Origin of the sequence: Synechococcus sp. 'PEA 65AY6A-5F PE A', from assembly GCF_047462575.1 — a bacterium.
Lineage (GTDB): Bacteria > Cyanobacteriota > Cyanobacteriia > Thermostichales > Thermostichaceae > Thermostichus.
On sequence record NZ_JAOALE010000001.1, the window covers coordinates 1 to 55,384 of the forward strand.

Consider the following 55,384-nt stretch of genomic DNA (forward strand, 5'->3'; position numbering starts at 1 on the left):
GAGCGGGGCTTCCAGGACTACGTCCCGCTAGCGCGAACGGCGGATTAGCTAAAACCACTATACTGATAGGCTCTTGAAGGTTTCAGGAAGAGCCATGAAAGCCGTGCGCCTGGCGGTGATCGACTATGATGCCGGCAACCTGCATTCAGCTTGCAAAGGGCTGGAGCGGGCCGGGGCCGAGGTGCAGCTAGTCACAGAGCCGGCTGGGCTAGCGGCTTTTGATGGCCTTGTCCTGCCCGGCGATGGGGCCTTTGACCCAGCCATGCAGCAGTTGCGGGCGCGCGGCTTTGGGGAGGCAATCCGACAAGCCATCGAGCGGCAGCAGCCTTTCTTGGGCATTTGTATTGGTTTGCAAGTTTTGTTCGAAGACAGCGAAGAGGGGACAGAGCCGGGGCTGGGCATCGTGCCGGGGCGGGTGCAGCGCTTTCGACCGGAGCCGGGCCTGCGCATCCCCCACATGGGCTGGAACCAGTTGCACCTTACCCAGCCCGACTCTCCCCTTTGGGCAGGGATCCCCGAGCAAAGCTGGGTTTACTTTGTCCACTCCTACCACGCGGTGCCCAAGGATCCAAGCTGGGTGGTCGCCACCACCCAGCACGGCAGCCAAACCTGTGTGGCCGCCATTGCCCGCGGCACCTTGTTTGCCACCCAATTTCACCCCGAAAAGTCCGGCCCTGTAGGCTTGAAGATATTGCAAAACTTTGTCGAGTTTGTTGCCCGTCGCTTGCCTGCTGCCGGCGCCTAGCGTTTCATGAACTACTGGCTGATGAAATCGGAGCCCAGCGTCTACAGCATCTGGGATCTGCAGCGGGACGGCCAAACCCTTTGGGACGGCGTGCGCAACTACCAAGCCCGCAACTACTTGAAGGCCATGCAGGTTGGGGATCGCGCCTTTTTCTACCACTCCAACGCCGACCCCCCCGGCATAGCCGGCCTGATGGAGATCGTGGAGACTCAGGTGGTGGATCCCAGCCAGTTTGATCCCACCAGCCCCTACTACGATCCCAAGTCAACTCCTGCAGCGCCCCGCTGGCAGACAGTGCGGGTGCAATTTGTTGCCGCCTTTGGGCGCTTGATCCCTTTGGCCCAGTTAAGGGCCACTTTTACCCCTGCGGAGTTAGAAGTGGTGCGGCGAGGCACGCGACTGTCGGTGATGCCTGTTCCCCAGGCTGTGGCAGAACGGCTGCTGGCCTTGGCAGCCGTTCCCCTCTAGGGTTTCCCCTGGCTGCGATCCCGGCCAAGCCTGCTTGCCCTAGGCCATTTTTGCTTTCAAAAGCCAAAGGCTGAGAGGCCCCAGCGCTGCAAGCTCTCGAAAGCGGCGTAGGCCGTTAAATCCGGCTGCAGGGGCGTAATCGACACATACCCCTCGGCAACCGCCCGCACATCGGAACAGGGATCCACCTCCTCTTCCACCACCTCTCCTGCCAGCCAGTAGTAGGCCTTGCCGCGGGGATCTACCCGTTTCTCGTAGAGATCCGTGTACTTGCGCCAGGCCAGGCGGGCCAAGACCATGCCGCGTATTTCAGCCAACCCTAGCGGGGGGACATTGACGTTCAACAGCATCGGCTTCTCTAAAGGCTTCAGGCTCAGCTTCTCTAGCAGCATCAGCACCACCTGGGCCGCCGGCTGAAAATCCTGGTGGGTAAAGCTGGCCAGGCTCACGGCTAGGCTGGGGATCCCTTCCAGCAGCCCTTCCATGGCTGCCGAGACGGTGCCGGAATAGAGCACATCAGTGCCCAGATTGGCTCCCTGGTTGATGCCGGCAATGACCCAGTCAGGGGGCTGCTGCAGCAGACCGTCCAGGCCCAACTTGACGCAGTCCGAGGGTGTGCCCGAACAGGCCCAAGCTTGCACCTCTGGCGGAAACCCCTCCCGCACCGGATCCACTCGCAGCGGCTTGTGCAACGTCAAGGCGTGGCCGGTAGCCGAGCGCTCCCGATCCGGACAGACCACCGTGATCTGATGTCCACCCACCTGAGCCAGCGCAGCGGCCAGACATCGCACCCCCGCCGCCTGGATGCCATCGTCGTTGCTGATAAGGATATTCATCGCAGCCACCCCACACCTGTACTCAGACATCCACCAGTCTGACCCCATTCTGCGCCATCCCCTAGCTGGCTGAGTTCGGCGACAAGCTCTGAAAATTTACGGCTTCTTGAGGTTATTATTGGACGTAGCCTTTTGAACAATATCAGTAGAAACCCGATGTCGCCCCATAGGGTTCAGTGCCATTATGAAGCTAAGGTAAAGTAAGCCTGTAGGTTCTCTCCTCTTTGTTTTGCCCCCTTGCGGTTTCCCCATCCTCTCACGACTCCGTTCCGCGGACGCGAAGGCGAAAGCGTTGTGTTGCAACAGTAGCCAGGTAAAGCTGGGGAGTCTGTAAAACCCATCAGGTTGCTCGAGCGACAGGAAGTTGATCCCATGACACTTGTTTCCATCACATCGGCAGCAGAGGCTCAGGAATGGCGGGAACTCCGCCAGTGGGCCGAAGAGCACTACCGCTCTCGTACGTTTCCTAAAGATGTGCGCATTCCAACTCGTCCGGGATTGGTGTACATCCCCCAAGAGGGCGTGGTGCGCCTGGTCAGCCAAACGCCGGAGCGGCGGGAGGTTTTTGTCGGGTTTATCACGCCCGGGGTGCCCTTTGAGCTGAGCAACCCGGAGCGCTTTGAGCTAAAAGCCTGCACCCATGTCGATCGCACGACGGTGATGTGGTTTTACTGGCAGGATTTGGAGCAGTGGCCCTATCTGCACCAGAAAATTCAAGAAAGCTTCCGCCAGCAACTGCAACGCAAGTTGCTCTGGCTGGGCAACTTGGGCCAGCGTCGGGCCATCGACCGCCTGAAGGGCTTTTTGACCTTGTTAATCGACGAGTATGGGCAGCCCTGTGAGCAGGGGATGTACCTCCCCTGGCCCCTCACCCACGCCCAGATCGGGGATGCCATTGGTGCCACCCGCGTGACGGTTACTCGCCTGCTGGGATCCCTGCGCTCGAAGGGGTTTGTGCAGGTGCTGGATCAAAACTTAATCTGCATCCCCAACGGGGTGAAGCTGCAGCCGACGCCAAAAAAGGCGGCCAGCGCCTGACCCTGCGATTTCAGTGCAATTTCAAAGTGCTCTGGTAAGCCGATGGGCCTACAGCTCCACTGTCGTGTTTGGGGAGAAGGGATCCCTTCGCTGCCCATCCTGCTGCTCCACGGCCATCCGGGCAATGCCGACTGCATGGAAGTCTTTGCCGAGGCGGTGGCGGGGATGCACCCCTGTGTGGCGCCGGATCTGCGCGGCTACGGGCGTTCGCAGGTGCGGGATCCCTTTGAGATGTCGGCCCACCTGGAGGATTTGCAGGAGCTGCTGGATCGCCTGGGCTGGCGGGAGTGCCTGCTGCTGGGCTGGTCGCTGGGCGGGATCCTGGCCCTGGAGCTGGCCTTGCGGCTGCCGGGACGGGTCAAAGGCTTGGTCTTGGTGGCCAGCGCTGCCTGTCCCCGCAGCAACCATCCCCCCACCGATTTTTGGGATCAGCTCAACACCGGCATTGCTTCGCTGCTCAACTGGCTTTGGCCCGGCTGGAGTTGGAACATCAACACCTTTGGCCGCCGCTCTCTCTACCGCTACCTAGTCCAGAGACATACCCCGAGAACCTATCGCTACCTGGCCCAGGCAGCTTTGCCGGCTTACCTGCATACCTCTCCTCAGGCTCGCCAAGCCCTACGCGCTGCCCTTCGACAGGGCTACAACCGCGAGGGAGAGCTGCACCGCCTGCACCTGCCGGTTTTGATTCTGGCTGCGGAGCAGGATTGCCACATCACTGTTGCCAGCAGCCTAGCCACGGCCCGCCTTCTCCCCCAGTGCACCTGCATTGTCTATCCCAACGTGGCCCACCTCTTTCCCTGGGAGATCCCTGAGCAAGTAGGGCAAGATCTGCGCCGCTGGCTGAGGGCTCAGGATTGGGCCAAGGGAGGCTCTTGCAAAGTCCCCTCAGAGGGCGGGGCGGCCTCCTGAGCCTGGGCTAACCTACGCAGCCGAGCAAAGGCCTCTTCCTCCAGGTGGATTTGCTGCTGCTGTTGTTCTTCCGGGGTGCGCAGGCGTTTCCCCAAAGGCTGTTGCAGCGTGCCCAAAAGTAAGGGCTCGGAGACTCCCGGCTCGGGGTGGATGACAGTGCGGGCCTGCAGGGTAAATACCGGCGAGCCGGTAGAGAAACGACCAGAGGAGGCCAGATCGCTAGCTGCCTGCTTCAGCGTAAGGATCAGTTGCTCCGGGGTGATATCTGGGCTAACGGCAATGACCGCCCGCTCCGCCCCTTGGTCATAGACAGTGGTGTAGGGAGCAGCCCCGGGGATGCGGGAGCGGAAAATGGGCCCTAGGCTCAGAGCAAAACAGCCTGCCGTTAGGACCAAGGTAAAGGCCGTGTAGCCCACTAGCGAAAACTTCCAAGGCCAGTTGCGTATCCAGGCCAGCAGAGTGAGCAGCGCCAGGAAGACCGCTACTCCCAGCCCCACTTGCGAAGCAGAGGCGAAGAAAGATTGCAAAGAGCCATCCATCATTCGCAAACTACCTCTTGTTGACCCCAGAACTGCCGGCGGCTATGTGCATTTTAGATCCATTTCTTTGTGCTACTAAATCAGCATTGCTGTCAAGAAGGACGCTGAAAAAATGCGAAGAAAACGAACCACGGTACTAGCGAAAGGACTATAATGCCGGCGAAGCGGCTTGAGAGCTGTCGGCATGTCATCTTCAACTCTATCTGAAGGAGCGCATCACAGGCTTGATTCTACGATCCCTCGGTAGCCCTGCGGATCGCAAGAGAGTCACTGTTCACCCTTGGCAACCTCACTGCTGGGATCCTCAGCGAATACCACGACGTCATTAGCAGCTCTGTGCTGCTGGAAAAGCTGCAGGCCTTTCGGGTTGTCTACGAAGAGGCCGTTGCCCGCCTACAGAAGCCCTCCTTCCGGATTGCCACCATTGGCACCACCTCTTCGGGTAAATCCACTATTGTGAACGCCCTCATTGGCCGGAAAATCGCGCCTATTGAGGCCCAGGAGATGAGTGCCGGGATCCTGCGGATTAGGCACAGCGAGCGGAGCAGGCTAGTTATCCACAATACCGAAGGAGCTACCTGGGAATGCGGCACGTGGGAAGACCTGAGGGACGAAGAAATCTACAGCCGGCTCAAGCTGACGATGGAGGCCTACCACCAAGAGCGGCGAAAGAAGAGAAAGAAGAGGGATGAAGCGGAGGTGGGCATCCCTCAGGTAGACGTTGAGTGTCCGCTGCTGCCGGTCAGAAACCCTTTTCTGTTAGGCCTGCCTGAGGGCTTACAGGTCGAGATTTATGACTTGCCTGGCCTAAACTCAATTCAAGATAGAATAAGCCTTAGGATTATCCAAGAGCATGTCAGCAAGTGCTTTAGCTTTGTTGCACTGGATTACTCTCAGACAGATTGGCAAGGACGGGAAACTCTCTTGAGAGAGCTAAAGGATGTCGTAGAGTTTCTCAGAGGTCAAACCAGTTTGATGGTCTTCTTGCTCAACAGGGTTGACATGCGGAATCAAACCGACAACCCTCTAGAGCAAAGGATCGAGGAGCTGAGGGAGGAAATTCAGGAGATTCTGGCTCTTCCAGAGCCGCCTTGCATCATTCCTCTTTCTGCTATTGCACTCTTTTATGCTCAATGTGCCTGGGGAGCTAACTCTTCTGAAGCGTCGGATGTAGATCCCAGTACCAGGCGGTGGATGGTCAGCTCTCTTTTTAAAGACTGCTATAACTTCATTAAAGCCTCTACGAGAGGTGATAAGGAGCTGAGGTCGTGGCTACTTAACCTCGAGAACAGCATCGAGGAAGGACAGGAAATATCCGAATTTTTTTCTCTGACCAAGCCCATCAGATCCCTGTTGAGCGCCAGGTCCACTGCCTATTGCTCAGCGATATTGCTCTCAAGGGTTGGGCGGTTTCCCTAGCGGCGGAATCCCAGCTTCTGCTTAAACATGGCTACCTGCAAGATGCTGTCGATGTCCTGGACTTCGAGGTTCCTCGCTTCCGGGAGCTAAGCGAAAGGTGGTGTGCAGCTCTCTTGCCAGCGGATCGGCCTCAGCTCCGGACGGCCTACACGTACAAAGCTCCCGGCTTTGCTGGCCGCATCTCTAGCGAGCGCATCCAGCGCATTGCTCGTCTTTCTCCCTTCGACCGAGCCCTTACGCCGGAGCAGCGCTTCCTCAGAGAAAAGAACCTCTCCGTCGAGTTCCAGATGACCTATTTCCAAGAGCTGGACAAATCTTGGTATCTTGCCCAAGCTGCCCTGGCCGAATACTTGGATATCCTCAGCGAGCTCACGGAGCGCCTCGAAGGTCTCCAGTCTTTTGCTCACCTCTGTCGAGAGCTTAACCAGGCGGATCCCTACCGATTGATCCCCTCTGAACCCCCAAGTCTTTATCTACTGGCTGCCGAGTGAGAAGCTTACAGGCCTTAGCCCACCTCGCGGGCGGCCCGGACCAACAGCCCCGCCATGATCAGCCCCGACAGGATCGAGCTGCCGCCGTAGCTAAACAGGGGCAAGGGCACCCCTGTAGTCGGCAGTAGGCCGCTGACCACGCCGATATTCAGCAGTGCCTGCCCTACCAAAAACATCAGACAGCCGCAGACCACCAGCCGGGCAGGCAGGTCGAGACAGCGCCGCATAACCCGCAAGCTGACCCAGGTGTAGGCGCTCAATAGCCCCAGGAAGAAAAGGGATCCCACCAGGCCAAACTCTTCTGCATACACAGCAAAGATGAAGTCCGTGTACTGGATGGGCAGGTAGAACAGCTTTTGTAGGGAAAGACCATAGCCTTTGCCCCACCAGCCACCTGAGCCAATAGCCAAAAGGCTCTGCACCAACTGGTAGCCGTCCCCCTGAGCATTCCCCCAGGGATCCAAAAAGGCTAAGATGCGCCGCCGCTGGTAGTCTTTGCTGAGAATGCTCACCCCAGCCGCCAAGATCCCCAGTCCCGCGGTAGCCAAGAGGGTAAAAAGGGGGAGCCCAGCCGTCCAGGCCATGACCCAGAGGGTAAGGCCGCAGATGGCGGTGGTACCCAAGTTGGGCTGGATGAGGATCCCCAGCAGCGCCAAAGCAAAGAGCCCGACCCAGACGCCGCGAAACCAGAGGGGATGGTAAAACCAACGGCCAAACACCCAGGATCCCTGCAGCACCAACAGGGGCTTGAGCAATTCCGCAGGCTGAATAATCGGGATCGCCTTTAGATCCAGCCAGCGGCTGGCATCCAGGCGGGAAACCCCCAGCCCTGGCACGTGGGTGGCCCAGACCAAGCCAATGCCCAGCAGGCAGAGGATCCCCGCCCAGGGGAACCAGCGCTGCAAGGGGATGCGCACTAGGATGGTGAAGCAGACCAGCCCCAGCCCTGACCAGAGCACCTGGCGCTTAAAGAAATAGAGGCCATCGCCGGTAGTCTGCTGCGCCACCGGGTAGGAGGCGGAAAACAGCATCGCTAGTCCCATCCCCAACCAGACCAGCGTCAGCCAGCGCAGCCAGCGGGCTTCAGCATTCCAGGGATCCCACAAGGGCTTGGCAGCAGGCGCGGAAGTGGTGGCCACGGTGCTCAAAGCTGGAGTACTGGTCAAAGCTGGCACAAGCAGGCGAGAGCAAGACGGTGATGGGCTGGGCCGGATTGTCCAGGGCTTGCCCTAGGGAGCAAGCAGCTACAAAAGCCCTTTCCACCGCCACATCTAGCGTTGGCAGGATCTCGAGGTCAGTATAGCGGATCTCCTGGAGGGCCTGGGCCAGGGCAGGGGCAGCCTCCCCAATGAGCAACACGCGGGCCACCTTAGCCTGAATAAGCCGCAGCCAGGCTGAGGGGTCCCCCTGTTTGGCCCTTCCACCGGCAATGAGGATGATGGGCGGGGAGAGGGCGTTGAGGGCCACCCAGCCGGCCTCGTAGTTGGTGGCTTTGCTGTCGTTGACAAAGCGGATGGGGGTGGATCCCACCTGGATTTGGGCTACCCGCTCCAGGCGATGGGGCATGCCGGCAAAAGAGCGGATGGCTCCTTGAATGGCAGTGTTGGGGATCCCGGCCAGATGAGCAGCCGCTGCCGCTAGGAGCAGGTTCTGCAAGTTGTGCGAGCCTGGGCAGCGCTCGGCAAAATCCTCCAGCTCGGCTACCGCTTCTCCCTGGATGTAAAGGGTGCTCCCCCGCAGGAAAACATCCGCTTGCGGATCTTGCAGCGAAACCCAGTAGGTGTTTTCCCAGTCCTGCCGGCGGCGAAAGAGGTAGGGATCCTCGCCGTTGACCACCCGCCACTGGGCCCGCTGCAGCAGCCGCGCCTTAAAGCCGGCGTAGCGCTCCAGGGTGCCGTGCCGCTCTAGGTGATCGGGGGTGAAAGTTGTCCACACCCCAATGCGGGGCGGGCTGCCGGGGGAGCTCTGCATCAGGTGGCGGCTAGCTTCTAGTTGGTAGCTGCTCAGCTCTGCCACGATCCAAGCCGGCTGCCGCCGCCCTTGCCAGGTTTCTAGAGCCACTTGCGACAGAGGTAAGCCGATGTTGCCGCAGGGGATCCCTTCGAGCCCTGCCGCCTTGAACATCTCCGCCACCAGGGCCGTGGTGGTGCTTTTGCCGTTGGTGCCCGTGATCCCCACCCAAGGCAGGTGCTCAAGAAACGGCCAGGCCAGCTCCGCCTCTCCCACCACCTCGATCCCTTGCCGCCGCGCCTCTTGCAGCAGCGGGTGATCCCAGGCAATGCCCGGGCTGACCACCACCTGCTTCACTCCCGGCAGCAGTTGAAAAGGCTGGCCCAAGTGGACAGGGATCCCTTCCCGTTCCAGCTCCGCCTGCCGTTGCCGCAAGATCTCCGAGTCCTGCTCGTCCCAGACCCACACCTCTTTTCCCTGGGCCCGCAGCAGCCGTGCAGCCGACCAACCCGCGATCCCCAGTCCCAAAACCTGATGGCCCACGTCTATCCTCTTGGAACTTTGGCTTGCAGATCTGCATCTTACGGCTTTGGCCGCTCTCTAGAGCGCAGCGCGGGGCCTAGGGATCGGAGCGACAGAGAAAGGAGAGAACCTCGCCCATTAGACGGTTTATGGCTTGGTACTTCTCAGGGGAGGCTGAGAGGATCTCTGCTTCCGACTGCACATAGGTAGATGGCAACAGTTCGTTGCGGCAGTGGGAGACAAGCCCTTGCACCAGTTCTGGCGTGGTTTCCAAGTGAAACTGGAGGCCGATCACTGAGCGTCCAAGCTGAAAGGCCTGGTTCTCACAGCCTTCGCTCTTGGCAAGGTGAATTGCACCAGGGGGCAGCTCGAAGGTTTCCCCGTGCCAGTGAAAAACCTCAATCGAGGGCGGGAAGCGAAAGGCCAGCTCGTTAGCCGGTTGGATCCCTTGCACCGGCCACCAGCCTATTTCCTTAACGGGATTTGGAAACACCCGAGCCCCCATTGCGCTGGCAATCAGTTGCGCCCCCAGACAGATGCCCAAAATAGACTTGCCAGCCTCGATAGCATTGCGGATGAACTCTTTCTCCTGGCCCAGCCAAGGAAACGTGCTTTCGTCATTGGCACTCATAGGGCCACCCATGACGATGAGTATGTCAAATTCATCCAAGCTCGGCAATCTCGTCGATTCAAAGAACCTTGTGCCTGTTACAGGGTATCCCTTGGCTCTAAGCCAAGACTCTATGTAGCCAAGACCCTCAAACGGCACATGTTGCAGGTAGTGAGCGCGCATCTCAGCTTCAAGACTAACCTCCCGGCCTAGCATAGCCCCCGTGGCTTGCCAGGCTGCCTCGCTGTCACTGCTTCTAGAATCAGGCAGTCACGTTTCCTGGGGCTGGGTTTCTTAGTGTACTTGGAGGTAGTTGATGGATCCCCTTAACTTCATCGTGCTCTTTACAGCTTATTCATTTGTTAAGACTACTAAAGTTGGCCCTTAAAAACTCGTCGGCATTGCTAAAAGCGTTGAAGAACAACGGTGTACCCGCAAACGAGAGAGGAGAAACTGGGCCAATGGTCATAAATGAGTACTCTCGGCTTTCAGTGTCAAAGGACGAGTGTGGGTCACGGAATAGCTGATAGAGATCAAGGGCTTTGCTACGCCCACCTACTAGCTCACTCAATGTCTTGAATTCAGCTCCCATACCTAAGCCGAAGCCAAAGAAAAGGATGCGCAGCTGCTCCAAAATCTCTCGGTGCAGACTGGATAGGGTCTGGCTAATGAATAGCCAGCCTACTCCGTACTTACGAGTGGTGCGTGCCGCATCAATCAAGATGCCCCGTACAGCTTTCTTCTCTTCACTCTCAGGTTCTTCACGGGGTGCAAGGCGGTGAGCTTCATCTATCAGCACCAGTGTGTTGAGACCTTGGCTTTGCCGATAGGCATATTCTGCCGCTGTGCGAATACCTTCCAATAGCCGTTTGATCACCAGCGCTTGTATCGTCTCATTCCAGAACAAGGGAGTACTTTGCGGCTGGGATTGATCTCCACCAAAAAGGGGGAGCGTATTCCAACTCGCAGCAGTTTGAGTTGCCTGTTCTATAGACAAGTCTATCACGACGAGAGGCCGCTGATTTCGATCAGAGTTAAACAGGCTGGCCAACAGCTGCTCTACTTTCTGTGCTCCTGATCGATTTTCACGAAACAGTTGCGTAACAGGAAGCCAAATTGTCTGATATAGGTCATTCTGATTGGCACCAGCCATCTGCTGACGGACTCGTTCCCTAGCCTCCTTCGAACCATAAAATCGCACCTGAATACGCTCTTCCTGCAAATATCCCCACGCTTTATCGAAACTCTCACGTTTGTGTAACTCGGCAAGATGTACACTGTCTTTCTGCAACTGCTCACTTATGGCCTCTGCGGCCTGACGCTGGTTTTCGACTGCTTTAACGCCAAGCCGCTGAAAGAATCCTGACTCCAAGAGGATCTGTTCAAACAAGTTCCACCGGTCCAGCACCAAATTCCTCACGCTATGCACATTGGTCGGCTTTCCAAGCCTGTCCAGGACTTCTTTCATTCGCAACTGGAATGCGCCTGGAACTGCCTCACCTCTCGCCTCTTTAGCAAATTCACCCTGCGGATCAATGACCAGGAGTGCCATCCCGGGATAGCGGGCATAGGCCAGCAGGATCATCTTAGCCAGCACCGACTTTCCAGAACCGGTTTTGCCAAAAATGCCCAGATGGTAGGCTTCGCCAGCACCCTGGGGACCAGTGTCGAAATGTTTGAACCAAAGAGGCAAAAGCGGTTTTGAGCCATAGACATGCCCCAGGTAGAAAAGCTGGTCACGATAGGGCGAGAGCAATTCGGACAAAACGGCATCATTGACAAGATGAATGGGCGTGCCTGTAGCCGGGACAGTGCCCAGGATACTGGGACGGTAGCCATTGGATTCAGCAGAGAAGACGGCGCTGATCGTCATCTCCCCTGTATGGGTATCCTGGCGTTCGCTAACTGTATCCACCCGCCCACGCTGACGAATCAGGCTGCGCATGGTGGGGTCTTCGTGCCAGACATTGCGCAGTTTCACCTCAGTAATCTGTCCCAAAGCATAATGAGAAAGCCCATCCTGGTAATAGCGAAACAGGGCCAGTTCCCCCACAAGCTTCTTGCTGACGGCTCCGGCCAAGATGTCCAGCGCCAATTCACTGGTAGAGGATGGTGACCCCACCACGCCAATCCGTTCCGCTGCATCCACAAGCTGATCAAGATTATTCGTTGGCATAGGATCAGACTCCTGACTCGGTGCGATAACCATGCAGGCCTAGAAAAACCTCACTAACGTCCCCCAAATACGTCTCAGCGATATGCTGGCTGGTAACCTGCCGAAACGTAGGGATGGCCTTGGGCAAGTGCTTGACCATACGATCCGCCATGTAGAGGGGGTAGGGCTCCATGACCGCCGGTGTACCGCATTGATGACGAATGCCATGGAGCACTGTGGCCAGGCGCGCCCGATTTTCAGATACCTTCGGGTTCATCTCCACTCGAAGAGCGGGAAGCCAGGGATAAGGACGATAATAAACGACCCGGATTTCATCCAGTAGAGCAACAATCTCCCTTGTTACGCCTTCTGCTTCTTGCTTGAGATTAGATGCGAGTGGATCCAGATTCAAGTGCCAGGGTTGAGAAGGCTGTTGGAGAACCATAGGGCCTGTGTATTCACCCGGCTCCAGCACAAAACTTAGAAGTCCGCGATCGTCGTGGGTATCAGGCCAGCCCATTTTCTGGCCAATTTCCCGTCTTGTCGTATATTTGGGTATCGCTACCCAGCAACGGTCGCTTCGAGCTGAGGCCAATACTGTTCGGTAAGCTTCCAGGAACGAGAGCACGCCCCCAAGAAAGCGGGCCGTCGTATGCAAATGTAAAGCATCCTGACTCTTGTTCAGCGCCTGATTAAAGTAAATGAGAGGGGTCGTGAGAGAGCCATCTATAAAGACAACCTCGTGCGGCGCTTGTGCTGCCAGTTCTAACTCCATACCGATCATCAGAGCACGCAGGATGGTGCCCGTTTCGGCTTCGTGCGCCTCCGTCTCTATCCAAATTCGGTGGCGAGGTTCGGGCCAGTAGCGCGTTTCTGAAGGTGGCGTCAAGCCTTCGACAGCCACAGCAGCTGCTGCAATCAGGTCGCTGGCTAACAATCGCTCAACAGCATAGGAACCATCTACACCGCAGGTTGTTGGAACAGACGTATAGGGAACCTCGGCATCGCGATGAAGCAAGCCTGCTCTCTTGAGGCCCTCTCGCCATTCCTCGCGACGAGTGCGTACTTGCTCAAAATTATCCAGCAGTTTCTGACCAAGATCCGCTGTGCGTTTGAGAGCCTCATCAACTAAAGCAGCAGGAAGTTCACCAAAGGGACGCTCTCCAGATTCCATTACAAATTACTCCATCTTTACTCTGTGGCCTTATTCTGTTCCATCAGAAGTATATTCTTGATTTCCTCTTTGCGCCAAGCCCGCCATCCATCCACTCGCCCTGCTCGCGGCAGCAGCCAGCGCTCCCGCCACCAGGCGACCAGTTCCGAGAATGGCAAATTGCGATAGATTGGTTCAGTGTCACGGCCTTCCATGTATGCTTCCAGATTGTCCACCAGGCGAAACAGAAACACTTCCCGCTTTACGCCATGGTAGAGGAGCTGATCTGAAAGACCTAGCCGTCTGAGGGCTTTCACTATTATTTGCCATTTCCGCCTTGGCCCACTACCAAAGCCACCGCGAGTCGAAATGCCTTGGTTTTCTAAAAACTCTCGGAATAGTGGGTAAAGTTCCGCTAGGTGAAAAGCTCCGTATCCTTCGGTATAGCCAATAGACTTAGCTATAAGAATTCCTTTGTAACTCAGGCGGTTATACAGGCTACTTCTTCCAAAAGCACTTGTGGTTGTAAGTGCAACTAGGTGAGGTTTTAGGATGCGCTGTTCGATTTCAGTCACACGACCCAGGTATTTGTGCCAGTAGGCTTGTCGAACCTCATTTGACGCTGCTGCCAACGCTACCAGTTTTCCACCTAGGAGACGGTTATATGGTGGCACAGCGCCCAAAGTTTGAATATCCATTGTCTGGTTAACCATCTCCGTTTTTTTGCCAGGGGGGTAGCAAAACAGACGATCGCGAGCTGGAAAACTAAGAGGCGGGGACTGCAGAGCTAACAGACCGATCAGCTTGTCATTAGCTTTGTCTATGATTAGAAACCGGGAGCGGCGCCCATATCCCTTGGAGAACGGGATAGACCAGAGTAGCCGAGCTATGCGGAAGAGGTCATGGTGCTGCTGTTTGGTAACCTCAACTAAAACCGGATCAATGCGCTCAGGTATAATCTCGTTACCGTCTGCGAAGAAGGTGAGGTATTTAGGAAGATATTGGCGAAGCCAATCTTGCCGGTTAGCGATTTCTAACTGAAGAGCAGGCCTGTGTACCCGCCGCAAGCTCTCCTTACCAAGGACAGAAGGGCATAGCTTACCTTCATCTGTTACTACGAACCCAGCTTCTTTAAGCTTAGTCAAAACAAGTTCTGCTAACTCCGCTTCACTCACCCTGGCCGATCCTCTTCTGCTTCAACAATCCTCTGCAGCCTTAACGTAGACAACGTACTGCACTGCTCGCTTGCTAAGGGTAACGTGAAAGGCTCCCACAGAGTGATCAGATCCCTCTGCCCTTACAGAGGCTCAAAGGTTATTTCGAATTGTTACAGCCTTGCCTCCGTGCCCCCAGCAGGGATCCGTTTCTCGGGTAGAACGGGAAACAGGTCATAAGGGATAATGCTTACCCGTAGGCTGTTTGCATCACCGGACGGAGAGCGACCGCATGTTTACTCTGGTTAAGCCCATCACCCGCCACGTTGCCCCTGCTGAGGTGGGGGATCGCCGCTTGATGAAGGTGGTGTACGTGGTGTTGGAGCCGCAGTATCAGAGCGCCCTGACGGCGGCGGTGCAGCGCATCAATGCCCACAACCCCAAGCTGGCGGTGGAGCTGTCGGGGTACTTGGTGGAGGAGCTGCGGGATCCCTCGGGGTATGAGGCTTTCCAGCGGGATCTGGAGACGGCCAATGTCTTTATTGGATCCCTAATCTTTATCGAAGACATTGCCCAGAAGGTGGTGCAGGCGGTGGAGCCCCTGCGGGAGCGGCTGGATGCGGTGGTGGTCTTCCCCTCCATGCCGGAGGTGATGCGCCTTAATAAGCTGGGATCCTTTTCCATGGCGCAGCTAGGGCAGTCCAAGAGCGCCATTGCCCAGTTCATGCGCAAGCGCCAGCAGGGATCCAGCTTCCAAGAGGGGATGCTGAAGCTGCTGCAGACCCTGCCCAAGGTGTTGAAGTACTTGCCCTTCGACAAGGCGCAGGATGCCCGTAACTTCATGCTCAGCTTCCAGTACTGGCTGGGCGGATCCCGGGAGAACCTGGAGAACTTTTTGCTCATGCTGGCGGATCGCTACCTGCCAGGGATGCGGGGGCAGCTCTCCTTTGCTGAGCCGGTTACCTACTTGGAGATGGGTATCTGGCACCCGCTGGCGCCGCAAATGTTTGCCAGCCTGGCGGAGTACTGGGACTGGTACAATGCCCGCGAGGACCTGCCGGAAGACGTGAAGGATCCCTTGGCCCCCTGCGTGGGGCTGGTGCTGCAGCGCACCCACCTGGTGACGGGGGACGATGCCCACTATGTTGCCATGGTGCAAGAGCTGGAGTCGCGCGGGGCGCGAGTGGTGCCGGTGTTTGCCGGCGGCTTGGACTTCTCCAAGCCAGTGAACGAGTTTTTCTGGAACGAGCAAAAGACGGCGCCCATTGTGGATGTAGTGGTGTCGCTAACCGGGTTTGCTCTGGTGGGCGGGCCGGCGCGGCAGGATCACCCCAAGGCAGTGGAGACGCTCAAGCGGCTAAATCGCCCCTATATGGTGGCCCTGCCCTTGGTGTTTCAATCCACCGAGGAATGGGCCAACAGTGACTTGGGCTTGCACCCGGTACAGGTGGCGCTGCAAGTTGCCATTCCCGAGCTGGACGGGGCCATTGAGCCAATCATTCTCTCGGGGCGGGACGCCGTCACCGGCAAAGCTCACGCAATGCAGGATCGGATTGAGCTGATTGCAGCGCGGGCTATTAAATGGGCCCATCTGCGGCGCAAGCCCAAGATAGAGAAGAAAATTGCCATCACCATTTTCAGCTTTCCGCCCGACAAAGGCAATGTGGGAACAGCCGCCTACCTGGATGTGTTTGCCTCCATCCACCGGGTGATGCAGGCGCTGGCCCACAATGGCTACGACCTGGGGCCAGAGCTGCCCAAAACCCCCCAGGAGCTGATGGAGTCCATCCTGCACGATCCCCAGGCCCAGTACGCTAGCCCGGAGCTGAATGTAGCTGCCAAGCTGTCGGTGCGGGAGTACGAGGCCCTGACCCCCTACGTCAAAGCCATTGAGAAATACTGGGGGCCAGCTCCAGGGCACCTGAACACCGATGGGCAAAATCTACTGATTTACGGCAAGCACTTTGGCAACGTGTTCATCGGGGTGCAGCCCACCTTTGGCTACGAAGGGGATCCCATGCGGCTGCTCTTTTCGAGATCGGCCAGCCCCCACCACGGCTTTGCCGCCTACTACACCTACCTGGAAAAGGTTTGGAAAGCCGACGTGGTCATCCACTTTGGCACCCACGGGTCTCTCGAGTTCATGCCGGGCAAGCAGATTGGCATGTCCAGCGAGTGCTACTCGGATAACCTAATTGGATCCCTGCCCAACCTTTACTACTACGCTGCCAACAACCCCAGCGAGGCCACCATCGCCAAGCGGCGCGGCTATGCCTGCACCATCAGCTACCTGACACCGCCAGCAGAAAACGCTGGCCTCTACAAGGGGCTGCAGGAGCTGCGGGACCTGATTGGCTCTTACCAAACCCTGCGGGAGGGGGCGCGGGGCATTGCCATTGTCAACGCCATCTGCGACAAGGCGCGGCTAGTCAACCTAGACAAAGACGTGGAGCTGCCGACGGTGGACGCCGCCCAGCTCACCCTAGAGGAACGGGACACGGTGGTGGGCAAGCTCTACGCCAAGCTCATGGAGATCGAGTCGCGGCTGTTGCCCTGTGGGCTGCACGTGATCGGGGCGCCCCCCACAGCAGAAGAGGCGATTGCCACCTTAGTAAGCATTGCCAGCATTGACCGGCCAGAAGAAGGGATCCTCGGCCTACCCCGCATCATTGCCCAGAGCCTGGGTCGGGATATCGACGAAATCTACCGCAACCGGGATCGGGGGCACCTGGCGGATGGAGGTGTTACCTGCCTGGTAGGCTGCTACAACTCTTTGCCGCAAATCCAAAGAATGAGTCGGCATTCCTTTCTCTCCTTCCTCTTGAATACCTGTACCCTATTTTAAATTAAAAGGCTGTAGCTCCCCCTTGTCCATCAGGAGCTTCTACTCTTTTGCCTTATGCCGTATCTCTTTTTTTGAGCAACTGCTTCCTCATTCTTCTGGGACTGCCTCTTCTAAACTTTCCTTCAGCTCATCGCAATAGCAGCAGCTTTTTATTCGGGAGAGAGATAGGGCTTTGAGCCTCGATAAGCTAGAGCAAGTCCAGCAGCTCCTTGGTTTGGGAGTATAAGTTCCGGTTGCTGATAAAGCTTGATGACACTTGCAACACGTCACAGACCTAGGGGTGAGTATGGCCTTGGAGTGTTGTTTTGACAGCTAAGGCTTGCCCCAGCTCTCGGAGATCGGGGTTGCTGTCTACGAAATCCACGAGCCCCTGCATTAAATCCATCTTGCCCCCGATCACTAATCTGTATTAAGGTTGCTATGTGCTTCTGCAACAGCAGATGAAAACCACTGCTACTGGACTCCGGAGATCGGCTGGTTCTTGAGGGTGTGGCACCGACAAAAAGTAGAAACCACAGCCACCTACTTGCAGTGGTGGACTGCCGACGGGAATTTGCTTCTGGGGGAATTGAACAAGTAGGGCAGGAGCGGCAGTAGCAGCCCTCGCCCAAGTCCGTCAGGAACAGCAGCGCCTAGCCGCAAAGCTTCGGGAGTTGGGTGGCGATGGGAGAGCGCAGGGGTGGTGAAAACAAACGAAGCTGATTGTCTGTGAGGAGTTTTCTCTATGTCAGGAAAAAGAACAGCGCCTAAAAGTGGTGACGAATTAAAGCAGCGAGTTGTTGCTCTGGCACAATCTCTTGGATTGAAGACCAGCACGAAGGCTGTGGGGGCAACAGCGGTATATTGATGTGGTCATTAGCGATGAAAAAAGCGGCAAGCGACTGGGAGTGGAGTGTAAGTTTCAGGCGACGTCAGGCACAGCGGAAGAGAAGATCCCTGCAACCATTCAAGATATGGAGCACTGGCCTATTCCAGGGATCGAGGTAATTGACGGCGAAGGGTTTTCAAAGAACATGCAAGGATAACTGATGTCTACTGAGAAAGTGGTTTGGTTCAGCGATTTAGAAGATTGGTTACGTTTGTATTTTGGATTGTAACATGAGCGATTTGCTTCTTCCGCGACCTTTTCTAAAATGGGCCGGTGGCAAGACACAACTGACAGACGCCCTATTAGAGCGGATGCCGGTCTATTTCAGAACTTACCACGAGCCTTTTGTTGGGAGTGGCGCGCTTTTCTTTCGCCTGTATAGAGAATGCAAAATCAAACAGGCGATCCTTTCCGATATCAACGCTGAGCTGATAGATACTTACCTGGCTATTCGCGATCATGTTTGGGAAGTTATTCAACTACTCTCCGAATTTCCACACAATGAAAGTTTTTATTACCAGATTCGAGAGAAAGATCCTTGGTCAATGGGTCTTGTAGGACGAGCAGCGCGCATGATTTACCTGAACAAGACAGGCTATAATGGTTTGTATCGCGTCAATCGGCAAGGAAAGTTCAATGTTCCTTTTGGGCGATATAAAGCTCCAAAGTATCTAGACAAGGACAATCTTTTAGCTGCATCCCTTGCTCTACAAAATGTTGAAATTTTGTGCGTGCCATTTGATACGGTTGTTGAGAGGGCCAAGCCAGGCGACTGGGTGTATTTCGACCCGCCTTACGTTCCTGTCTCGCAAACATCAAACTTTACCTCCTATCATGCCAGTGGCTTCGGCCTAGAGGATCAAGAGCGATTACGAGACATTTGCATTGACTTAAGCAAGAATAAGGTGTACATCATGCTTTCTAATTCTGACACCGCAATCATTCGCTCTTTGTACGCTATGCCCTTCTTTGCTATTGATGAAGTTCAAGCAAACCGGGCTATCAACTGCAAGGGGACAAAACGAGGCAAAATCACGGAGCTAGTGATCACAAACTACCCTGTTGAAAGAGCGGTGCAGCTAGGCTTACTCGATCAGGGGTTGCCTTATTTGAGGGCCACCCAACACTCGCTTGCGCCTGCTGTCACTCCGCTGCGCTTCGCGGGGCAGGTGAGATCCTGAGGCAGTCGACTAGTAGGTGCGCCCGCGCCAAGAGCGGGGGCGGCTGAGGGCTGACAAGATCACCCGCAGGACAGCCAAGGGATCCGCCAGCGGCGAAGCCCAAAACGTCCAGGGGGGATCCTGATAAGAGCCGCGAATGCCCATCAGCACCCCCAGTCGCAGGGCCAGCAAGCCCAGGTTGAGCCCCAACAACACTTGCTCTGTTAGGGAAAAGGGGAACCCCAGCCCGGCCTTGATCCCCAGCCCCCCCACTGCCAAGAGTGGGATCCCTTGGGTAAGCACCAGCAGGGCCATATCCCCCCACAGTTGGGCCCTGGGGGTGGCGTCTTTCAAATCCAGGGATCGGCCCCACTCCCGCCAAGTTTCGGCCAAAGAGGTGTACATGCGCACCTTGAGCAGGTGCCGACCGTCGCAAAAAGCTACTTTAAAGCCGGCTGCCGCGATCTGCCGCACCAGGGTGACATCGTCGCAAAAGGAGGCCCGCGCCAGGGTATAGCCGTTCATGGCTTCCAGCACCGAGCGGCGCACCAACATACACTGCCCATTGGCCATCGTCCGCTCCGGCAAGTGGGGAGTCTCCCCTGCCGCCCCATAGCGGTAGATCAGGGTTGTCAAAAGAGCTGGCTGCAGCCAGCCTTCCCCCCAGTGCTGCAGGATAAACTGCGGCGCCAGGGTGATGAGATCCAGCTTTTTGGCCTGGGCAGTTTCCAGCAGCTGCTCCACCAGGCCCGGCTGGGGGCGGGTGTCGGCATCAATGCCCAAGATCCACTCAGAGGCGGGATCCGACTGGAGAAATCCATAGTGCAACGCCCAAGGGCGACCGACCCAGCCGCTGGGCAGGGGATCGTCGGTCAAGAGGCGAAAGCGGGGATCCCGCGCGGCCATCTGCAGCACTTTTTCGCGGGTGCCATCCTGGGAGCGGCTATCCACCACCAGCACCTCGCGCACGACCGCTCCCTGGCGGTGCAGCCCTTCTAGGCAGGGATCCAGGCGCTCGGCCTCGTTGAGGGTGGGCAGCAAGACGCTGACCAGGCCCGTCGGGAAGGGGATCCCCGCTTGGCCAGGGGGCAGAGGGGAAGGGCGCCACAAAGAGGGCAGCAGCCGCGCCAGCAACACCGCCGCCATCGGCATCTGCAGGGCCAACAAACCCAGGGCAGCCGCATCCCCCAACCAATCCGGGATCCCGTGCGTATCCATTAGAGCTACCTTCCCACATCTCAAATAAAAGTTGCCCGGCGGAACCCAACCCGGCGGCTTTGGTTCAGAATCAATGTGGCTCCCGCCCTTGACTTTCTCAGCCTTTTGTGAATGTTTCCACCCGGCTCAGCCCCAAGGGATCCCTTGTTACCCTCGTCAAGCTTCCGCCAGGAAAGCTGGATCCGGTTCTGGTGCGCCAAGAGCTGGGCACGGTTCTCGCCGAGAAACCAAGACATCTCTTGCTGGATCTAAGTCAGGTTCCGCTGATCGACAGTAGGGGGGTGTCGGCTTTGGTGTGGGCAAGACGCCTCTGTTCCGCTGCCGGCTGTCCTCTCAAGCTCTGCAGCCTGGGAGAACAAGCGAAGCTGGTTCTCAAGGTTACCCACCTAGATTCCCTCTTCGAGATCTATCCCTCGGTGGAAGCGGCCCTCAAGGAGGTCTCCGAGTCTTGAGGGGGACGACTCTCCTCAGGGAGCAGTCTCCTGGCTCTCAACAGCCTGAGGCTGGTTTCTTTGGGCAGAGAGCTCGGCCTCTTGCCGGATCTGCTCCCGCAGCTTGGGTGGGGCCAGGCGGGCTGCTTGCTCAAATAGCTCCGGGGCTTTTGCCCGTAGGTTTTCATCGGTGGCGGAGCTAAGGGCTATTGCTTTGCCCAACACGGGCGCAAAGTCGCTGGGATCCGCCGCAATCATCTCGTCGTAGAGGGCGACAGCCTTTTCCGTCTGGTTATTGCGGACGTAGATAAAGGCCAAGCGCAGACGGACATCGTTATCTTCCGGGACTTCCTTCAGATAGTTCTCCAGTAGTTCAATGGCTTGAGAAGGGTGGCCCAGCGCTAGTTGAACGTCGGCCAGCTCCTGCAGGACTTGGCTATCTTTGGGATCCTTCTCGTGAAGGATCTGGAGCTGCTCTAATGCCCCTTCCAGATCCCCTGTATCTTGCTGAATCTGGGCCAAAAAAGCTCGCAGTTGCCGATTTTCCGGCTCCAGTTCCACCAGCTTCTTCAGCGGCTCGATGGCCCCTTGCGGCTCGTTGAGCTGCAGTTGCGTGTCGATCAACCCCCGCAGGGCGATGGGGTTATCCGGCTCCCGTTCCAGCACAGCCCGGTAGCCGTCCGCCTGGGCCCGCAGTTGCTCAGTAACCAAGTTGGCGGTGTCTTGCGAGTCCGAAGGCCCCAGCGCCTGGAGGATGGGGCCAAAGGAGAAGCTTAGGAACATCGCTGCGCCGACCACCAGCACCAGCGCTTTGAAGACCTTGCGGACGAAAGGTTCGTCAGGTTTGGACTGAGGCATGAAGGGGCTCGCACAAAACCTCTTTGTACTCTATCATTCGCTCCCCTGGAAGCCTAGCAGCCTCCTGAACCAGTGACCCACTTTGCCCTCAGTGAGGAAGGGAGGGGCAGTCCCCTTAGCTTTGAACCTGCTGGAGCCGCTGCACCTGGGCCTGTAGGTAGGGGATCCCCACCCGGTGGCAGTAGTCGCCAAAGCGCTCTTGGGGGTGGCGCTCCTGTTTGTAGAGCTGCAGGAGAATCCTCATCAAAGGCACAATTTGGCTGATGTGCACCCGATCCTGAAACGGCTGAGCCAGGCGATCCCCTTGCGGGCTGGCCCCCAGCCAAATCTGGTAGTGATCGGGAGCGGATCCCACCAGTCCCAGCTCTGCCAAGTAGGGGCGGGCACAGCCATTGGGACAGCCGGTCATGCGCACCAAAAAGGGCGAATCCTGCAGATCTAGCTCCCGCAACACCTGATCCAACTGGCGGATCAGGGTGGGCAGGGCCCGCTCCGACTCGGTAATGGCCAAGCCACAGGTGGGCAGCGCCGGACAGGCCATGGAAAGCCGCACCAGCTCCGGGATCTCCTCTTTGGAGAGCACCCCGTGGGACTTGAGGATCTGGTTAATGGCCTCTCGCTGGCCCTCCTCGATGTCGATGAAGATCACGTCCTGCGTGGGGGTAAGCCGCAGGTGCAGGGAAAATTCCTCCACAATCTTGCGCAGGGCCGTTTTCAGCTGCCGCTCCGGCGTATCCTGGATGCGGCCATTTTCAATGGAGAGGCCCAAAAACCAACGGCCATCCCCCTGCTCGTGCCAGCCCAGGTAGTCGTCGCTATTGGGGACAAACTTGGGCATCCGTCGGAAGGGCAATAGCTTTTCCCCCAGGTACTGCTCGACCACGCGGCGAAACTTGCGGATCCCCCAGTCGCGCACCAGATACTTCAGCCGCGCCTGCTTGCGGTCGTAGCGGTTGCCGTGATCCCGCTGCACCGCCAAAACCGCCTGGCAAATCCGGTACACCGCTTCCGGCGGGGCAAAGCAGAGTTTCTGGGCCAAAAGGGGTTGGGTCTCCTCCTTGCCGTGGGTGCGCCCCATGCCGCCGCCCACCACGATGTTGAAGCCCTTGAGGTTGCCCTTGCGGTCGGTGAGCACAATTAGGCCCAGATCCTGGGCGTAGATATCGACCGTGTTCTCTCCAGCCACGGTGATGGCGGTCTTGAACTTGCGGGGCAAGTAGACTGGGCCATACAGAGGCTCCGGCCCTTCCAGCCTTACCCCATTGCCGACAAACTGCTCGGCTTCCCGGACTTCCGGATCCACCGGCGGGATGGGAACTGGCTCCCCATCCACCCACAGCTCGTAGTAGGCAGAAGTCTTCGGAGCCAAGAGATCCGCCAGCTTGCGGGCATACTCCTGGGCATAGCGGTAGGCAGGCCGGTTCTTGTAGGGGGCAGCCGGCGCCGTGATGTTGCGGTTAACATCTCCACAGGCGGCCAGGGTGGATCCCATCTGCCGAATAATGCTGGCCACTGTGGCCTTGAGATTTTTCTTCAGGATCCCGTGTAATTGAAAGGTCTGCCGGGTGGTGGCCCGCAAAGTGCCGTTGCCGTACTCCTCCGCCAGCCGATCCAGGGTCAAGTAAAGCTGTGGCGGCACATGCCCCCCCGGAATGCGGGTGCGCAGCATCATCTGGTAGGCCCGCTCCAGTCCCTCCTGCTTTCGCTGCTGCCGCAGATCCCGGTCGTCCTGCTGGTAGACACCGTGGAACTTGAGCACCTGCACCGCCGCTTCGCTGAAGTGGGTGGTGTCTTGGGCCAACTCCTGCTGCAAGGGATCCCGCAGGAAGTGGCTATCTGCTTTGATCTGCTCCACCTTGGAGCGCTTGGCCTCAGAGGCGGCAAAGGGAGTCATCTGATTCTCCAGTAATCCGGTCGGAATACCTGTGAAACAGGGTAGCATCTCCCCTGGGTCGCGTCCAGTTCTGTGGGTTGGGGTTAGAACAGCCTGCCCCCCTCTCCCAGAGGGAGAGGGGATGGGGGTGAGGGGTGCCGCCGCAGATTGAGAGCTGCGGCAGCATCTCTAGCCGGCCAGCGCCAGGCGGGCGCCGTAGTCTGCCGCCGACCAGAGCTTCCAAGCAGCGTTGCCCTGCAGCTCCAAGACCAGATCGTGGTAGGCCAGGAGAGTGGGTCGGTGGCCGACACTGACGTAGGTGGTGTTGAGGTGCTGCAGTTGCAGGTAGAGCAGCTTTTCGTTGGCCACATCCAGGGCGCTGGTGGCCTCGTCCAAAATGGCGTAGCGGGGCTGAGTAATCAAAATGCGGGCAAAGGCCAAGCGCTGCTGTTCGCCCAAAGAGAGGGTGCTAGCCCAATCTTTCTCCACGTCGAAGCCGCCCACCCGCTCCGGCAAATCGGCCAGGTTCACCTGGGCCAAAACCCGGAGGAGATCTGCGTCGCTAAGATCCCGGCGGCGGCCCGGGTAGAGCAGTTGATCCCGCAGGGATCCCAGCAGCATGTAGGGCTTTTGCGGCAGGAAGAGCATCTCGGTGGTATCGGGGCGGGCAATGGATCCCTGGCCGTTGTTCCACAGGCCGGCAATGGCCCGCAGGAGGGAGCTCTTGCCGCTGCCGCTGGCTCCCACAATCAGCAGCCGTTGGCCCGCCTCTAAAGTCAAGGACAAATCCCGCACCAGGGTTCGTTCCGAATTAGGCGTTAGCAAAGTCACCTGCTGCAGGGCCAGTTGGGGAGCAATGCGGGTTTGGATGGTACTTTCTCGAGGGCGCAGCTGGCGCAGGGCAGGATTCTCCAAAGCTTCGTAAAAGGATCCCAGGCGGTTGATCCCGGCGGCAAAGCTGGAGATGCTCTGGATCTGGTTGGCCACAATCGAAAGGGCGCTCAGCACCTGGCTAAAGGCGATGGTAGCCTGGGTAATGATGCCGAAATCGCGCACGCCGCTAAAGTAAAGGGGGGCCACAATTACGTAGGGCACAATGCGAGTGAAATAGTTATAGGCGTACTGAAAAATGTCGATAATGGCCTGCCAGATGATCAGCAAATTAAAGTTGCGCAAGGCGGCAGCAAAGCGGTTCAAGATCTGTCTCAGCTCCAGGTCTTCCCCTTGGTAAAAAGCAATGGACTCGGCGTTGTCCCGCACGTGGACTAGGCTGTAGCGGAAGTCGGCCTCGTAGCGCAGTTGATCGAAGTTAATTTTAATCAGCTTGCGGCCGGCCAAAATGGCGATCCCGGTGCCGATGGTAGCATAGATAACCAGCCCCACCGCTAGGGGGCGGGAAATGCTGTAGAGAATCCCAGTAAAGGCGTAGAGGGTGAGGATGGAGTCAAGAATATCCAACAAAAAAGAAAGAGTGGTGCCGGTAAACGAGCGTACATCTTCCGAGATGCGCTGGTCAGGGTTATCGATCTCTGTGTTAGCGGCGTTGGAATCCAGCTCGTAGTAGGCCCGCCGATCAAAGTAGCGATCCAGAAAGTAGTCGGTCAGCCATTCCCGCCAAAACAGGGCCAGCTTTAGCCGTGTATATCGGTAAATAACCAAAATGGGGATGGCGGAGATGATCAGCACGCCATAGATGATCAAAAATTGCCAGAAGGTGCTCTCTTCTTTTTGCTGCAGAGCCGTGTCGATAAACCGGAAGATAAAGCTGATCATCACGTTCAGCCGGTTTACCGTTAGCGACAGGAACAGCAAAAAGGTCAGCAGCACCCATTGCAGCCAACGGCGGCAAATCTGGCGCCACACCAGCCCAAAGGCCAGGCTGCTCAGGGCCAAACTGGCTGCGGCCACCCATAGCACCGGCGAGGCTAAATTCCTCTCTGTTTGCTCGACCAAGCCTGCTGCTAGGGTGCGGAAGAACTCTGGAAAAAGAGCCTGTCCAACCAGGGTTACCCCAATCTCGACAAAAAACATGAGGGCAACCACAAACACCATGGATGCTGCTAGCAAGCCGAAGAAGATCCAGCCCCCGTAGCGCACCCGCGGGTAGAAGTAGGGTTGCGCTACGCTGATAAAGCGATCCCAGAGTTGGCGGTCGAAGTTAAATTGGGCGGCTTGGGATTCCATGGTTGCGGTTGTCGGCAAGAGCGCGGGGTATTGATATTTTTCAGGCTAGCAGGTCAGGGATCCGCATCTCTGTCCAACAGGAGCCAATCCATCGGGAATCTGAGGAAGAGCCCCGTTGCCTACTCTGGAACATTTCCGATCTGGCTCCATAAATCCTTATATCCAGCCAGATCTTATGCACGAGCATGCGCTTGTCCAAGGCCCAACCTTCTTAGGCGGGATCCCCCTGCAGCCGCTTTTGCCAGGCCGCTTGGGCTGCCAGCCACACCGTCTGGACCGGCACGCGGAACTCTTGGGCGCGGGCCACACAGTCGCGAAACTCCGGCTGGGCGTTGACGATGTGGCCGTGGCGGCAGGCCACCTTGATGTCCACCAGGCCGTAGGGGGTTTCCACCCGCTCGATCCTTCGCTCCAGGACGGTGCGCTGCTGCTGGGAGTGGCGGATGCCCAGGGTGGTGGTTTCCCGGAAGATGAGATCTTGGCACTCCGGCACCCGCTCCGGCGGGCAGATCACCGTCAGTAACACTCCCGGCCGCCCTTGCTTCATGGTGATGGGCTGGGTAAACACGTCCCAGGCACCTAGGGCCAGCAACTGCTCGCAGGTATAGGCAATCACTTGAGGGTTGAGATCGTCAATCTGAGTTTGCAACACCGAGACGATCTCGGTCGGCTCTTCCCCCTGGGACTGGCCAATCCAGAGACGAAAGATGTTGGGAATGGGCAGCTCGCGGCTGCCGGCCCCACGCCCCACTTTTTCCAACCGCAGCGGCGGACAGGGCCCAAACGCTTCTGCCAGCGCCACCGCCAAGGCCGCGCCGGTGGGGGTGACCAGCTCGGCTTCTACGCCATTGCTAAACACTGGCACCCGTCCCATTTCCCACAGCTCAATCACCGCCGGCACCGGCACGGCCAGCTTGCCGTGCTCAGTGTCCACCCAGCCGCCGCCAATGGGGTGGGGAGAGGAGATCACCCGCTCCACCTGTAGCCACTCCAGGCCAACACAGGTGCCGACGATATCCACCAGGGCATCGACGGCCCCCACCTCGTGGAAATGCACTTTTTCCAGGGGCACCTGGTGAACCTTTGCCTCCGCCTGGGCCAGCTTCTCAAAGACCTTGAGGCTGCGGGCCTTGACTGCGGGGGCCAAGTGGGATCCGGCAATCAAAGCCTGGATCTCCAACCAGGAACGGGGGGGCGGGGATCCGTCCAGCACCTCCACCACCGCCTGCAGGGCAGGCTGCCCACAGCGCTGCACGCGACTCACCTGCAGGCTGTATTCTCCCCCGATGCCCAAGGCCTGGAGCTGCTGGTTGAGATACTCCAGGGGCACCCCGCAATCCAGCAGCGCCCCCAGGCACATGTCGCCGGCAATGCCTGCTGCGCAGTCAAAGTAAGCTACTTTCATACCAGCATGATAAGAACTCGCGGAAGAAGTTGAGCGCTTTGAAGCGTCCTGAGGCAGCAAAAGCCAAGAGGGGATCCCAGATGCGGATCCCCCTGGGGATCCTGCTGGGGGCAACGCTGCTGCTGTGGGGCCTGTGGGGATCCCCGGCGGGTGGCCAGACCCGTCTCAACTTCAGCAACGCCGATCTGCAGGGGCAGGATCTGTCGGGTCAGGACTGGCGGGGCAGTAGCTTTGTCAGCGCCAACCTGCAGGGTGCCGACTTGCAGGGGGCCAACCTGGCCGGCGTGGCCTTCACCAAAGCCAACCTGGCAGGAGCCAAGCTGGCGGGGGCAGATCTCAGCAACAGCCTGCTGGATCTGGCCAACCTAGCGGGCGCCGATCTCAGGGGGGCCAACCTCAGGGGGGCAATCGCCGCGCGGGCCGTTTGGGATGGGGCGCAGATTGCCGGCGCCGACTTTAGCGACGCCTACGTGGATAGGGCAGCCCTGCGGCAACTGTGCCAGCGAGCAGAGGGATCCCATCCCATAACCGGGGTTTCCACCCGCGCGAGTCTGGGCTGTCCTTGAAAGCCGGCAAAAAAAGGTGAAGAAAACAGGATCCCTGAACCCTCTTGGCCGGATCGCCCCTTAGATTGGGGGAGGTGTTACCCTGCCCCACCATGAGCAAGCCCAGCTTCGCGGTCATTGGCCTAGCGGTAATGGGGGAAAACCTGGCCCTCAACGTCGAGCGCAATGGCTTTCCGGTTGTCGTCTACAACCGAACTCGCGCCAAAACCGAGCAGTTTATCCAAGGGAGGGCCCAAGGCAAGCAGATTACCCCCGCCTACAGCTTGCCGGAATTGGTGCAACTGATGGAGCGGCCCCGCAAAATCTTGATCATGGTTAAGGCAGGCCCGCCGGTGGATGCCATCATCGACGAGCTTAAGCCCCTGCTGGAGCCAGGCGACATCCTCATCGATGGCGGCAACTCCCTCTACAGGGACACCGACCGGCGCGCCGAGGTCCTAGAAGCCAGCGGGATCCACTTTGTCGGCATGGGGGTGAGCGGCGGGGAAGAAGGTGCCCTCAACGGCCCCAGCCTCATGCCCGGCGGCAGCTTGGAAGCCTATCGGCAACTGGAGCCCATCCTCACCAAAATTGCCGCTCAAGTGCCCGATGGCCCCTGCGTCACCTACCTGGGGCCTAAAGGGGGTGGGCACTACGTGAAGATGGTGCACAACGGCATCGAATACGGCGACATGCAACTGATTGCCGAGGCCTACGACCTCATGCGCAGGGGGCTGAAGCTGTCAGCCCCCCAGATGCAGGAGATCTTCCAGGCCTGGAACGAGACGGAGCTGGAGTCGTTTTTGATTGAGATTACCGCCAAGATCTTGGGGACGCTGGATCCGGAGACGGGCAAGCCGCTGGTGGATCTCATTTTGGACAAGGCGGGGCAGAAGGGCACGGGCCTGTGGACGGTCAAGGACGCCCTGGATCTTGGGGTGCCGGTGCCCACCATTGAGGCGGCAGTGCAGGCTCGCATCCTCTCGTCGATGAAAGAGGAACGGGTGGCCGCCTCCCAGCAGTTGCCAGGGCCAGGAACAACCTTGGAAGGGGATCCCGACAGCTTCCTTCAGGATCTGCGCGCCGCTCTCTATTGTTCCAAGATCTGCTCCTATGCCCAGGGGATGGCCCTGCTCAGGCAAGCCACCGTTGCCCACGGCTATGTGTACACCTTCAGCGAGATCCCTCGCATTTGGAAGGGGGGCTGTATCATCCGCGCCCGCCTCCTGGGCAAAATCCAGTCGGCCTACCAAAGGGATCCGGAGCTAGTCAACCTCCTTTTGGATGAGGAGTTTAAGCGGGCCATCCAGGAACGGCAGGGATCCTGGCGGCGAGTGGTGGCCACTGCAGCAGCCTTGGGGATCCCGATCCCGGCCATCAGCGCCTCCCTGGCCTACTACGACAGCTACCGCACCGCCGAGCTGCCCCAGAACCTCACCCAGGCCCAGCGGGATTTCTTCGGCGCCCACACCTTCGAGCGCATCGACAGGCCGGGCGTCTTTCACCATGAGTGGAGCACCTGTTCCCGTTAGCAACGGGTAGCATGAGGAGGTCTTGGGATCCCTCTCTGGCCGGGGATCTGGAGGCGAAGGAGAATCTGTTTGAGTTTGATTTGATATGGACATTAAATTGGCCGTGAATGGCACCCTGATGCGGGGGCTACCCCTCAATGAGAACCTACTGCAAATTGGGGGTCGCTTTGTGCGGGAAGCCCAAACAGCCGCTTGTTATCGGCTTTGGTCCATCGACGGTCTTTATCCAGGCATGGTACGGGTTTGCCAGGGCGGTTCTGCAATTGCTCTGGAGATTTGGGAAATCCCTGCCCATGGGTTGGGTCAACTCCTTTTGCAAGAGCCGCCAGGCTTGTCAGTGGGCCGCATTCTTTTGGCAGAAGGGGAGGAAGTGCTGGGGATCCTAGCCGAACCCTACCTGTGTGAGGGGCAATTGGACATCACCGCTTGGGGGGGGTGGCGAGCCTACATCGCTTCCAGAAATAGACAGGAATAATCGCATTTCACCAGCTTTTCCCAGTCGCAGCTTCGACATCAGTTGACCCGCTGGGGATCCCGCCACAGTACCTGGCCCTGCCGCATCGTCAGCACCACATCTGCCGGGGTAACCCGAGTGAGAATCGACGCAATTAGATGACGACTGGCCCGCAAATGAGGACGGGTGAAGTCCAGCACCACCAAATCGGCGGGCAGCCCCACATCCAAATAGCCGTACACATCGGATCCCAGTAGAGGCCGTAAATGTCGGATGTTGCTGGTCACCATCTTCAAAATCTCGACTGGATCAGGGCGCACCGCATCTCCAAACTGGCTTTTGGCCACTTTGTAGGTGAAATCCAGCTCTGCCAAAAGGTTCGGGCTATTCAAAAGTCCGTTGTCGGTGCCTAGCAAGAGATTGGCCTCACTCTCCAGCAGGCGGGCAATCGGCGGGAGAGGCAGTCCCAAGTTGGCATTGGCCCGTGGGTTCAAAACGACATTCACCCGATGCCGGGAGAGCAATTGAATTTCCGCTGCGTTGGCCACCGTTGCGTGAATCACCAAATGGGGACGGTAAAAATCAAGAGCACGCTCCAAATCTCCCCGTCCGGCGATGGCCAGACTGACCTCTCGATACCCCTCATTTTCCAGACAGTGGATGGCCCGCAGCTTGCCCATTTTCTCGGTCAGGTCGTGGATCTGCCGCCAGGCGGGTTCCGTCAAATCGTTCAGGGTGCTCTCGGAAAATCCATCTGCTACTGCCAGAATCTCTTGCAATTCTTGATAGGCTTGGGGGTTTAAGGGATCCCGATTTTGCCGCAATTGCTCCTCACTGAAAGGGAGGCTCTCAAACTGGCCCAAGATCACTGAGTGGATCCCGGTTTGGGCTGCAGCTTCCCGCAACAGTTGGCAGCCGTAGACCCCCTGCTCGCGAAAATCGATGTGTCGGATGGTGCCCGTTGCCGCCATGTAGCGCAGGTGAGCGGCGATGTGTTCCAGGTGCTGTTGCGGCGACTGTTTGGCTAACTCTCGATATTTGTAGCCGTCAGGTCGGAAGAACCCCTCTTCCAAAGTCAGGCCTGTCGCCCCATCCGGCAGACAGCTATCCCCTATGTGGGTGTGGCTGTTGGTGAAAGCCGGCAAAATCACCCAGGATCCCTGTCCCAACCCAACAATGGGATCCCCCAGTTCCATGCAGGTAACGGTGTCTTGTTCTACCCCGAAGCGGGAGCAGCGATGGGGAACCAGATCCGGGCCGGCCAGAACAACAACCTCTTGCCATTGAAAACCCATAAAACCCACTCGCAAAACTCATCAGACTTGAGAATGTTATCAGTGCCAAAAACGGGCTAACCGAACTTTGGGTGAGCGGGAAGGACTTTTGCCAGCATAAAGTGAAGCATCAAAGAATCGAGAAAACTGTAATTTAGACTACCAAAACTTCTCGATAGAGGCTATATAAATCCAGTAGTTGCTGCCAGGGGTTCAGCAGAGGTTCAGAACCTCACCGAGTCTGCTGGGTCTCGTCTTTCCAGAAAGCTTATTCACGAATAGGATTCTCAACATGAGCCGGCCATTGTTTCGTCATCTGTACACTCGTAGGCAGCTCCTTCGCTCTGGTGCTGCCGCCGCTGCCATCACCTTGACCTCACAGTTGTGGCGTGCCCAGGCCCAGAACAAGAAAGAGATCACCATCGGCTTTATTTACGTTGGCCCCAAAGATGACTTTGGCTGGAACCAGGCCCATGCAGAGGGAAAAGTTGGCTTGTCCAGCCTACCTTGGGTGAAAACCGTTGAAGAAGAAAATGTGCCGGAAACGGTGGCCGTGGAAGAAACCATGCGGGCCATGATCGAGCAAGATGGGGCAACGGTACTCTTTCCCACTTCTTTTGGCTACTACGATCCCCATATCCTGCGGGTAGCCAAGGAATATCCAGAGGTACAATTCTTTCACGCCGGTGGACTTTACATTGAGGGAGTGCATCCGAAAAACGTCGGTAGCTACTTCGGCTACTTGGATGAAGGCCACTACATCAACGGGGTGCTGGCCGGTTCCATGACCAAAAGCAACCGCCTTGGGTTTATCGCCGCCAAACCCATTCCCATTGTGTTGCGCAACATCAACAGCTTTACCTTAGGAGCCAAGAGTGTCAACCCCAACATCACCACTCAGGTGATCTTTACGGGAGATTGGGCTCTACCTGTCAAAGAGGCAGAAGCTGCCAACAGCATGGCCGACCAAGGCATCGATGTGCTCACCTGCCATGTGGACAGTCCCAAAATCGTTATCGAAACAGCAGAGCGGCGAGGTCTGATGAGCTGTGGTCACAACACCAGCCAAGCGGCGCTGGCTCCCAAGGGCTATTTGACGGGCGCTGAATACAACTGGACAAGCGTCTATACCCAGCTTGCCGAAGCCATCCAGGCGGGCAAAACCCTGATGAACGGTGGGATCCCCCACCTCATTCGGGGGGGTATCAAAGAGAAATTCATTAAAACTTCTCCCTGGGGACCGGCAGCCAGCGATGAGGCCAAAAAAGCTGGAGAAGCGGCCCTTGCCCAGTTGCAAGCTGGCTCGTTGGTCATTTACAAAGGCCCTCTCAAAGACAATACCGGCAAAGAGGTGATCCCTGCCGGAGTGGAATACGGCCAGCGGGCAATCGAGCTGGAATCCATGGACTACCTGGTGGAAGGCGTGATCGGGAGTATCTCTAGCTGATGGCTACCACCTCTTCTGCTGTTTCCCGCTCGGTTCCGCTGCGGTGGCGCTCCAGCCTTGAGCCGATCCTACTGCCCTTTGGGGCTTTGTTGGCCTCGCTGTTGATCTTCGGCTTGTTTTGTGCCATGGCCGGCGCAAATCCCTTCGCCGTCTATGGCTCCATCTATAGAGCTGCCTTCGGCAGTTGGTTCTCTTGGCAAAATACTCTGCAACGGGCGGCTCCCCTGATGCTCACCTCCCTGTGTACCATCCTGCCGGCCCGCATGGGGCTGGTGATCATCGGCAATGAAGGAGCTCTGGTGATGGGGGGGGTGGCAGCTGTGGCGATGGGGCTGTGGGCGGGATCCCTGGCTCCACCCGTGGTCGTTTTCCTGATGGCCTTGGCGGGCATGGTGGCCGGTGGCCTGTGGATCATGGTGGTGGGGGCACTGCGCCACTACCGGGGTGTGAATGAAACCATCAGCAGCCTGTTGATGAACTACATTGCCATTGCCCTGATGAACCATTGGGTGGGGGGGCCGCTGCGGGATCCCAGTTTCTTGAGCAAGCCCTCCAGCTTTGCCATTGACGAGGTCAACATGTTGGGTCGGCTATGGGGCACCCGCATCCACTTCGGCTTGGTCTATGGCATCGTTGCCTGCCTGGTTGCCTATGTGTTGATTCAACACACCACGTTGGGTTTTTCGGTGCGCATAATAGGGGGTAACCCAAAGGTGGCCCGAATGGTGGGGATTGCTGTCGGTAAACTCACACTGTTAATCACCTTTCTGGCCGGCTCCTGTGCCGGCTTGGCGGGCATGGTAGAGGTGGCTGCCGTACACGGGCGGGTCAATGAGTCCTTGACTGTGGGCTATGGCTACAGCGGCGTTCTGGTGGCCTTTGTCGCTCGACAAAACCCAGCCGCAGCAGTGGCGATGGCTATCCTCCTGGGAGGGATCCTGGCCAGCGGCAGCATTTTGCAGCGCTCCCACAATTTGCCGGATGCTACTGTGTTGGTGTTTCAGGGCATTGTCTTTTTGCTGATTCTCTACAGCGAATCCCTCTACGGGCGCTTCGACTTTTTTCGGGATCGAGAACCCTCAGAACCAGCCTAGATAACTGGCCCCCGAAGTAGCAATGATTTGGTCAAGTAACCAATTCAGTGGTCAGGAGAAAAACTCAGATGGAAACAGAAGCCCTAGGATGGTGGGGGATCCCCTTGGCGGTGATCGCCGGAACCTTGCGGGGAAGTGCGCCTTTTTTGTTCGTCAGCTTGGGGGAGTGTCTGACGGAAAAAAGCGGCAAAATCAACCTCGGCCTAGAGGGATCCCTGTTGATGGGGGCAATGAGCGCCTACGCCATCTCCTTCCTCACCCAAAACACGGCAGGCAGTGTGGTCGCGCCTTGGTTAGGGGTATTGGTGGCCGGGTTTGCCGGTTTAGCCTTGGGAGGGATCCACGCCTTTTTGGCCCAACAACCTCGGGTTAACGATGTTGCGGTGGGCATTGCTATGATCATCTTTGGCAGTGGAATGGCCTTTTACCTGGGCAAACCCTTCATTCAGCCCGCAGCCCCCCGGCTACCTGCCTTTGAGTTGGGAAATTGGAGCAGCAGTCCTGCCATTCAAGCTGCCCTAAAACTGAGCCCACTTCTGCTGCTGGGGATCCTCCTGGCCTTTGTCATGCACTGGTTCTTTCGCTCCACTCGTTGGGGCCTATTCGTGCGGGCTGTGGGCGACAACCCCGATGCAGCACGGGCCATGGGGATCTCGGTGCCCAAGGTAAGGGCTCTGTGCATCATGGCAGGCAGCTTCTTGGCAGCCGTGGGAGGAGCTTACCTGTCCCTATACTACCCCGGCAGTTGGACAGAACGCATTTCCAGCGGACAAGGCTTGATGGCCGTGGCCCTGGTGATCTTTGCCAAGTGGAACCCGTTGCAGTGTTTATTGGCTGCTTTTTTGTTCGGCGGAGCTCAGGCGATTGGGCCAGCCTTGCAGTCGGTGGGTGTGCAGTCCAACTACTACCTGTGGAATGCCGCTCCCTACGTGCTGACCTTGGGGATCATGATCCTGACCAGTTCTCCGCGGCGAACCCTGGCAGGCATGCCTGGGGCCTTGGGCACCGGGAAGTAGCCGACTGGCTATAGTCGAAGTGAACCCGATTTAGGGATCCCTGGTTATGACCGCTGTACAAACCCGACCTGCCAATACCCTGACTCTGAGAGAGGTTCACGAGCTCTTAGGGCTGTGTCGGGGAGATTCTTTAGAGTTCGAGGAAAAACTGGACTTACCCCCTTTGACTGAACGGGAGATTGAGGAGCTGACCCAACTCCAGGAATTGTATTTTAGCTATCTGGCCGATGACACTCTGAATGAAGGGCAAGTCAAATTTCTGTTTGTTTCTCCACTTCTCAAACTGGCAGGCTTTCTATCGAGCGACATCAAAATTAATCTAGAAGAAAATATTGCCGATATTATCGTTGAGGAGGAAGAAGGCCAAGTTGCCATCAAAGGTCGTGTAGACTTACTCGCCATTAGAAGAGGAGCAAGAGAGAGCTTTTGGATCCTCGTGATAGAAACCAAGGGAGGAACAGTAGCTACAAGCCTGGCCATCCCCCAATTATTGACCTATGCTTACAAAGGAATAAAAAATCAAGAATTTGTTTGGGGATTAGCTACAAATGGAGAAGACTACCAATTTATCTTGTTACAGCAAGGTTCACCCATTACCTACCATTATCTACCTAAGCTGGGATTGCTAGATAGCAAATCGATACATCGGCTTTTACAAGTTCTTAAATCCATTCGACTAACTCTCTAACCCATTCCATCTTCATCAGCAAAGGATTTGATCATGAGTGGACTCGGTGGCCTGAATAAAACTCCCAACGGTGTTGTATTGGGACTGGTGCAACTGCAGCTACCCAATGTGGTTACTCCCGATGATCTGGCGGCGCAAACCCAAAAGATAGTCAGTATGGTGGGGAAGGCTCGCCGCAGCATGCCCAGCATGGATTTGGTGGTCTTTCCGGAGTACTCTCTGCACGGCCTGTCGATGGACACTAATCCGGAGATCATGTGCCGACTGGATGGACCAGAGGTAGCTGCCTTCAGTGCCGCCTGCTGAGAGAACGATATTTGGGGCTGCTTCTCAATCATGGAATACAACCCGCAGGGTAATCCCTATAACAGCGGCATTATTCTCGACAATCGAGGGAACCTACAACTGTACTATCGCAAGCTGCATCCTTGGGTTCCCGTCGAACCTTGGGAGCCGGGAAATTTAGGGATCCCTGTCTGTGATGGCCCGAATGGCTCAAAGATTGCCCTGATCATTTGTCATGATGGCATGTTTCCAGAAATGGCCCGCGAGTGTGCCTACAAAGGGGCCGAGATTATGTTGCGCACTGCCGGATATACTGCCCCCATTCGCCACAGTTGGCAAATTACCAATCAGGCCAATGCCTTTTGCAATTTGATGGTGACGGCCTCGGTGTGTATGTGTGGGTCGGATGGCACGTTTGATTCTATGGGGGAGGGCATGATCTGCAACTTTGATGGCACCCCCCTGGTCATGGGATCCCATCGCCCTGATGAAATCATTACTGGCGAAGTGCGCCCAGATTTGGTGCGGGAAGCTCGCATCCATTGGGGTGTGGAAAACAACATTTATCAATTCGGACACCGTGGCTATGTGGCCGTCAAAGGCGGAGCCCAAGATTGCCCCTACACCTACATGCAGGATTTTACATGCAGGATTTGGTGAATGGGGCCTATCGCCTGCCCTGGGAAGAGAAAGTGATCCACAAAGATGGCAGCGCCTGTGGATTTCCTCCTGCCACCCGCCTTTACCAGGAATCCTCCCTCACCGAGGCAGCTTATACTGGCTCTACTTGAAGATTTCGTCGATACTAGAAACACTACACCCGCGTAGACTGGGCAGATGAGGAGTTTAAGCAGGCCCTCCAGGAACGGCAGGGATCCTGGCGGCGGGTGGTGTCCACAGCGGCTGCCTTGGGAATCCCGTTCGCGTCAGTGGTGCGGAGCACTTTCCCGGCCATCAGCGCTTCTTTGGCCTACTACGACAGCTACCGTACCGCCAACCTGCCCCAGAACCTCACCCAAGCCCAGCGGGACTTCTTCGGGGCCCACACCTTCGAGCGCATCGACAGGCCGGGCGTCTTTCACCATGAGTGGAATGCCTGTTGCCGTTAGCAATGCGTAGCATCAAGAGGTCTCCGGAAAAAAGTTGAACCGCGCACCTCCGTATGGAAAGGCTCCCCTTCCTGAGGAAAATCCTCGCGGAAATGGGCCCCGCGGCTTTCCTCCCGCAGCAGCGCCCCCTGAGCTACCAGACGGGCCAGCAAAAGCAGACTGCCTGCCTCGGCCTCTTCCCGGGTGGCCCAAGGCTTTTCCTGCAGGGGAAGTGCCTTGACAAAGGTCAGAAAAGCCCGCAGCCGTGTTCCCTCCCGCACAACGCCCAAAGCTTCCCCAACTCGATGCCTGAGAGCCGGCAGGATGTCGGGAGACGTCGCCAGAACGGGTAGCCTCTGCAGCTGTCGGGGAAAGCTCACCTCTCCCAAATCTTGCAAGGCAGCCAAGGCGGCCCGCTTGCCCATGACCAGCCCTTCCAAGAGGCTGTTGGAAGCCAAGCGATTGGCCCCGTGCAGGCCCGTGGAAGCCACCTCTCCAGCAGCATAAAGGCCCGGCAGGCCGGTGAAGCCGAAAGTGTCCGTTCGGATCCCACCCATCACGTAGTGAGCCGCGGGAACAACTGAGAGCAGATCCTTCGTGGGATCCAGCCCCAAGGCGCGGGCAGAGGCAACAACGGTGGGAAAGCGCTCCTCCAGATGTTCGACGACCCGCAGATCCAGGTAGGTTCCCCCTGTCTGCTGCCGCTCCCAGAAAACGGCCCGAGCTACCACATCCCGCGGCGCCAGCTCTCCCAGCTCCGCATAGCGAGGCATAAAACGCTCCCCCAAGGCGTTGAGGAGAACAGCCCCTTCTCCTCTTACTGCCTCGCTCACCAGCGCTCCATTGGGCAAGGCCGTGGGGTGAAATTGCACAAACTCCAGATCCCTGAGAGTGGCCCCTGCCCGCCAGGCCAGCACCATTCCGTCGCCGGTGGCCCCCGGGGGAGCTGTCGAGACGGGGAAAAGGCTGCCAAATCCTCCCGTAGCCAGGAGAACTGCCCCGGCCCTCACCTCCACCGGCCCTTCAGGGCCAAGCAGCAAGGCCCCCCCTACCCTGTCCCCCGCCAGCAAAAGGCTTAGGGCTGTGTAGCCCTGCAAAGGCAGCCTGTTGAGGCGAGCCAGCAAACCTCTCAGAAGCCACAGTCCGCTCCGATCCCCCCCCAGATGGCGTACCCGCGCTTGGGAGTGGCCCCCTTCCCGGACAGGTTGGGGATGGAAAGGAAGGCCCCAGCGCAAAAGTCTCTCCAGGTGCAAGGGTGCTTCCTCCACAATGGAGCGAGCCACCTTTTCTTCCACCAGGCCGCGGCCCGCTTGCAAGGTGTCTTGGATATGGGCTTCTACGTCCGCCTCATCCACAGGAAAAGCCACCCCACCCTGCGCCCAAGGGGTAGAGCCAGAGGGAAGGGGATCCTTGCTTACCACCAGAGTTGTCGCCCTCTGGGCTTCGGCCCACAGGGCTGCGTACACCCCCGCCACCCCTGCTCCCAGGATCAACAGGTCTGTTTCTAACAAGGGCGGCGCCCCGTTCTTCCCCTCCACCTCTAGGCTCCGGCGGGCACTGACAGCATGGCCAGGATGGACTTGCGGGCTTTTTCGGCCACCGCCTCCGGCACCTGGATCACGTAGCGCATCTCCACTAGGGAGCGGTAGATCTTCTCCAGGGTAATTTTTTTCATATACTCGCAGACGGCGTCCGCCTTGACGGGGATAAAGGTCTTATCGGGGGCCTCTTTTTGCAGCCGGTGGAGAATGCCCACTTCGGTGGCGACCACAAACTCGCGGCTGGCCGAAGTTTTGGCATAACGCACCATCCCCTCGGTAGAAAGGAGCTTGGCGTCCGGCTTGAGAAATAGACAACTGGAGCCACAACTGCACTCGGGGTGGATGAGGAACTCCGCCTCTGGGTGCCTCTCTGCCATTGCCTTGAGGTGCTCCTCACGGATGCCGACATGAACGTGGCACTCGCCGGGGAATAGATCCAGCTCCCTCCCCGTTGCCTGGGCTACATAGGCCCCCAGGAACATATCCGGCACAAAAAAGATAGGGCGATCTGGCGGCAGGCTAGCCACCACTTGAACGGCGTTGGCGCTGGTTACGCAGACATCGGCTAGGGCCTTGATCTCGGCAGCGGTGTTGACGTAGGCAACCACCAGGCCTTCTGGGTTGGCCGCTTTCCAGCGCTGCACATCCTCCGGGCGGATGCTGTCAGCTAGGGAGCAGCCAGCCTCCAGATCCGGCAGCAGCACCGTCTTTTCCGGGTTGAGGATGGCTGCCGTTTCGGCCATGAAGTGGACGCCCGCAAAGACGATGACCTGGGCGTTCGTCTTCTGCGCCTCACGGGCCAGGCCCAGCGAGTCTCCCACAAAGTCCGCCACTTCCTGCACCTCGGGGAGTTGGTAGGAGTGGGCTAGGATAACGGCCTGCCTTTCCTGCTTGAGTCGAGCAATTTCCTGGACAAGGGTTTCTTGGGTCATGGTGAACCTTCTGTTTTGGCTGGGCCGGCCACGGGTGCAGAGCTGGACTGGTGCGGGGCTAAGGAGAAGTTGCCAGCAGGCAGCAACTGGCCTTCCTGCTTTAGGCGGGATCGTTACCTAGCCTAGCATTAGAAACAGCGCTCCCTGGGGCAAACCTCAGGGCCGCACCACGAGCAAGGAGAGATCCAGGGCCTTGGCCGAGTGAGTCAGGGCCCCCACACTGATGTAGTCAACGCCTGCCTCCGCCGCTTTCCGGGCGCGCTCTAGGTTCATGTTGCCGCTGGCTTCTAGGGGAACTTTCCCCCCTACCCGTTGAACGGCAGCCCGGATCTGCTCCAAGGGGAAGTTATCGAGAAGGATGAGATCGGCGCCTGCCGCCAAAGCCTCCTCCAGCTCTTGGAGGTTGCGCACCTCAACCTCGACCTTGAGGTGGTGGGGGGCACCTGCTTTGGCCCGCTGGACGGCTGCCAAGATGCCGCCGGCACCGCGAATGTGGTTTTCCTTAATCAAGATGCCGTCGAAGAGGCCAAAGCGGTGGTTTTTGCCGCCCCCTACCCGCACGGCGTATTTCTCCAGGGCGCGCAAGCCGGGGGTAGTTTTGCGGGTGTCCAGAAGCTGGGTTGAGGTTCCCCGCAGCGCCTCTACGTAGGTGCGGGTGAGGGTGGCAATGCCGGAAAGCCTTTGGAGAAGGTTCAGCGCCAGCCGTTCTGCCGCCAGAATGCCCCGCAGGGATCCCTTGATCTGGACTACCTCCTGGCCAGCGACAACAGAGGCTCCCTCCTCTACCTGGGAGGCGAACACTAGCTGGGGATCCACCAGCCGGAAAACCCGCCTGGCAATTTCCAGGCCAGCTAGGATCCCTGGCTCCTTGGCCAGGATCACCGCCTCCCCCTCAACGCTGGGGGGCAGGGTCAGCTCGCTGGTGAGATCGCCGTGGCCGAGATCTTCTTGTAGCCAGGCACACAGGGTCTCCTCCGGGATGTATAATGCTTGCGTCATCTTTCGCTTTAGTTACCTATGGCCTCGGTTGGATCCTCTAGACCCAAGGGCGGCACCTTCAGCCGTCGTCAGCTGCTCAAAGCAGGAGCTGCCGCTCTTGGAGGCAGTTGGCTGGCCGCAGCAGGGGCTCAGGCTCAACGACGGGCTTCCCCCACTCTGATAGTGGCCCAGAGATCCAAGCTCGAGCGAGTTTCCTATGCTACCAACTGGTATGCCCAGGCCGAGCATGGCGGCTTTTATCAGGCGGTGGCCACAGGCATTTACCGCGAGTATGGGCTAGACGTCACCATCAAAATGGGTGGCCCTGGCGTCAACATCACCCAGATTTTGGCTGGCCGAGCCGCCGACTTTGCCATGGGGGGAAGCGCAGGGGTCATCAACGCTGTGCGGGAAGGGATCCCGCTTATCTGCGTGGCGGCTATTTTCCAAAAAGACCCCCAGGTTCTCCTCGCCCATCCCGGCACCCAGCGCCTGGAGGAGCTCAAGGGCCGACCCATTTTCGTGTCCAAGGGGGCCTTTACCACCTACTGGCCCTTCCTGAAAGCCAAGTACGGCTTTACTGACGACCAAACCCGCCCCTACAACTTCAACCCTGGCCCCTTCTTGGCCGATCCCAGCTCGGCCCAGCAGGGGTATCTCACTTCTGAGCCTTTTGCTATCGAAAAACAGGGAGGGTTTAAGCCAGTCGTTTTCCTCCTGGCCGACTACGGCTACAACCCCTATGCCACCACCATCGAGACGCGGCTCCAACTGGTGGAAAGCAAGCCTGACTTGGTGCAGCGGTTTGTGGATGCTTCTATCAAGGGCTGGTACAGCTTTTTGGAGGATCCCCGCCCCGCCTACCGCCTCATCAAGCAGGATAACCCGGAGATGACTGATGAGCAGTTGGCCTACAGCTTTGAGAAGCTGAAGGAGTACGGCATCATTTTGTCTGGCGATGCCCTGGAAAAGGGCATTGGCGCCATGACCCACGAGCGTTGGCAAAGCTTCTTCGAGAGCATGACAGTGGCGGGTGTCTTTGAGCCAACCATTAACTACCAAGCCGCCTACACGTTGGACTTTGTCAATAAAGGCACTGCCTATTACAAAAGCTAGGTCAGGTTGCGAAAAAGGGAAGGGGGAGGGGATTGCATCGGTTTGGAGGGGGCTGCCGACCGTTCCGCTCTGCCAAAGGCCCTCACCCCCAGACCCTCTCCCTTTGGGAGAGGGGGACTAGGCATCTCACTGCTCCACTGCTACTTGTCAATGAATGGCTGTAACTAACCTTCGGGTATCCTGCCGACCGCTGGCCAAAGCTACTGCTCGGCAATGGTGACGTTGAAGCCCTTGTTCTTCAAAGTTTCAGCGTGGTAGCGGGCATATTCCAGTTGTTCAAATGCTGCCAACTGCACGAACTTCTGGCCGTTCACATCTCTTACAAAAGCGTCATTGGCAACTTGCCGAGCTCGCGCCAAGCTTTCCTCTCCGGAGTAGGTGGTCAGCACCAAAAAAGTTCCTTCGCCACGGTTAGGCCCCAAGGAATCGAGATCGTTGCTGTGCAGGGGCACCGTGAGCAAAGATTCTGAAACAGTGGCCACTTTGGGCTGGGAGGGGCGCTCCAGGCTGGCTGCCACTTTCTCCACTGTTTTCGGGCGGGAAGGAGCAGGTTTCTGTGCAGCCGCGGCCAAGTTGGTTTGTAGGCTGTCCAACAAGTTGGCGACATCCTGAAGGGGATCGACCCGCAGCTCCTCCAGATTGGGAGTGTTGGCCAACCCTAGCGCCAACTGACTGGGATCCAGCCCACCTGAATAGAACTCTTCCCCTACCTGTCCTGGCAGCGGCTCCAGGGGAAGCAAGGGCAACCGGGCCAAATCCACCTGGGCAGGGATCCCTTTTTCCGTCTTGTGGGCCAGGACAGCGGTTTGGGGAAGCGACAGCTCTTCCGGCCAGATCAGCCAGCGCACCCCAAAGCCGATCCCCGCGCAGGAGAGGGCCCACACCAGCAAGACCCAAAGAGGGGAGAGCACCCCCGCCGGCCGTGGCGTTTCTTCCTCCTCCAAGTCTTCCACGACTTCTTGCATCAGCACAGGTGAAGAGCGCTCCACGGGGATATCGCTTCCAAGGGGATCTGCCCACGGCAAGGGGACAGATGGCCTGCGCTGCAAACGTTGCCAGAGGCGAAATCGCTCCAATTCCTTGAGCTCATCCAGATGCAAGCAGCTCAGCGCTTCCTGAAGCGTCAGTTGAGGAGTCGGCTGGGCTTGCGGGGCCCTCGGTAGGGGTCGAGTAGCATCTGAGGGAAGTGGAGAAAAACTCATAGGCAACTCACCCTCGCTAGACTAAGAGCTAGGAAGCCAGCAGAACCGATCCGGTGCTGAACCCGAGAACCGCTTAACCACAGAGCCAACCCCAGGGACAAAGGCAAGCCATCACTACCATGCCACAAGCCGAAGGCCTTCTTCTAGGGATTGGCCGCAAGATAGAGGGCGCGCACATCTGCCGGCAGATGCTGAAGCAGGAGCTGGCGAGCGGAGGCAACAATGGCATCCACCTCCTCTGGGGCGAGGTAGTACCTGTCAGCTTTGAGCTGGGCAGCGATGCGCTCCGGCGACCAACCAAACCGATCCCGTAGCAGCAGAATAAAGCGCATATCTCCCGGCAAGTTGTCCAGAGCCGCGCTCAGGTAACAGGCCAATGCCGGCGAAAGAGGGGGCTTCGCTGCACCAGCGCTCGCAGTTTGAGGAGGGGCAGCCTCACCCTCAGCAGCGCCGTCAGACCGCCCCGCAAAAGGCCAGATCAGCTCGCGGATTTGCGCCGCCAGCCAGGGTGCCAGCACCGGATCCCCGCCCCCCTCGCTCTGGAGCGTGCGGACATCGAGATGCTGAAGGCGCGCATACAGGCGCAGCCAAACCTCCTCTCGCCAAGCAGCCCGCTGCTCCGGGGGCAGATGCTCGGCCAGGATCCCATCCACCCAGGCGCAGTAGCGGCAAAACAGGGCGATGAAGTAGCGCGCCGCCTGCGGCTGCCGTTGAAAGGCTCGCAGCAGTTCCAGATCGCTGTGGTGGGCCACCCCCTTCACGATAGAGGCCTCGCACTCCCGCCAAAGGGGAGTCACCACCTCAACCATAATCCCTCTCGCCAGAAAGAAGCTCTCTAGCTATTTTCCAAGATCTCTCGACAGGCCGATAGCAACTGCTCCTGCTCCGGCAGGGTTCTTAGGCCAATGCGCAGATAGCGATCCCCCAGCTCTGGAAAGCTCAGGCAATCCCTCACCAGGATGCGGTGCTGCCGCAACAGCTTTTCTTGAATCTGCGTAGCGGAGCCAGGGCAGCGCACCAGCACAAAGTTGGCTTGGCCGGGCCAGGGATCCCAGCCGGGTAGCCCCTGTAGACCTCTCAGCAAATGCTCCCGCGCCGTAGGCAGCCAGGCCAGGGTGCGCCGGCGAAAGTCTTCATCTGCCAGAGCCGCCGCCGCCGCCACCGCCGCCAATCCGTTGACGCTCCAGGGATCCCGCCACTGCCGCCAGCGCCGCCAGTGATCCGGATGCCCCACAGCAAAGCCGATGCGCAAGCCGGGCAAGGTAAAGAACTTGGTCAGCGAACGGATGACGATGGTGTTGGGGTGGGCCTCCAGGTGAGGGATCAAAGTCTGGCTGCGGGGCAGCTCTCCCACCTCTGAGCTGGCGTCCAGAGGGGGCAGCTCCTGCGGGGCGTCTCCTGGCAAAAAGTCCATAAAAGCCTCATCCACCACCACCTGCTCGAACTGGGGCAGAAGGGGCAAGATGTCTTGCCGGAGGAAAAGCCGGCCCGTCGGGTTGTGAGGATTGTTTAGCCAGAGCACCCGGCCTGTCTTGTCCGCCCGGATCTCTTTCTGCAGCAAGGCCAAGGGGGGGGATCCCTGAGAGGGCAAAAGATCCAAACCCCTGAGGGTTACACCCGCCGCCCGCAGGGCCCGCTCATAGTCCCCAAAAGCCGGCCGGGGCAGCCAAACCTCCCGTCCCTGGGCATCGCGGGCCGCCCAGGTGAGCAATTCCGCCGCCCCGTTGCCCACGAAGATCCACTCCGGATCGACCGCCCAGCGCTGCGCCAAACAGGCCCGCAGCTCGCGGTAGTCGGGATCCGGATAGCGGCTAATCGCAACTGGATCCGACGCCGACAGGGCCCGAGCCAGAGCTTGCAAAACCGACTGCGGCGGACCCAGGGGGTTGAGGCTGGCCGAAAAATCCAAAATAGCCTCGGCAGGGCAGCCGGCAATGGCTGCCCCCCAAGCGCGATTGCCACCATGCTGAGGCCGTTGCACGCCTGTCCATCCCAAAGCCCAGGTTCGCTGAGAGAACTCCGCCTGAGGAGCGCGAACGGCTGGGATCCCGTCAAACTCCCGAAGACTTGTGGCCACCTGCCACCGCATCGCGGAAAGTTTTGCCTGCAGTGAAAGTCGGGACAATGCTGGCTGGGATCACCATCTTCTCGTTGGTCTTCGGGTTGCGACCTTCCCGTTGTTTGCGCTTGCGGGCCTCAAAGGAGCCGAAGCCCACCAGGGTCACCTTTCCTTTGGGTTCACCGTTTTCATCGCGGGATGCGACCTCTTCGACAATGATCTCCAGCGCCGCCGTCAGGACAGCTTCAGCTTCTTTTTTGGTTACGTTGGCGCGATGAGCGACGGCATCCACAAGCTCTGCCTTGTTCATCCTGATCTCCTCGTGAGTTAGGCAATAGGGTTAAAACAGACTCTGGCCGCGTACTTGCGAGGTGCTGCGAAGCAACCACGGCCCAGAGTGTTCTCAGTTTTTAGGAGCGGGGCTTGCCCTGCACTGCGCCAAGGCGCCGCTGGCGCGAATGGCAGGATTGTGGCAGTTTGGCTCCAAATCACTGACATATTCTACAGCCAAGTTAGGGCAGAAGCCGGTTGGAGAAGGGATTTTAGGGGGGCTGAGTGGAATTTTTTGGGAACAAAGAGAGATCAACCGATAATCCTAATATCCACTCCCCTCGAATGCCGGGGCAAGTCGCGCCCAGGGCCTCACGAGTCACGTTGGAAGTAGGCCCGCATCACCTCGCGGAAGATCGGGGCGGCCCGGGATCCACCCCCGCCGCCACTGTTTTCCAGAAAGACCACGACTACCAATTCGGGCCGGTCGTAGGGGGCATAGCCGACAAACCAGGCGTGGGAGCGCCGCGGCGGATCCTCGGCGGTGCCGGTTTTGCCGGCGGTGGGGGGAAAGCCCGGCCCCAGGTTGGCGTTGCCGCCGGTGCCGTAGACCACCACATCCCGCAACCCCTGCTGCAGGATCTCCAGCGTGGCGGGGGAAAGACCCACCTTCTGCCGCAGGGGCACGGGGCTTTCCGGGATCACCTGCTGCGAGAGCAAGGGGCGAACCCGCCAGCCGCCGTTGGCCACCGCTGCTGTTACCACCGCCATCTGCAGCGGCGTGGCGGTGATAAATCCCTGGCCGATGGACATGTTGACCGTATCGCCCACGTACCAGGGCTCGCGCCAGTGGCGCTGTTTCCACTCGGCGTCGGGCACCAGCCCAGCAGCTTCCCCTTTGAGGCCGATCCCGGTCAATTGCCCCAGCCCGAAGCGGCGCGACCATTCTTGCAGGGGGGCGGCCTTGGTGCCCAGGGCAATTTGGTAGAAGAAGGTGTCGCTGCTGTAGGCCATCGCCTGGCGGTAGTTCAGCCGCCCGAAACCGGCCCGGTTCCAGTCCCAGAACCTCCACCCGCCCACCTGGATGTAGGGGCCGGTCTGCAGCACCGTATCCGGGGGAAAGGCTCCCGACTCGATCCCGGCGGCGGTGGTGATGATTTTGTAGGTGCTGGCGGGGGGATAGGGCCGCAGGGCGCGGTTGAGGAAGGGGAAGTCCCGCTGTTGCAGGCTCTCCCACTGGGCTTGGGTGATGCGGCTGGAAAAGAGGTTGGGATCAAAGGTGGGATAGCTGGCCATGGCCAGGATCGAGCCGTCGCGGGGATCCATGGCGACCACTGCTCCTTTCTGCTGGCCCAGGGCCTGCTCCGCTGCCTGCTGCAGGCGTACATCCAAAGTCAGCTGCAGGGTGTTGCCCGGTCGAGGCGCTTGCTCTCCCAGCACCCGCAGCACTTCTCCCATGGCGTCTACCTCCACCTGGCGCCCGCCCCATTGGCCGCGCAGATGGCTCTCGAACAATTCCTCCACGCCCATCAGGCCGACGATATCCCCCAGGCGATAGCTGGGATCGGCCCGCAGTTGTTCCTGCGAGATCTCGCCGGTATAGCCCAGCAGGTGGGCGGCCAGGTCGCCATGGGGATAAAACCGCACCGTCTCTGCCTCCACCATCACCCCCGGCAGCTCGCGGCTCATCTCTTCCAGTTGAGTGACCACCTGGGGGCTGGCGTTGCGCAGGATGCGCACCGGAAACGGGGAGCGATAGCCCGCCTGCTCCAGTTTTTGGGCAATCTCTTCGGGAGCCATGTTCAAGGACCGGGCCAGCTTGGGGATCGTCTCCTGCCAGCCCTGCCGCGATTGCACCAGCGGCCACAGGAAGACCGAGTGGGAGAGCTGGCTGCCCGCCAACAACACGCCGTTGCGATCCACAATGCGCCCCCGTTCCGGCGGCTGGGGCAAGAGACGAATGCGGTTGGTATCGGCCAACTGGCGGTAATACTGGGTGCGCACCAGTTGCAGGTAGGCCAGGCGGGATCCCAGCCCTCCAAACAACAACACGCTGGCCAGCAGGAGCAAGACAACAGCTCGGTAGCCCTGGCCCACCGCTTTGGCTGGCGGGGATCCCAGCCAACGAGGGCTACCGCCGTCCGGCGGGGGTGGGGGAAGCACCCGGCGGGGGGCAGGCGGTCTGGAATGGGGGGAGAACAGGGCTTTTGGATCCCGTCCTGCCAAGGTGTGGGGGCTTCGCGCGGCGTTGCTGACGGGGTAGAGTTTGGCCATGAACTTGCCAGAAGAATTGCAACCGATACACCCAAAATCAAGAGGAGATGCCCGCTCTTGGACGGGCCCTCTCAGCATCCATCCAGTATCCCTGGCTCTGGCAAGCCTCGTCCAGGAGTGGCAGCGTGGATAGAGCAGAACAACAACGGCTACGCCAGGCTGCCTGGCTGATGGTGGGCAATGGCCTGCGCCTGGGGTTGTCCGGGGCCTATTTCATCCTGCTGGCGCGGCTGTTGGGGCCGGAAGCTTTTGGAGTGTTCTCCGCGATTTTGGCCTGCAGCAACCTAGCTGCCCCCTTTGGCTACTGGGGCCAATCGGAATTGCTGATCCAGCGCCTAAGCAACCGGAGATCTGCCGCGGCTGCCCCGGAGATCAGTCCCAGCCTGTGGCTGGCCGGACTGGGCTGCGGCGGGATGGCGCTGCTGTTGGCGCCCCTCCTGAGCCTCTGGCTGGCGGAGACTTCTCCCCTGCTGGTAGGGATCCTGCTGGCCAGCGACCTGCTGTTTATCGCCATTCCTGAGGTGTACCGAGGGATCCTGATTGGGCAAGAGCAAGTTGCCGGCGTGGCCCTCATCGACACCGGCATGGCGCTGGGGCGATTGGGGGCTGTGCTGCTGGCGGTGGCCTTGGGCTGGGGATCCCTAACCCAATGGGCCATTCTCTACGGGCTGATGGTGCTGGCGGTGCTGCTGCTGATGGCGCGGGGGATGGGGCGGTGGAGCAAGCCTTCTCCCCCCCTGGCCTGGAGAGATCTGGGGGAACGGCTGGTGGCGGGCTGGGACTTTGCCGTGGGGCTGGCGGCGGCCAAAACCTTCACCGACCTGGACAAGCTGCTTTTGCCCCGCCTGGCCTCGGCAGCAGCGGGGGGGCTCTACAGCGCTGCCTACCGGGTGATCAACTTTTCGCAAACGCCGATGATCGCTCTGCTCACCAGCCACTTTGCCGAGCTGTGCCGCCAAGGACAGAAAAGCCTGCCGCAGGGCTGCCGCTACGCCTGGCACCTTTCCCCTTGGGTGGCGGGCTACGGCAGTTTGGCCGCCTTGGGGGTGGCATTGGGCTCTTACGGGATCCCTTGGGTGCTGGGGTCGGCTTACCAAGAGACGGCCCTCATCCTGCGCTGGCTTAGCCCGGTGATCTTGCTGGAGGGGATCCACCTGCTGCTGTCTCACCTGCTCACCGGGTCAGGGTTGCAAAAGCCCCGCAGCCGCCTGCAACTGCTGGCTCTGGGGCTCAACGGGCTTTTGAATGCGGTTTGGATCCCGAGGTGGGGTTGGCGAGGGGCGGCTTCGGCCACCTTGCTCTCAGAAGTGGCGCTGGTGCTGGCCTTGCTGCTGCTAATTCGACAGCAATTGCGCTTTCCAGAGGGAGGCCAACCCAGATCGAACTAGGAGGTCTTGACGATGTAGGTGGCCTTGGCGTCCGGACCAAAGCTGATGACATCCCCCGACTTAAGTTGGTGGGTAGAAATTTTCTGGCCGTTGATCAGCAGGCCGTTGGTGCTGGGCCTACCCTCCAGATCGCCATCGAGAATGCGGTAGTAGTACTCTCCCTCCTTCTCAGCAGGAACGCGCAGCAGCATGGCGTGGTAGCGGGAGGCGTACTGGGAGTTAAGGCAGATGTCGTTGGCCAGGTCGCGACCAATGAAGTATTTCGCAGAGGTCAGCACCTGGCTGCGGCGGCCATCTCGATCCTCCACGACCAAGATGTGCTGCTGAGCACTCGGAGGAGAAGGCGCAGAATCAACCATAATCCCTTCCGCTGCAACTGCCCGAATCTAACCTTAGCACCATACTATAGAATAGAAGCTCGACTCCAGAATTGGCAGAGCTGCAGAATCGCCTAAGATGACCTGCCAAATCTCAAGGTCGGCCAGCGGCCCTTTGCAGCAGCGGGCCCACCAGCTCTGGGAAAAGGGCATAGGCTCCTACTGCCCATTGGGCCATGCCCACCACCACCTCCGACTTGGACTGGCGAGCGGCGTCCCAAATGGCTGCGGCCACTTCTTCTGGCCGGCTGGCCCAAAAACTCTCCAGCGCCTGTTGCATTTGCTCGCGGGCTTTCCCACCTGAGGCTTGCGATTGGCCATCGGGAGAGGACTCCGGCCCCCCCTCATCCAAAAAAATGGCTCGCTTGAGAAAATTGCTGCTGACAATGCCCGGATGGACGCCGATCACCTGGATCCCGTGGGGTTGCAGTTCCAGCCGCAGCGCCTCCGTCAGCCCACTGACCGCGTACTTGCTGGCACAATAGGCGCTCATTTGGGGCAGGGGCATCTTGCCGCCGACCGATCCCACGTTGATGATCTGACCTTTTTTGCGCTTCAGCATATCGGGGAGCACGGCCCGGATGGTGTACAGGTAGCCCCAAAAATTGACCGCCATCAGCGCCTGCCAGTGTTCCAGGGTGGTTTGCAAAAAAGGGCCCTTCAGGCAGATGCCGGCGTTGTTGATCAGGCAATCGATGCGGCCATAGCGTTCTAGGGTTCTCTCCACCAGGTTTTGCACCTGTTCTGGCTGCGTGACATCGGTGGGAACGGCCAAGACCTCGGCGTTTAGGCTTTGCTCCAGCTCGATGGCGGTTTGTCTCAGGGTTTCGGCGGTACGGGCAGCCAGCGCCAAGCGGTAGCCGCCACGGGCAAAGGTAAAGGCCGTGGCCCTGCCGATGCCTTCGGAAGCGCCTGTAATTAAAACAACATCGGCCATCCTGCTTCTCCGCAAATCTGGACTGGGATCCCTTTACCTGTTGTAGCTTCTTTGGGGGTTGGGGATCCCTGCTTGGCCTGAGGGCTTAAGATACGGAGCGGTAGCGAAGATACAGTTTATGGCCTCTACCTACTCATTCGATATCGTCAGCGACTTCGACCGGCAGGAACTGGTGAATGCCGTGGATCAAGCCCGGCGGGAGATCAAACAGCGCTATGACCTCAAGGATACTCAGACAGAAATCGAGCTGGAGGAGGGATCCCTGACCATCACCACCGCCAGCGAGATGGCTCTCAACTCCATTCGCGATCTCCTCCTCACCAAGGCGGCCAAGCGGGGCCTCTCCCTAAAGATCTTCGACTTTCAACCTCCGGAGAGTGCCGGCGGCAACCGGGTGCGCCAGGTGGTTCGGCTGAAAAAGGGCATCGATGCGGCGCTGGCCAAGCAGATTGCCAAACAAATCCGCGACAACTTCAAAAAAGTGCAGCCCTCCATTCAAGGGGATCTGGTGCGGGTTTCCGGCAAAGACAAAGATGAGCTGCAGGCGGTCATTCAAATGCTCAAGCAGCAGGATTACCCGGTGGCGCTCCAATTTGTCAATTACCGATAGAGAGCCGATACAAAGTCGGGGGGATCCCTGGTTGATGATAAGGATTGGTGCAGAGCGATCCCGGCTCTCGCCATCCCATCGCCACAGCCTCTCTTGGAACCAGTCTGCAGAAAAAGCTAGGATCCCTTACTATGGGGATGATCTCCATCTCCAGCCGCGACTCTGCCGTGCCAGTATGTACACTATCTCTGAGTTCGATCGCCTGATCCAGTTTCTCCCGGTGGAGATCCGCCCCGAGGTGCAGATCGAGATCGGCACCCCTGACCAATCTCGGGTTGTGCAGCCGCTCTGGCGCTTCCCCTGGCAGAAGTACACCCGCTTCGCCATTGACCTCAGCCGCTGGCAGAAGCTGAGCCCTGACCAACAAAAGATCTACTTTTTGCGGGAAGCGGTGATGGCCACCGAGCTGGCCTTGGGGGATAACTGGTCGGCCCTGTTGCTGTATCCCGCGCTGATCGGGGCCGGCAGCATGGGCATTTTGGTGGAGTTGCAGATGGGGGATAACCTGGGCGTGGGCTTGGCAGCCGGCTTGGCGGCGTCGGCGGTGTTTCTTTTGCGCAAAGCAGAGAAAGGCCAGAAGGCCCAGGTGGCAGCCGACGAGTTTGCCGTGCGCTACGCCTCCCAAAATGGCTACACCTCCGAACAGGCGGCTGCCATTTTGCTGAGCGCGTTGCAGCAGGTGGCCATCCTGGAAGATCGCGTCAAGAACGACTACGACACCACCATGCGCCGCCGCAACCTGGAGTTTCTGGCGCAGCGGGGCCTGGGATCCGGCACCCTGACCATCAACCCCAAGTACCGCAACAAGGGGCAGAGCTCCAGCCCGAATCCTTTCCAAAACCCTTTCCAGCGCTGAGGGCTCAAGGCATACGCAGTTCCCCTTCCACCTCAAGGCGGGTGTAAGGGCCAATGGAAAGGAAGCGCTCCCCTAACATTTCGGCAGCAGCAGGCTGAATCCAGCCCATACGCTGCAGCAGGTGCAAAGCCAAGGCATATTTGGCCCGCGCTGCTCCATCCTGGACCTTGATGGCCAGGCCCATCCCCTCTCCGACGCGTCCGATGCACTGGATCCCTTCGGCGCCGGACTTGCTGACCAACTCTCCCTGGGTGGCCCGCATCAATTCGGTGTCGAAACATCCCTCACCAGCCACCATTTCGGGGTGGTGGGTCATGGCGCGGGCGATGGCCTCCAAGTCCGGCCGCTCGCCGGCGGTCAGTTGGGCATATAGGGAAGCCAGGTGGTTGAGTTGTAGCTGGTAGGTGGGCACGCCACAGTCGTCACGAGCAAACAAAAACTCTTCTGAGGGCATTTGCAACAAGTCGGCCAACTTGGCCCGCACCAGGGCCTGGACGGGGTGTTGCCGCTGGGCGTAGTCCTGCAGAGTCCAGTTCTGAGCGCGGCTGGCCAGGAGCATGCCGGCATGTTTGCCGGAGCAGTTGTGGCAGAGGGGGCTGGGCTTGCCGGGTGGGGTGGGGCAGACCAGCAGCTCGGGGGAAAGATCGGCGCGCCAGAGCATGCTGAACACTTGCCGCGCATGGGCCGTAGTGCCCTGATGGGAGGCGCACATGATGGCGATGTCTTTCTCGCCAAGCCGATAGCGCTCGCGGATGCCGGTGGAGAGCATGGCCAGCGCCTGAAAGGGCTTGAGGGCAGAGCGGGCAAAGACGGGTGTGGTGCTTTTGCCGGCTACGGCCAGGGAGCGCCCGCGGCTATCGGCCACCACGGCTTGGCAATAATGGGTAGATTCGGTCAAGCCCTCCCGCAAAACGTGGATCAGCAGTTCGGGGGCAGTGGAGCGGTTCTCAAATGACATGAAACCCTGGGAAAGGGCCGGCGAGTCTAGAAAAGGGGCGTGTACATTATCTCAAATGATACGTCCAGATCTGGCGCGAAACCTTGCCAGTAGGGAGCAAAATGGAACAAGTGCGTCTGGATCCCTAAGCTCTGTCATGTCTTCACCTCCCCTGGTGTTTTTGGTCTGTCACGGCAGCCGGGATCCCGAATACCAGCAAGCGGCGGCGGATTTGCTGGCCCGGGTGCGGCAGCGGCTGGCTCCTCAACCGGTGGAGCTGGCCCAGTTGGAAGGTCAGCCTCTGAGCCTGGCGGAGCAGATTCACAGACACCTGACAGCCCGCCTGGAGGGGCCGGTGGTGCTGCTGTCGCTGTTTATGGGCGGGGGATCCCATGTGGAGGAGGACTTGCCGGCTGCCCTGGAGCAGGTTCAAGCTCGCTGGCCGCACCTGAAGCTGCTGTTGACACCGCCGATTGGCCAGCATCCAGCCCTGCTTGATCTGGTGGCAGCGCGGGTGGCAGCGGCGCAGCGGTTGGGGGAACTGACCCACGGCTGGATCCTGTTTGGCCATGGCAGCCGCCTGCCGGGATTTGCCGCCCAGCTCCAGGCCGGGATCCAAGCTCTGGAACAGCGCTTGCCCGGAATCCGCTTGCATGTGGCTTTTGCCGCCCAGCCCCCCACACTGGAAGCGGCCGTAATCCATTGCCTGCGCCTCGGCCAGTATCGCCTGCGGGTGCTGCCGTTTTTTCTCTTTCCGGGCGGTCTGCTGCGCGCTTTACAGGAACAGGCTCAGCGGCTGCAGCGAGAATGGCCCTTGTTGCAGATCACGGTGGAGCCGCCCCTCTGGCGGGATCCCCAACTGGTGCAGGCCATTCAGGAGACCCTGCAGACGGCCTGTCTGACCTGGAAGTAGAGTTGGTTGGTCAAAACTGTCCTGTTCCAGCAGAATAGATATCTCCGGAAAACCATTGGGACTCGAGATGGGCAAAGTGTATCTGGTGGGGGCAGGACCTGGGGATCCGGGACTGCTGACGGTGAAGGGCAAGGCCCTGCTCGCCCATGCGGACGTGGTCATCTACGATGCCCTGGTGGGATCCCCCATTTTGGATTTGATCCCGCCCACAGCAGAGCGGATCTACGCCGGCAAACACTGCGGCGCCCACACCCTTCCTCAGGAACAGATCACCGCCTTGCTGATCGAGAAAGCCCAGACGGCAGCCGTGGTGGTGCGCCTCAAGGGCGGGGATCCCTTCATGTTTGGGCGGGGGGGAGAGGAGATGCTGGCCCTGGTGCAGGCCGGGATCCCGGTGGAGGTGGTGCCGGGAATTACAGCGGGCATGGCCGCCAGCGCCTATGCCGGGATCCCCCTCACCCATCGCGACCTCAGCTCCTCGGTTGCTTTTGTTACTGGCCACGAGGCGGCAGGCAAATACCGCCCCCAGGTCAATTGGCGTGCCCTAGCCGAGGCCGTAGAAACCTTGGTGATCTACATGGGCATGCACAACCTCGGCTACATCGCTGCCGAATTGTTAGCGGGAGGAAAAGATCCCGCTACCCCAGTCGCCTTGATCCGCTGGGGCACCACCCCGGAGCAAGAGATTCATCTGCTCCGTTTGGAGTCTCTGGCCGGTCAGCCCTCGCCTGCGGCGCCGCCCGCCATTGTCGTGGTGGGGGCGGTGGTCAATTTGGCCAGCCTGTTGCCCACCTTGTACCCCCTTGCCCCTTCAGAACCTCAATGAACGCCTTTTTTCGCAAGCTGAGCGCGCTCTTTGCCGCCTACTACGCCTACATGCTGGAGTACCGGGCGGAGCTGCTCCTGTGGGCCTTGGCCGGATCCCTGCCCTTGATCATGATGGGGCTCTGGAGCGAGGCGGCCCGTTCAGGAGATTTCTCGCTGTCTTCCCTAGAGTTCATCCGCTATTTCCTGGCCGTGTTCCTGGTGCGCCAGTTCAGCATCATCTGGGTAATCTGGGACTTTGAGCGGGAGGTGGTGGAGGGAAGACTCTCGCCCCTTCTGTTGCAGCCTCTGGATCCCGCTTGGCACCATGTGGCCAGCCACCTGATGGAACGCCTGGCCCGCCTCCCCTTTACCGTGGCTTTGATTGCCCTCTTTTTCCTGCTCTACCCCCGCGCTTTTTGGATCCCGTCTTGGCAACAAGTGGCGCTGGGATCCCTGGCCATTTTGTTGGCGTTTGCCCTGCGCTTTCTCATGCAGTACACCCTGGCGCTGCTGGCCTTTTGGGTGGAGCGAATATCGGCCTTGGAGCAATTCCACTTTTTGGTGTACCTATTTCTCTCAGGGGTGATCGCCCCTCTGGAGGTGTTTCCGCCGGCGGTGCGTCAGGCCTTGGCCTGGACGCCCTTTCCCTACTTGGTGCATTTTCCCGCCAGCCTCTGGGTGGGGATCCCGCAAGATATCCCGCGCGGTTTTGCCATGGGCCTGGCCTGGCTGGTTCTGTTTTGGCTGGTCAACCGCTGGCTGTGGCGCAAGGGTTTGCAACACTACTCCGGGATGGGAGCTTAGGCCCAGTCCGCCTGAGCCGGCAGCCAGACCGCTTCCGAAACTATCATGGGGCAAGGATCTATCTATAGTTGACTGCCAGTATCCCTGTCTAAACTTCAATCTTGCGGCAAGGGTTGAACACTGCCCTCAAGTCATCCCTCTGTTACGCCTCAACCATTCCTCAACAGCCTCTCCCCGGTCATCATGAAGCGCGTATTGGTCGTAGATGACGATCCCCTCTCCTTAAAGGTGCTGAGCCGCCACCTCACCCAGCACGGCTATCGGGTTTGTACAGGCGCTTCGGGTGTAGAAGGGTTGCGCCTGTTTGCCCAAGAGCAGCCGGATGTGGTGGTATCGGATGTGGTGATGCCGGAAATGGATGGCTTCGAGTTTTGCCGCCAACTGCGCCAACAGCGGGGCGGCGAACTCGTTCCTTTCATCTTCCTCTCCTCTCGCAGCGAGCTGGATGACCGCGTTCAGGGCTACGAGTGGGGAGCCGACGACTACATCATCAAGCCCTTCGAGCCGCTGGAGCTGGTGGCCAAGATCGAGGCGCAAATCGAACGAGCCCGCCGCACCCAGTTGGAGATTCTGCGCCTAATCCAGCAGCAGACCCAGGCCAAAGCTGAAGCTGCCCCCCGTCCCACCTTGGCAGATCTCCCCCTCACCCCTGCCGAAGAGCGGGTGTTCCGGGAAGTGATCCGCGGCCTCACCAACAAGCAAATTGGCGAGAAGCTGTTCATCAGTCCGCGTACCGTGCAGACCCACTTGACCAACATTCTCAGCAAGCTCTCTCTGGAAAATCGCTCCCAACTGGTGCGCTTTGCCTACGAACGGGGCTACATCCCCCGGGAAGAGTCGAGCGACAAAAAATAGGTTGGGAGAGAGGGATCCCTTCTAGGCTAGGTGGAGTCTTAAGACGGCAGGCGTTGCCTTGCGCACCCGGCAAGGAATCCGCTCCCTACCCAAGCGGACAAATGCCTCGTAGCGGTGGCAGCCCGAGAACCCGTAGTACTCTCCCTCCACTTCCAAAACCTCGATCGGCTCCTGCAGCCCGATTGCTTCGATGGAAGCCATCAGTGCCCGCACCTTCTCCGGATCCGTCTGCCGCGGCAAGGGGCGACGAATTTGGGCCAAGGGAATCTCG

At 58.8% G+C, this 55,384-nt stretch carries 53 protein-coding genes and 2 pseudogenes (1 of these 55 cut by a window edge); 29 read left to right on the forward strand and 26 right to left on the reverse strand.

Annotation, left to right across the window (positions count from 1 at the left end):
- Window positions 1-94: 94 nt before the first annotated feature.
- On the forward strand, window positions 95-745 hold the full coding sequence (hisH, locus tag GG26_RS00005) for an imidazole glycerol phosphate synthase subunit HisH (protein WP_011429853.1): 651 nt from the start codon (window positions 95-97) through the stop codon (window positions 743-745).
- Window positions 746-751: 6 nt separating this feature from the next.
- The gene (locus GG26_RS00010) at window positions 752-1,213 is read left to right on the forward strand and encodes an EVE domain-containing protein (protein WP_414347111.1); all 462 of its coding nucleotides are present in this window, start codon (window positions 752-754) and stop codon (window positions 1,211-1,213) included.
- A 56-nt stretch (window positions 1,214-1,269) separates the two neighbouring features.
- Here the strand turns inward: GG26_RS00010 and surE are convergent, their stop codons facing one another.
- Window positions 1,270-2,049 carry a 5'/3'-nucleotidase SurE gene (gene surE / locus GG26_RS00015; protein ID WP_011429851.1) on the reverse strand — a complete coding sequence of 260 codons (780 nt, stop codon included), beginning with the start codon at window positions 2,047-2,049 and terminating at the stop codon, window positions 1,270-1,272.
- A gap of 372 nt (window positions 2,050-2,421) precedes the next feature.
- Here surE and GG26_RS00020 point away from each other — a divergent pair, with 372 nt between their 5' ends.
- Together GG26_RS00020 and GG26_RS00025 are read left to right on the forward strand one after the other, a co-directional pair.
- Complete coding sequence (locus GG26_RS00020) at window positions 2,422-3,087, forward strand: Crp/Fnr family transcriptional regulator (RefSeq protein WP_011429850.1); 666 nt, start codon at window positions 2,422-2,424, stop codon at window positions 3,085-3,087.
- Window positions 3,088-3,129: 42 nt separating this feature from the next.
- Window positions 3,130-3,999: an alpha/beta fold hydrolase gene (locus GG26_RS00025; RefSeq protein ID WP_099884111.1), complete on the forward strand. Its 870-nt coding sequence runs from the start codon at window positions 3,130-3,132 to the stop codon at window positions 3,997-3,999.
- Here the strand turns inward: GG26_RS00025 and GG26_RS00030 are convergent.
- Window positions 3,939-4,541 carry a Ycf51 family protein gene (locus GG26_RS00030; RefSeq protein WP_240531002.1) on the reverse strand — a complete coding sequence of 201 codons (603 nt, stop codon included), beginning with the start codon at window positions 4,539-4,541 and terminating at the stop codon, window positions 3,939-3,941. The genes GG26_RS00025 and GG26_RS00030 overlap by 61 nt on opposite strands.
- 333 nt (window positions 4,542-4,874) lie before the next feature.
- On the opposite strand from GG26_RS00030, the gene GG26_RS00035 reads away from it, so the two are divergent.
- Window positions 4,875-5,957, forward strand: a complete 1,083-nt coding sequence (locus GG26_RS00035; protein ID WP_414388234.1) for a dynamin family protein — start codon at window positions 4,875-4,877, stop codon at window positions 5,955-5,957.
- The gene (locus GG26_RS00040; RefSeq protein ID WP_414388237.1) at window positions 5,915-6,448 is read left to right on the forward strand and encodes a hypothetical protein; all 534 of its coding nucleotides are present in this window, start codon (window positions 5,915-5,917) and stop codon (window positions 6,446-6,448) included. Before GG26_RS00035 ends, GG26_RS00040 begins: the two co-directional genes overlap by 43 nt.
- Window positions 6,449-6,462: 14 nt before the next feature.
- Here the strand turns inward: GG26_RS00040 and GG26_RS00045 are convergent, their stop codons facing one another.
- The 6 genes from GG26_RS00045 to GG26_RS00070 all read right to left on the reverse strand — a co-directional run bounded on the left by GG26_RS00045 (window position 6,463) and on the right by GG26_RS00070 (window position 14,013).
- Complete coding sequence (locus tag GG26_RS00045; protein WP_414388239.1) at window positions 6,463-7,587, reverse strand: FtsW/RodA/SpoVE family cell cycle protein; 1,125 nt, start codon at window positions 7,585-7,587, stop codon at window positions 6,463-6,465.
- Entirely contained in the window at window positions 7,532-8,941 is a 1,410-nt protein-coding gene (gene murD / locus GG26_RS00050) for a UDP-N-acetylmuramoyl-L-alanine--D-glutamate ligase (protein WP_414388241.1), read from the reverse strand. The genes GG26_RS00045 and murD overlap by 56 nt, the downstream gene beginning before the upstream one ends.
- 76 nt (window positions 8,942-9,017) lie before the next feature.
- Window positions 9,018-9,746: a type 1 glutamine amidotransferase gene (locus GG26_RS00055; RefSeq protein WP_414388244.1), complete on the reverse strand. Its 729-nt coding sequence runs from the start codon at window positions 9,744-9,746 to the stop codon at window positions 9,018-9,020.
- Between the two features lie 139 nt (window positions 9,747-9,885).
- The gene (locus tag GG26_RS00060; protein WP_414388246.1) at window positions 9,886-11,739 is read right to left on the reverse strand and encodes an ATP-binding protein; all 1,854 of its coding nucleotides are present in this window, start codon (window positions 11,737-11,739) and stop codon (window positions 9,886-9,888) included.
- Window positions 11,711-12,859, reverse strand: coding sequence for a DNA double-strand break repair nuclease NurA (locus GG26_RS00065; RefSeq protein WP_414388249.1), 1,149 nt, complete (start codon window positions 12,857-12,859; stop codon window positions 11,711-11,713). The genes GG26_RS00060 and GG26_RS00065 overlap by 29 nt, the downstream gene beginning before the upstream one ends.
- A 17-nt stretch (window positions 12,860-12,876) precedes the next feature.
- Window positions 12,877-14,013: a Druantia anti-phage system protein DruA gene (locus GG26_RS00070; RefSeq protein WP_414388252.1), complete on the reverse strand. Its 1,137-nt coding sequence runs from the start codon at window positions 14,011-14,013 to the stop codon at window positions 12,877-12,879.
- A 271-nt stretch (window positions 14,014-14,284) separates the two neighbouring features.
- Here GG26_RS00070 and GG26_RS00075 point away from each other — a divergent pair.
- The 3 genes and pseudogenes from GG26_RS00075 to GG26_RS00085 all read left to right on the forward strand — a co-directional run.
- Window positions 14,285-16,729: pseudogene (locus GG26_RS00075) on the forward strand (magnesium chelatase subunit H); the annotation flags it as partial.
- Window positions 16,730-17,658: 929 nt separating this feature from the next.
- Complete coding sequence (locus GG26_RS00080) at window positions 17,659-17,862, forward strand: PD-(D/E)XK nuclease superfamily protein (protein WP_346426103.1); 204 nt, start codon at window positions 17,659-17,661, stop codon at window positions 17,860-17,862.
- 73 nt (window positions 17,863-17,935) lie between these two features.
- Entirely contained in the window at window positions 17,936-18,886 is a 951-nt protein-coding gene (locus GG26_RS00085; RefSeq protein ID WP_011429841.1) for a DNA adenine methylase, read from the forward strand.
- A 9-nt stretch (window positions 18,887-18,895) separates the two neighbouring features.
- Here GG26_RS00085 and GG26_RS00090 read toward each other — a convergent pair whose 3' ends face one another.
- Window positions 18,896-20,083, reverse strand: coding sequence for a glycosyltransferase family 2 protein (locus tag GG26_RS00090; protein WP_414388255.1), 1,188 nt, complete (start codon window positions 20,081-20,083; stop codon window positions 18,896-18,898).
- Between the two features lie 107 nt (window positions 20,084-20,190).
- On the opposite strand from GG26_RS00090, the gene GG26_RS00095 reads away from it, so the two are divergent.
- Entirely contained in the window at window positions 20,191-20,535 is a 345-nt protein-coding gene (locus tag GG26_RS00095) for an STAS domain-containing protein (protein WP_099887196.1), read from the forward strand.
- Between the two features lie 15 nt (window positions 20,536-20,550).
- Here the strand turns inward: GG26_RS00095 and GG26_RS00100 are convergent, their stop codons facing one another.
- The 4 genes from GG26_RS00100 to larC all read right to left on the reverse strand — a co-directional run bounded on the left by GG26_RS00100 (window position 20,551) and on the right by larC (window position 26,834).
- A complete protein-coding gene (locus GG26_RS00100) occupies window positions 20,551-21,372 on the reverse strand; it encodes a tetratricopeptide repeat protein (protein ID WP_099812282.1) in 822 nt (273 codons plus the stop codon).
- A 115-nt stretch (window positions 21,373-21,487) separates the two neighbouring features.
- Complete coding sequence (locus GG26_RS00105) at window positions 21,488-23,266, reverse strand: NADPH-dependent assimilatory sulfite reductase hemoprotein subunit (protein ID WP_414388259.1); 1,779 nt, start codon at window positions 23,264-23,266, stop codon at window positions 21,488-21,490.
- Window positions 23,267-23,434: 168 nt separating this feature from the next.
- A complete protein-coding gene (locus tag GG26_RS00110) occupies window positions 23,435-25,429 on the reverse strand; it encodes an ABC transporter ATP-binding protein/permease (RefSeq protein WP_414388262.1) in 1,995 nt (664 codons plus the stop codon).
- A gap of 211 nt (window positions 25,430-25,640) precedes the next feature.
- Window positions 25,641-26,834 carry a nickel pincer cofactor biosynthesis protein LarC gene (gene larC / locus GG26_RS00115; protein ID WP_099812284.1) on the reverse strand — a complete coding sequence of 398 codons (1,194 nt, stop codon included), beginning with the start codon at window positions 26,832-26,834 and terminating at the stop codon, window positions 25,641-25,643.
- Window positions 26,835-26,914: 80 nt separating this feature from the next.
- Here larC and GG26_RS00120 point away from each other — a divergent pair, with 80 nt between their 5' ends.
- The 3 genes from GG26_RS00120 (at window position 26,915) to GG26_RS00130 (ending at window position 29,386) form a co-directional block, all read left to right on the forward strand.
- On the forward strand, window positions 26,915-27,400 hold the full coding sequence (locus GG26_RS00120; protein WP_414388264.1) for a pentapeptide repeat-containing protein: 486 nt from the start codon (window positions 26,915-26,917) through the stop codon (window positions 27,398-27,400).
- 92 nt (window positions 27,401-27,492) lie between these two features.
- A complete protein-coding gene (gene gndA, locus GG26_RS00125; protein WP_099812287.1) occupies window positions 27,493-28,911 on the forward strand; it encodes an NADP-dependent phosphogluconate dehydrogenase in 1,419 nt (472 codons plus the stop codon).
- Window positions 28,912-28,996: 85 nt separating this feature from the next.
- Window positions 28,997-29,386 (forward strand): gamma-glutamylcyclotransferase, encoded by a 390-nt coding sequence (locus tag GG26_RS00130; protein WP_099812288.1) that lies wholly within the window; start codon window positions 28,997-28,999, stop codon window positions 29,384-29,386.
- A gap of 38 nt (window positions 29,387-29,424) precedes the next feature.
- Here the strand turns inward: GG26_RS00130 and GG26_RS00135 are convergent, their stop codons facing one another.
- Entirely contained in the window at window positions 29,425-30,660 is a 1,236-nt protein-coding gene (locus GG26_RS00135; protein WP_099812289.1) for an amidohydrolase family protein, read from the reverse strand.
- Window positions 30,661-30,931: 271 nt separating this feature from the next.
- On the opposite strand from GG26_RS00135, the gene GG26_RS00140 reads away from it, so the two are divergent.
- From GG26_RS00140 to GG26_RS00175, 8 genes and pseudogenes are all read left to right on the forward strand, one after another.
- Entirely contained in the window at window positions 30,932-32,086 is a 1,155-nt protein-coding gene (locus tag GG26_RS00140) for a BMP family ABC transporter substrate-binding protein (protein WP_099812290.1), read from the forward strand.
- Complete coding sequence (locus tag GG26_RS00145) at window positions 32,086-33,180, forward strand: ABC transporter permease (RefSeq protein ID WP_099812291.1); 1,095 nt, start codon at window positions 32,086-32,088, stop codon at window positions 33,178-33,180. The genes GG26_RS00140 and GG26_RS00145 overlap by 1 nt, the downstream gene beginning before the upstream one ends.
- A 68-nt stretch (window positions 33,181-33,248) precedes the next feature.
- Window positions 33,249-34,196, forward strand: coding sequence for an ABC transporter permease (locus tag GG26_RS00150; protein WP_099812292.1), 948 nt, complete (start codon window positions 33,249-33,251; stop codon window positions 34,194-34,196).
- A gap of 46 nt (window positions 34,197-34,242) precedes the next feature.
- Entirely contained in the window at window positions 34,243-34,884 is a 642-nt protein-coding gene (locus tag GG26_RS00155; RefSeq protein ID WP_099812293.1) for a restriction endonuclease subunit R, read from the forward strand.
- A 33-nt stretch (window positions 34,885-34,917) separates the two neighbouring features.
- A complete protein-coding gene (locus GG26_RS00160) occupies window positions 34,918-35,190 on the forward strand; it encodes a hypothetical protein (protein ID WP_240527709.1) in 273 nt (90 codons plus the stop codon).
- A 30-nt stretch (window positions 35,191-35,220) separates the two neighbouring features.
- Window positions 35,221-35,829, forward strand: coding sequence for a nitrilase-related carbon-nitrogen hydrolase (locus tag GG26_RS00165; protein WP_240527710.1), 609 nt, complete (start codon window positions 35,221-35,223; stop codon window positions 35,827-35,829).
- On the forward strand, window positions 35,814-35,960 hold the full coding sequence (locus GG26_RS00170) for a hypothetical protein (protein ID WP_240527711.1): 147 nt from the start codon (window positions 35,814-35,816) through the stop codon (window positions 35,958-35,960). The genes GG26_RS00165 and GG26_RS00170 overlap by 16 nt, the downstream gene beginning before the upstream one ends.
- Before the next feature lie 51 nt (window positions 35,961-36,011).
- Window positions 36,012-36,278 (forward strand): annotated as a pseudogene (locus GG26_RS00175) (NADP-dependent phosphogluconate dehydrogenase); the annotation flags it as partial.
- On the opposite strand, the gene GG26_RS00180 reads toward GG26_RS00175, so the two are convergent.
- From GG26_RS00180 to nadC, 3 genes are all read right to left on the reverse strand, one after another.
- Entirely contained in the window at window positions 36,275-37,768 is a 1,494-nt protein-coding gene (locus tag GG26_RS00180; RefSeq protein WP_099812294.1) for an L-aspartate oxidase, read from the reverse strand. The pseudogene GG26_RS00175 and the gene GG26_RS00180 overlap by 4 nt on opposite strands.
- Window positions 37,769-37,797: 29 nt before the next feature.
- Window positions 37,798-38,730 carry a quinolinate synthase NadA gene (nadA, locus tag GG26_RS00185; RefSeq protein ID WP_414388272.1) on the reverse strand — a complete coding sequence of 311 codons (933 nt, stop codon included), beginning with the start codon at window positions 38,728-38,730 and terminating at the stop codon, window positions 37,798-37,800.
- Window positions 38,731-38,886: 156 nt separating this feature from the next.
- On the reverse strand, window positions 38,887-39,729 hold the full coding sequence (gene nadC / locus GG26_RS00190; RefSeq protein ID WP_414388274.1) for a carboxylating nicotinate-nucleotide diphosphorylase: 843 nt from the start codon (window positions 39,727-39,729) through the stop codon (window positions 38,887-38,889).
- Between the two features lie 18 nt (window positions 39,730-39,747).
- Here nadC and GG26_RS00195 point away from each other — a divergent pair, with 18 nt between their 5' ends.
- The gene (locus GG26_RS00195) at window positions 39,748-40,824 is read left to right on the forward strand and encodes an ABC transporter substrate-binding protein (protein ID WP_414388277.1); all 1,077 of its coding nucleotides are present in this window, start codon (window positions 39,748-39,750) and stop codon (window positions 40,822-40,824) included.
- Window positions 40,825-41,024: 200 nt separating this feature from the next.
- On the opposite strand, the gene GG26_RS00200 is transcribed toward GG26_RS00195, so the two are convergent.
- From GG26_RS00200 to mrdA, 5 genes are all read right to left on the reverse strand, one after another.
- A complete protein-coding gene (locus tag GG26_RS00200; RefSeq protein WP_240527877.1) occupies window positions 41,025-41,789 on the reverse strand; it encodes a hypothetical protein in 765 nt (254 codons plus the stop codon).
- 380 nt (window positions 41,790-42,169) lie between these two features.
- Window positions 42,170-42,835 (reverse strand): hypothetical protein, encoded by a 666-nt coding sequence (locus GG26_RS00205; protein ID WP_011429827.1) that lies wholly within the window; start codon window positions 42,833-42,835, stop codon window positions 42,170-42,172.
- Window positions 42,836-42,861: 26 nt separating this feature from the next.
- On the reverse strand, window positions 42,862-44,103 hold the full coding sequence (locus GG26_RS00210) for a threonine-phosphate decarboxylase (protein WP_346426044.1): 1,242 nt from the start codon (window positions 44,101-44,103) through the stop codon (window positions 42,862-42,864).
- Window positions 44,078-44,395, reverse strand: a complete 318-nt coding sequence (locus GG26_RS00215) for an HU family DNA-binding protein (protein ID WP_011429825.1) — start codon at window positions 44,393-44,395, stop codon at window positions 44,078-44,080. The genes GG26_RS00210 and GG26_RS00215 overlap by 26 nt, the downstream gene beginning before the upstream one ends.
- 332 nt (window positions 44,396-44,727) lie before the next feature.
- Window positions 44,728-46,629 carry a penicillin-binding protein 2 gene (mrdA, locus tag GG26_RS00220; RefSeq protein ID WP_414388281.1) on the reverse strand — a complete coding sequence of 634 codons (1,902 nt, stop codon included), beginning with the start codon at window positions 46,627-46,629 and terminating at the stop codon, window positions 44,728-44,730.
- A 125-nt stretch (window positions 46,630-46,754) separates the two neighbouring features.
- On the opposite strand from mrdA, the gene GG26_RS00225 reads away from it, so the two are divergent.
- Window positions 46,755-48,017 (forward strand): lipopolysaccharide biosynthesis protein, encoded by a 1,263-nt coding sequence (locus tag GG26_RS00225; protein ID WP_414388284.1) that lies wholly within the window; start codon window positions 46,755-46,757, stop codon window positions 48,015-48,017.
- Here the strand turns inward: GG26_RS00225 and GG26_RS00230 are convergent.
- Both GG26_RS00230 and GG26_RS00235 read right to left on the reverse strand, forming a co-directional pair.
- The gene (locus tag GG26_RS00230; RefSeq protein ID WP_011429822.1) at window positions 48,014-48,376 is read right to left on the reverse strand and encodes an FHA domain-containing protein; all 363 of its coding nucleotides are present in this window, start codon (window positions 48,374-48,376) and stop codon (window positions 48,014-48,016) included. The two genes, GG26_RS00225 and GG26_RS00230, sit on opposite strands and share 4 nt — an antisense overlap.
- Window positions 48,377-48,488: 112 nt before the next feature.
- Window positions 48,489-49,331, reverse strand: coding sequence for an SDR family oxidoreductase (locus GG26_RS00235; protein WP_011429821.1), 843 nt, complete (start codon window positions 49,329-49,331; stop codon window positions 48,489-48,491).
- A gap of 118 nt (window positions 49,332-49,449) precedes the next feature.
- On the opposite strand from GG26_RS00235, the gene GG26_RS00240 reads away from it, so the two are divergent.
- Entirely contained in the window at window positions 49,450-49,941 is a 492-nt protein-coding gene (locus tag GG26_RS00240) for a YajQ family cyclic di-GMP-binding protein (protein WP_099884135.1), read from the forward strand.
- Window positions 49,942-50,116: 175 nt separating this feature from the next.
- On the forward strand, window positions 50,117-50,797 hold the full coding sequence (locus tag GG26_RS00245; protein ID WP_414388287.1) for a DUF3318 domain-containing protein: 681 nt from the start codon (window positions 50,117-50,119) through the stop codon (window positions 50,795-50,797).
- A 4-nt stretch (window positions 50,798-50,801) separates the two neighbouring features.
- Here the strand turns inward: GG26_RS00245 and GG26_RS00250 are convergent, their stop codons facing one another.
- On the reverse strand, window positions 50,802-51,755 hold the full coding sequence (locus tag GG26_RS00250) for an asparaginase (RefSeq protein WP_414388289.1): 954 nt from the start codon (window positions 51,753-51,755) through the stop codon (window positions 50,802-50,804).
- 136 nt (window positions 51,756-51,891) lie between these two features.
- On the opposite strand from GG26_RS00250, the gene GG26_RS00255 reads away from it, so the two are divergent.
- From GG26_RS00255 to GG26_RS00270, 4 genes are all read left to right on the forward strand, one after another.
- A complete protein-coding gene (locus tag GG26_RS00255; protein ID WP_414388292.1) occupies window positions 51,892-52,647 on the forward strand; it encodes a sirohydrochlorin chelatase in 756 nt (251 codons plus the stop codon).
- A gap of 67 nt (window positions 52,648-52,714) precedes the next feature.
- Window positions 52,715-53,473 carry a uroporphyrinogen-III C-methyltransferase gene (gene cobA / locus GG26_RS00260; protein ID WP_099812301.1) on the forward strand — a complete coding sequence of 253 codons (759 nt, stop codon included), beginning with the start codon at window positions 52,715-52,717 and terminating at the stop codon, window positions 53,471-53,473.
- Complete coding sequence (locus tag GG26_RS00265) at window positions 53,470-54,258, forward strand: ABC transporter permease (RefSeq protein WP_011429813.1); 789 nt, start codon at window positions 53,470-53,472, stop codon at window positions 54,256-54,258. Before cobA ends, GG26_RS00265 begins: the two co-directional genes overlap by 4 nt.
- Window positions 54,259-54,441: 183 nt before the next feature.
- Window positions 54,442-55,113 (forward strand): response regulator transcription factor, encoded by a 672-nt coding sequence (locus tag GG26_RS00270; protein ID WP_011429812.1) that lies wholly within the window; start codon window positions 54,442-54,444, stop codon window positions 55,111-55,113.
- A gap of 21 nt (window positions 55,114-55,134) precedes the next feature.
- On the opposite strand, the gene GG26_RS00275 is transcribed toward GG26_RS00270, so the two are convergent.
- Window positions 55,135-55,384 carry the 3' portion of a sulfiredoxin gene (locus tag GG26_RS00275; protein ID WP_011429811.1) on the reverse strand. 14 nt of this gene lie beyond the right edge of the window, so the window shows 250 of its 264 coding nt (coding positions 15-264); the start codon falls outside the window, past its right edge — the gene reads right to left on this strand; the stop codon is at window positions 55,135-55,137.

Excerpts from the sequence above, each read along its gene's own strand:
- GG26_RS00120 (WP_414388264.1), top strand. The coding sequence starts at position 26,915 with ATGCGGATCCCCCTGGGGATCCTGCTGGGGGCAACGCTGCTGCTGTGG.
- GG26_RS00010 (WP_414347111.1), top strand. The coding sequence starts at position 752 with ATGAACTACTGGCTGATGAAATCGGAGCCCAGCGTCTACAGCATCTGG.
- GG26_RS00235 (WP_011429821.1), bottom strand. The coding sequence starts at position 49,331 with ATGGCCGATGTTGTTTTAATTACAGGCGCTTCCGAAGGCATCGGCAGG.
- GG26_RS00255 (WP_414388292.1), top strand. The coding sequence starts at position 51,892 with ATGTCTTCACCTCCCCTGGTGTTTTTGGTCTGTCACGGCAGCCGGGAT.
- GG26_RS00060 (WP_414388246.1), bottom strand. The coding sequence starts at position 11,739 with ATGGTTATCGCACCGAGTCAGGAGTCTGATCCTATGCCAACGAATAAT.
- GG26_RS00030 (WP_240531002.1), bottom strand. The coding sequence starts at position 4,541 with ATGATGGATGGCTCTTTGCAATCTTTCTTCGCCTCTGCTTCGCAAGTG.
- GG26_RS00140 (WP_099812290.1), top strand. The coding sequence starts at position 30,932 with ATGAGCCGGCCATTGTTTCGTCATCTGTACACTCGTAGGCAGCTCCTT.
- GG26_RS00230 (WP_011429822.1), bottom strand. The coding sequence starts at position 48,376 with ATGGTTGATTCTGCGCCTTCTCCTCCGAGTGCTCAGCAGCACATCTTG.
- surE (WP_011429851.1), bottom strand. The coding sequence starts at position 2,049 with ATGAATATCCTTATCAGCAACGACGATGGCATCCAGGCGGCGGGGGTG.
- GG26_RS00110 (WP_414388262.1), bottom strand. The coding sequence starts at position 25,429 with ATGGAATCCCAAGCCGCCCAATTTAACTTCGACCGCCAACTCTGGGAT.
- mrdA (WP_414388281.1), bottom strand. The coding sequence starts at position 46,629 with ATGGCCAAACTCTACCCCGTCAGCAACGCCGCGCGAAGCCCCCACACC.
- GG26_RS00205 (WP_011429827.1), bottom strand. The coding sequence starts at position 42,835 with ATGGTTGAGGTGGTGACTCCCCTTTGGCGGGAGTGCGAGGCCTCTATC.
- GG26_RS00155 (WP_099812293.1), top strand. The coding sequence starts at position 34,243 with ATGACCGCTGTACAAACCCGACCTGCCAATACCCTGACTCTGAGAGAG.
- GG26_RS00150 (WP_099812292.1), top strand. The coding sequence starts at position 33,249 with ATGGAAACAGAAGCCCTAGGATGGTGGGGGATCCCCTTGGCGGTGATC.
- GG26_RS00250 (WP_414388289.1), bottom strand. The coding sequence starts at position 51,755 with ATGTCATTTGAGAACCGCTCCACTGCCCCCGAACTGCTGATCCACGTT.
- GG26_RS00025 (WP_099884111.1), top strand. The coding sequence starts at position 3,130 with ATGGGCCTACAGCTCCACTGTCGTGTTTGGGGAGAAGGGATCCCTTCG.
- GG26_RS00240 (WP_099884135.1), top strand. The coding sequence starts at position 49,450 with ATGGCCTCTACCTACTCATTCGATATCGTCAGCGACTTCGACCGGCAG.
- GG26_RS00165 (WP_240527710.1), top strand. The coding sequence starts at position 35,221 with ATGGAATACAACCCGCAGGGTAATCCCTATAACAGCGGCATTATTCTC.
- GG26_RS00170 (WP_240527711.1), top strand. The coding sequence starts at position 35,814 with ATGCAGGATTTGGTGAATGGGGCCTATCGCCTGCCCTGGGAAGAGAAA.
- GG26_RS00130 (WP_099812288.1), top strand. The coding sequence starts at position 28,997 with ATGGACATTAAATTGGCCGTGAATGGCACCCTGATGCGGGGGCTACCC.
- hisH (WP_011429853.1), top strand. The coding sequence starts at position 95 with ATGAAAGCCGTGCGCCTGGCGGTGATCGACTATGATGCCGGCAACCTG.
- larC (WP_099812284.1), bottom strand. The coding sequence starts at position 26,834 with ATGAAAGTAGCTTACTTTGACTGCGCAGCAGGCATTGCCGGCGACATG.
- GG26_RS00065 (WP_414388249.1), bottom strand. The coding sequence starts at position 12,859 with ATGGAATCTGGAGAGCGTCCCTTTGGTGAACTTCCTGCTGCTTTAGTT.
- GG26_RS00245 (WP_414388287.1), top strand. The coding sequence starts at position 50,117 with ATGTACACTATCTCTGAGTTCGATCGCCTGATCCAGTTTCTCCCGGTG.
- GG26_RS00195 (WP_414388277.1), top strand. The coding sequence starts at position 39,748 with ATGGCCTCGGTTGGATCCTCTAGACCCAAGGGCGGCACCTTCAGCCGT.
- GG26_RS00105 (WP_414388259.1), bottom strand. The coding sequence starts at position 23,266 with ATGACTCCCTTTGCCGCCTCTGAGGCCAAGCGCTCCAAGGTGGAGCAG.
- GG26_RS00100 (WP_099812282.1), bottom strand. The coding sequence starts at position 21,372 with ATGCCTCAGTCCAAACCTGACGAACCTTTCGTCCGCAAGGTCTTCAAA.
- nadC (WP_414388274.1), bottom strand. The coding sequence starts at position 39,729 with ATGACGCAAGCATTATACATCCCGGAGGAGACCCTGTGTGCCTGGCTA.
- GG26_RS00215 (WP_011429825.1), bottom strand. The coding sequence starts at position 44,395 with ATGAACAAGGCAGAGCTTGTGGATGCCGTCGCTCATCGCGCCAACGTA.
- GG26_RS00135 (WP_099812289.1), bottom strand. The coding sequence starts at position 30,660 with ATGGGTTTTCAATGGCAAGAGGTTGTTGTTCTGGCCGGCCCGGATCTG.
- GG26_RS00085 (WP_011429841.1), top strand. The coding sequence starts at position 17,936 with ATGAGCGATTTGCTTCTTCCGCGACCTTTTCTAAAATGGGCCGGTGGC.
- GG26_RS00265 (WP_011429813.1), top strand. The coding sequence starts at position 53,470 with ATGAACGCCTTTTTTCGCAAGCTGAGCGCGCTCTTTGCCGCCTACTAC.
- GG26_RS00055 (WP_414388244.1), bottom strand. The coding sequence starts at position 9,746 with ATGCTAGGCCGGGAGGTTAGTCTTGAAGCTGAGATGCGCGCTCACTAC.
- gndA (WP_099812287.1), top strand. The coding sequence starts at position 27,493 with ATGAGCAAGCCCAGCTTCGCGGTCATTGGCCTAGCGGTAATGGGGGAA.
- GG26_RS00200 (WP_240527877.1), bottom strand. The coding sequence starts at position 41,789 with ATGCAAGAAGTCGTGGAAGACTTGGAGGAGGAAGAAACGCCACGGCCG.
- GG26_RS00020 (WP_011429850.1), top strand. The coding sequence starts at position 2,422 with ATGACACTTGTTTCCATCACATCGGCAGCAGAGGCTCAGGAATGGCGG.
- nadA (WP_414388272.1), bottom strand. The coding sequence starts at position 38,730 with ATGACCCAAGAAACCCTTGTCCAGGAAATTGCTCGACTCAAGCAGGAA.
- cobA (WP_099812301.1), top strand. The coding sequence starts at position 52,715 with ATGGGCAAAGTGTATCTGGTGGGGGCAGGACCTGGGGATCCGGGACTG.
- GG26_RS00145 (WP_099812291.1), top strand. The coding sequence starts at position 32,086 with ATGGCTACCACCTCTTCTGCTGTTTCCCGCTCGGTTCCGCTGCGGTGG.
- GG26_RS00090 (WP_414388255.1), bottom strand. The coding sequence starts at position 20,083 with ATGGATACGCACGGGATCCCGGATTGGTTGGGGGATGCGGCTGCCCTG.
- GG26_RS00270 (WP_011429812.1), top strand. The coding sequence starts at position 54,442 with ATGAAGCGCGTATTGGTCGTAGATGACGATCCCCTCTCCTTAAAGGTG.
- GG26_RS00160 (WP_240527709.1), top strand. The coding sequence starts at position 34,918 with ATGAGTGGACTCGGTGGCCTGAATAAAACTCCCAACGGTGTTGTATTG.